Below are 57671 nucleotides of genomic sequence, written 5' to 3' on the forward strand. Positions count from 1 at the left end.
ACACCGGAAAACGAGCCGCCAACCCAAAACCCATCCCAACCCGCTGCGAACCCTGACCCGAAAACAACCACGCCACACCCACACCAGAACCCGCACCAGCACCAGCACCAGCAACCGTCGGCGCCGACGCCTGCCGCAAACCCGCCAACAACTCCACCGCCGAAACACCAACCCCGACCGCCCGATACGGCAACAACGCCCGCGCGGCGAGACCAGCCGCCACCGCATGCGACGACACCTCCGGCCGCCCCTCGACGTACGCGGCCAGCCGACCAACCTGCGTCCGCAACGCGTCCGCCGAACGCGCCGACACGGTCCACACCGTCGGCGCCGGCTCGACCTCGACGACCGGCGTCTCCACAGTCTCCGGAGCCTGCTCCAGAACGACGTGCGCGTTGGTGCCACTCACCCCGAACGACGAGACACCCGCCCGACGCGGACGGTCCACCCGCGGCCACTCGATGGTCCGCGCCGCCAGCTCCACCGCGCCGGCCGACCAGTCCACCTGCGGCGACGGCGCGTCGACGTGCAACGACCGCGGCACCACACCATGCCGCATCGCCAGGACCATCTTGATCACACCGGCCACGCCCGCAGCCGCCTGCGTATGACCGATGTTCGACTTGATCGAGCCCAACAGCAGCGGCCGCTCCCGATCCTGCCCGTAGGTGGCAAGGACGGCCTGCGCCTCGATCGGATCACCCAGCCGCGTCCCCGTCCCATGCGCCTCCACCACATCCACATCCGCCGCCGACAAACCCGCCGAGACCAACGCCTGACGAATCACCCGCTGCTGCGACGGACCATTCGGCGCCGTCAAACCATTCGACGCACCATCCTGATTCACCGCCGAACCACGCACCACGGCCAGCACCTGATGACCGTTGCGCCGGGCGTCCGACAGCCGCTCCACCAGCACCACGCCGGCACCCTCGGACAGGCCGAACCCGTCCGCGGCCGCGGCGAACGACTTGCACCGCCCGTCCGGCGCGAGGTTTCCGTGTGTGCTGAACTCGATGAACATGCCGAGGCTCGGCATGACGGTCACGCCACCGGCCACCGCCAGGGAACACTCGCCCCGTCGTACGGCCTGCACCGCGAGATGGAGGGCGACCAGCGACGACGAGCACGCCGTGTCCACGGTCACCGCCGGGCCCTCGAACCCGAACGTGTAGGAGACCCGGCCGGCGATGACGCTGATGGTGTTGCCGGTGAAGGCGAAACCCTCGTGTCCGGAGCCCTCGTCGAGCCGGGGGCCGTACTCCATGCCCATGGCGCCGACGAACACCCCGGTCCGGGCGCCGCGCAGGGTGGTGGGGTCGATGCCCGCCCGTTCGAACGTCTCCCACGTGGTCTCGAGCAGCAGGCGCTGCTGCGGGTCCATCGCCAGCGCCTCGCGCGGGGAGATGCCGAAGAAGTCCGCGTCGAACAGGTCCGCGTCGTAGAGGAATCCGGCTTCCCGCTGGTAGTAGCGGCCCGGCCCGGTGGGCGGCTCGGCGTAGGCTGCCTCGCTGTCCCAGCCCCGGTTGGTGGGGAACTCGGACACCAGGTCGGCGCCGTCGACGAGCAGCGGCCAGAGCTCCTCGGGGCCGGTCACTCCGCCGGGCAGGCGGCAGCCCCAGCCGACTATGACAACGGGGTCGTCGTCCGCCGGCTCCGAGGGCGCCGCGCCGGCCGCGGTGTCCTCCCACCCGGGTACGAGCTCGGCGTGAAGGTATTCGGCGAGGCGGCGAGGGCTGGGGTAGTCGAAGATGGCGGTGGCCGGGATCCGCAGTCCGGTCGCCGCCGCGACCCCATTGCGGATGGCCATGCCGGTGACGGAGTCGAAGCCGAGCTCACCGAACGTCCGATCCTCGGCGAAGGCTTCCACGCCGAGCGCGGCGCACTCGTGGCGGATCAGGTCGATCAGGCGTCCACGCTGCTCGGCGCGGGCCAAGGGGATCAGTTCGGCCGCCAGGGTCGAGGGTCCCGGGACAGTGTCGTCGGCCGGCCGCTCGTAGAGGTGCTGGCCGAGGTCGTCGGGCAGCGTGGCGGCGGAGTCGCCGTAGACGATTGCCGGATCCAGCCGCGCCCCCGCCACGTACAGCTCGGCCAGGGAGGTCGCCAGGCGGCCGGGCCCGCCCTGGCCGCGGCGCAGCGAGCCCACGACGGCCAGCGGGCGGTCCGCGCGTTCGGCGGTCTGCAGCATCGCGGCGGTGAGCACGGGATGCGGGCTGATCTCCAGAGCGAGCTGGTAGCCGGCGGCCAGGGCCGCCTCGGTCGCCAGATCGAAGCGGGCGATGCCCCGCAGGCAGCGGCACCAGTAGTCGATGTCGGCGGGCGTGTCGCCCAGCGATCCGCCTCGCGCCGCGGTGAACATGGGCAGCGTGGCCGGCCGCGGACGGATGCCGGCCAGGTCGGCCGTCATACGGGGGACGATGCGTTCGATGTGCGCCGAGTGGGCGGCATGGGCGACCGCGGCGTTCCGGGCGTGGATACCACGCTCGTCGCAGACCCGCCGGAACTCGCCGGCCGCGTCGGCGTCGCCGGTGACGACGACCGAGGTGGGCCCGTTGACGACGCCGATGACCAGGCGGCCTTCCCAGCGATCGAGCATCCGGCGGACGTCGTCGAGCGGCGCGAGGACGGAGACCATCGTGCCCGCTCCGGCCAGGGTCTGCTGAGCCTGGCTCCAGAGGGCCATGATGCGGGCGCCGTCGTCGAGGCCGAGCACGCCGGCGACGACGGCGGCGGGCACCTCGCCGATGCTGTGGCCGATGACCGCGGACGGCTCGACGCCGGCGGCATGCCAGACCTCGACCAGGCCGAGGGTGACGGCGTACAGCGAGGGCTGGATGACGTCGGTCCGCCGGGACATCTCGGCCGGCGCGTGGCCGCGCAGCACGTCGAGGACCGGCCAGTCGACGAAGGGCTCGAGCGCCTGCGCGCATTCGTCGACGCGCCGGGCGAAGACCGGTGACGTGTCCAGAAGCTCCGCGGCCATCCCGTCCCATTGGGCGCCCTGGCCGGGGAAGACGAACGCCACACGGTCGTCGTCCATCGGCTCGCCGCGTACGAGTGCGGGGGGAACGTCGCCGGCGGCGAGCGCGTCCAGCGCCCCGGCCAGGTCGTCGCGGCTGCCGGCGACGACGGCCGCGCGTGGCGCCCGGGACTCGCGCTCGGCGGCGAGTCGCGCCAGGGCGTGCGCCGTCTCTCGCGGGTGCGCGTAGCCGGCGGCCGCCAAATGGTTCCGAATGATTCGCGCGCGCCGGGCGGGTGATCCGGTTCCGGGCAGGACCCACGGCAGGAAATCTTCTGCAGGGCTGACGTACATCCGCTACCACGGCTCCTTCTCAAATGATACCGCAACGCAGATCGAGCCTCACACGACGCCTACCGGCCGGACACCCCTAAGAAACCCCCTACGAACCTCGTAAGAATTTTCCGGAGTACTGACGAATGCCCCTTCGGCTCTACGCTCGGATCGCAATGGTTCGGTCACCTTGACTTTGGAGAAGAAATGACCGAGGTAGTACCAGAGGCTCCCGCGCTGCCGACCGCGCGCATCTCGCCATTCAACCCGCCGGAACCGTTGAAGGAACTGCGGCAGCATTGCCCGGTCTCGCACATGACATTTCCCGACGGTCACGTCGGCTGGCTGGTCACCAATCACGCGGCGGCACGATCGGTCCTTGCCGACTCCCGGTTCAGCTCCCGGCAAGAATTGTTGCGCTCACCGATTTCGCTGCCCGTGCCGGAGCCACGCGTGCCGGCCGACCCGGGCAACTTCATCCGCCTGGATCCGCCCGAGCAGACCCGGTACCGCCGGCTGCTGATGAGCCAGTTCACCGCGCGCAGGCTCAAGCAGCTAGAGCCGCGGATCGCGGAGATCGTCGATGCTCAGCTCGAGGCCATGGCCGACTCCGGCACCTGTGCCGACCTCCTTCGGGTGTTCGCGCTGCCCATCCCGTCCCAGGTGATCTGCGAGCTGCTCGGTGTGCCGTACGCGGAACGGGACCAGTTCCAGCGCGATGTGGCCACGCTGCTCAACATAACCTCGTCGGTGGATGCCATCGTCGCGGCGCACCGCAGCGCCGACCGCTTCGTCGAGGAGCTGGTGCTGGACAAGCGCGCGCGACCGGCCGACGATCTGCTCAGCAGCCTGGCGGCGCTGCCGGAACTGACGGTGCAAGAGCTCAAGAGCATGGCGTTCCTGTTGTTCTCGGCGGGTTACGAGACCACCGCCAACATGCTTGCCCTGGGCACTTTCGCCCTGCTTACCGCGCCTGACCAATTGGCTGCTCTCAAGGCGGACCAAACACTTGTCGACGGGGCCGTCGAGGAGCTGCTGCGCTATCTCACCATCATCCATATCGGGCCGGTCCGCACCGCCCTCGAAGACGTGGAGATCGACGGAATCACGATCCACAAGGGCGAGAGCGTCACCCTTTCGTTGAGCGCGGCGAATCGCGATCCGGCGAAATTCTCCGAACCCGACCGGTTCGACATCAAGCGCAACGCCTCCGGCCATCTCGCATTCGGCCACGGCGCGCATCAGTGCCTGGGCGCCCAACTGGCGAGAATGGAGATGCGGATCGCTTACACCCGCCTTTTCCAGCGTTTTCCGAACCTGCGCCTGGCGGTGCCGGCCGAGGAGGTCGAGGTCGCCGCGGACATGACCATCTACGGTGTGCACCGGCTACCCGTGCGCTGGGACTGAGCCGGGTCCTGCCCGACGAACTGACGCGTATCCCGGAGACGGGATACGCGTCAGTCCGTCGGGGATCCGGTCAGGCGCCCGACGAGGAGACCGCCGGCACGGTCTGCGCGGGGGCCGGGGCGGGGTGGCTCCAGCGCCGGGCGATCGGCCGCTCGACGGCGATGTAGAGCAGCCAGGCAAGCAGGATACTCAGCGCGACAGCCAGCGCCACGAGTCCGAGCGCGACCGGCGTGCTGAATTTCTGGTCACCGAGGAAGAACGGCCGTCCCCAGTAGAGGACGATTGCGTGCGACATGAACAAGGCGTACGAGATGTTGCCGAGCCATAGCGAGAGCCGGCTGCCGAAGAACCTGTTCGTGCCACGGATCTCGGTCGTCGCGGCCGCGAGCACCAGCAGGGCGGACGGGATGACCTCGACGGCGACCACGCCGTACGGCACCGGCACGGGCAGCATGGCGAAGTAGGACACGCCCAGGATCGCCAGCGCCCCCCACAGCGGCAGCCCGAACCACATCTGCTCCCGCACGATCCGGGCCAACACCATGCCCAGGACGAACTCGCCCAGGCGGGCGATCGGGAAGTTGTAGGAGAACCAGTACTCGTACGTCGGCACGTTGATCACCGGAATGACCGGCTGGTCGGGCATCACCAGGACCGCGATGAACGGCACCGCGATCGTCGTCAGGAGGGCGCCCACCGCCCAGTGCCACAATCTACCCCGCGAGATGCGCCGCACGCCGCGCAGCAGGAACGGGAAGAGGGCGTAGAAGAAGACCTCGCAGGAGAGCGACCACGTGACGATGTTGACGCTCGAGGCCACCTCCAGCCTGGGCACCCACGACTGCACGAGCAGCAGGTTGAGCAGCGCGACCCAGGCCGGCGCCCCGCCGAGGAGGATGAGGCACGCCGCCCAGGTGACGGCGTGGTTGGGGAAGATCCGAAAGAAGCGGCGGCGGTAGAACATGCGCGGCGTGTCGTCGTCGCGGGCCGACCAGGTGAGCACGAAGCCGCTGAGGATGAAGAAGAACGTGACCGAGACAAAGCCGATCTTGCCGACCAGGAACGCCAGGATGCCGTTGACCTTCTCGTCCTGGAAGACCGTGATCGGCGGTATGACGATCGCGTGGAAGATGACGACGGCTACCGCCCCGAAGAAGCGGAGCCCGGTCAACGAGGGCAGCCGATCAGGGAGCCGGACGGGTGTGGTCATGAGTTACTCCTCGGATGTGGGGGCGGTGGCGGGCGGCGGTGCCGCCATGACGGCCATGACCGGGCGGCCCACCCGCCGTGGCGAGCGGGCACACCCGGGAGGAGCGCCGATGTCTCAGCCGGCCGCGACCGTCGCGTCGGAGTTCACCCGGCTGATGCCCAGACGCGGCTCGGTCACCAGGTAGAGGCCGCTGGCCGCGTCGTACAGGTCGTTGGCGTCGATATGCATCGGCGCCGTGGTCACGCGCTGGTTCGGCGCGGCCGCCTCGGCCCGCAGCCGGGCCTGTTCGGCTGCGCCGAGCAGCTCCTGGACCGGCTTGGCGCCCCCGGTGGCCGCCGCGTCGATGGTCTCCGTGATCGGCTCCGCCGCCATGCCCGCTTGGTCGGCCGCTTCCCGCAGGTCGGTGATGCCGGCGATGATCTCGCCGAAGGCCAGGTCGGCGCTCTTGGCGCCGTCGCCCTGCGCCGCCCGGCTCAGCGTGTCGGCCAGCGCGAAGTACCGGTCCTTGCCGGCGTGCTGCTGGTAGAAGCTCACGACGAGCGTGAAAAGGCGGTGGTACGCGTTGCGGTACAGCGACTCGAAGAACGCCTGGGCCTCCGGCTCGTTCACCTCGCCCCGGTCGAGCGAGAGGATGGACGCCGCCGAGAGCATGCCGCTGTACATGGCGAGGTGAACTCCGGTGGACAGCAGCGGGTCGAGGAAGCACGCGGAGTCGCCGACCAGGAAATAGCCGTCACCGCAGAACTTGTCCGCGGCGTACGAGAAATCCTGCTCCACCCGCACGTCGGGCAACTGGGTGGCATTGGCGAGAACCTGCTTCATCGTGTCCGACTCGTCGATCATCGCCGTGAGCATCGCCTCCTGCGAGTCAAACCCACGACGCCTTTCCACGAAATTCGTCTTGTGCGTCACGAAACCGACGCTGAAGCGGTTGTCGCGCAGCGGAATGAGCCAGTACCACCCGTCCGGCGAGGAAATGACGTTGATTCCCCCGGCCGGGCTCCCGGGCAGCAGCTCGGCATTTTCCCAATATCCCCAGATCGCGACGTTGCGGAAGATCTCGTGCGGTCGCCGGTTTTTGTGGTGCTGGGCCGAGATGAGGCCGGCGCGACCGGAGGCGTCGACGACGTAGTCGGCCGTCTCGACCCGCGGCTCGCCGCCGGCAGGCTGCCACTCGACGCCGACCACGCGTTCGTCGTCGAACAGAACGCGCTTGACGTGGGCCCTCTGCACGACCTCGGCGCCGCTCTCGGCCGCGTTGTCCAGCAGCACCTTGTCGAAGACGTCGCGGTCGACTTGCCAGGAGCGGGTGTCCGCCCCGAACTGCGCAGTCCAGTCGATGACCCAGTCCTTCTCCTGGCCCCACCGCATCAGCACGCCGGTCTTGGAGGTGAACCCACACCCGTTCACCTTGTCGAGCGCGCCGACATAATCGATGATCGCACGGCAGGAAGTCGTGATGGACTCGCCGATGTGATAGCGCGGGAATTCCGCGCGCTCGAGCAGCTTGACCTCAGCCCCGCTCCGGGCGAGAAGCCCGGCGGCGGTCGACCCGCCGGGCCCACCACCGATGACAATTACCTTCGGCATCGCGTCCGCCATTCTCTCGGAGATCTGCTGCCGGGACATCGATCCCGGCCAGGCATCCTCGACCCTATTAAGGCGTAATTCGAGGCCCCAACCCCTAAGCGCCCCAGACCCCGGGGAATTGACGGCCGGCGGTCAGGCGGAATCCGCCATGATCGGCATGCAGGCCGCCGCCAGGTCGGCCCGGTTGGTCACATTGAGTTTCCGGTAGGCCTTGGTGAGGTGCTGCTCGACGGTGCTCACGGTGATGTAGAGCTTCTGCGCGATCTCCCGGTTGGTGTGCCCGGTGGCCGCCAGGGCGGTGACCCGCCGTTCGGCCCGGCTCAGCTTCACCAGCCCGCCGTTGGGCTGTTTCGTCACCATCGTTTCGGCATGCTCGTCGGAGGACTGGCGCAGCAGGCTCCGGCGCAGCGGCTCGGCCTGGCACTCCGTGGCCAGGCGGAGCGCCTGCTGGAACACCGCGTTCGCCCGCTGTCGCTCGCCCATCGCCTGGTGCACCTGGTGCAGGTCGGCCAGCGCGCTCGCCAGCTCGAAGCGGTCGCCGGAGGCATGCAACACATCGACGGCCTCGCGCAGCAGTTGCAGGCGTCCACGCGTGCCGCTGCAGGCGGCCACCGCGCGCAGCGAGATGCCGGCCGTTCGGGTCAACCTTTGCTTGGCACGTATCAATTGGGCGCCGGCCAACTTCTGGGCGCGGTCCCGGTCTCCCATCTTCAGGTACAGCCGTGCGGCGGCGCCACGCCAGGGAACGAAGGACGGAACGTCCATCTCCCATTCCGCGGCCAGCTCCCCACAGGTCAGCAGGTCGCTCAGCGCGGCATGCCAGCGGCCGCACGCGGAGAGGTAGAGCCCGCGCGCGTAGAGGTAGCGCAGGCCGAACCGGGTCTTGAACATCTCCTGCGGCACCGGCGCCTTGGCGTAGGTGCCGGCCGCGTCCAGGTCACCCATCATCGTGGTCGCCTGAATGAACGTGGCCAGCGGCGCCCCCACGGCCACGCCCCAGCCGCGCGGGGCGATCCGGTCGAGGGCGACGCGCGCGTACCGTTCGGCGTTGGACAGGTCGCCCTGGTACAGCGCGATCTCTCCGCGTACGGCCTCGAGCCGGGCGTTCCACGTCGGTGCGTAGCGCTCCGACGCCGCCGCGAGCAGCGGATCACACCAGGTGAGCGCCCGTTCCGCGTGATCGGAGTAGAGCAGGGCCAGCAGCGCCGACTCCGCGGGCTCCAGTGTGGTCTCGTCGACCTCGGTGCCGCAGCCGCGCAGGATGTCCTCCGCACGGCGGACGACGTCCTCGGCGCCGCGCGTCAGCACCTCCGACAGCAGCGCCGCGCCGAGAAGGCGCTCGTCGGCGAGATCCACATCGTCCAGTGTCTCCGGCTGCCGCGGCGCCTCGGTCACCATCTTGGCCAGCGGCGGATGCCATGACCGCAGCCACCGCCGGATCATGCCCAGCTCGGCGTCGCGCCGCTCGCCACCCGCCTTGCGGGTACGGCCGCTCGCCTCGATGACCTCCATCGCCTCGCCGGTCATGCCGTGCCACACCAGCGACCTCGCCACCGCGGTGACCTGCCGGTCGGAGAGCAGGCCGCGGCGTGACGGCTCGATCAGCAGAAACACGTGGCGTACGGCGGCGACCGGGTTGCGCCGCCACACGACCCCGGCCAACCGGGCGAGCACGGAGGCGCGCTCGCGATCGTCCGGGCTGCTCTCGAGCGCCAGGCCGAGACAGTCGCTGGCGAAGTCGAGGTCGTCGGAGGCGGTGGCGACCTCGGCGGCCTCCCGCAGCAGGCGCTGGGTCCACCGCTGCCGGGTATCCCCCGCTTTCAGGAGGTGCCGGGCCACCGTCGAGGCTGAGGCGCCCTGCAGGTACAGCAACTCGGCCGCGCGTTGGTGCAGCCGGCTCCGTTCCTCGGGGCGCAGGTCCGCCAGGACGGCGGTCCCGCTCGCCGGGTTGCGGAAATCTCCGCCGGTCACCAGGCCGGCCGACTCCAGCCGGCGCAGGGCGGTCTGGGTCTGCTCCTGGCCGAGCTCGACCAGATCGGCCAGGAGCGGGACGCCGGTGGGCCGGCCAAGGACCGCTATGCCGCGCGCGACCCCCAGGGTCTCCGGCGAGCTTCGGTGCAGACAGGCCAGGAGAGCCTGTCCGAACGCGGTGTCGGGACGACGCGGATCCGCCGCGCGCAGGTCGTCCAGCAGAGCGCGTACCAGCAACGGGTTGCCTCCGCTGAGCCGATGGATCTCCGCGGCGGACAGCGGCATCCGGGCCGGGTCCGTCTGCGCGCGCACCAGGGCCGCGACGCCCTCGACCGACAACAGGGTGAGATCGATGCGCCGCCAGTGGTGGTGCCTCAGCAACTCGGCCTGCACCAACGCGGTCGCCGCGTTCTCGTCGTCGGACTGGGTGAAGACCAGCAGCGCCGAGGTCCGCCGCAACCGCGAGACCAGGTCAAGCAGTTCTCGCAGGGACTCGTGGTCGGCGCACTGGACGTCGTCGACCATGATCACTACGGGGCGGTCCGCGGTCCAGGCCAGCAACTCGGCGTAGAGGATGCGCAACGCCTGCGTACCGGCGGCGTCCGCCGGTTCCGTCGACGGGACCGCGTCGACGAACTTGTCCATCTGCGCCCGGAGCCGCTCGGGCGCCGTGCCGGCCCCGAAAAGCTGCACCAGAACGTCGAACGGCACCTCGGCCCCGGATCTTTTCGCGGTGGCGCTGAAGAGAAGCGCGCCGGCCCGCACCGCCCGCTCCGCGAACGCGTCCAGCACTTCCGTCTTTCCACAGCCGACCGGCCCGCTGATCAGAGCCAGTTGACCCACTCCGCTTCTGCATGCCGACAGCATTTCGTCGAGGACAAACCGTTCGTTCGTTCGCTCCGTCAGCGCCATGGACATCCTGCTTCCCCGTGTGTTGCTGCGGTCGCTCGTGGCCCGGCGGCACCGGCGACCGCGATCGTCATTTACCGCTTGTCGCGCTTACCCCCGGCTTGTCCGCCGCGGCCGGCAGCGGCCTGGTGGCGGTCTTCGAGCCGTTGGTCACCGGCTTCTTCGACGGTGTGGTGGCGCTCGCCGCGTCCTGGGCGGACTCGAACTCCGGCGGCACCGGATAGTCGGGCATTAGATAGCGAGGCCCCTGCTGCTTTACCTCGTCGGGAATCATCGCGCCGAGACCGCCGTCCTCGTTGATCCCCTTCTCGACGATCGCCATGGAATGGAAGAAGTGGATTCCCACCACGCTGCGATCGGTCGGCCTGCGCCGGTAGCTCGTGTCCGACGTCATGGCCTCGTAATTCATCCCGTCGACCATTTCCTTGAGATAGCCGACGCCGGTAGACGGGCTCGAAAAATCCCTGCTGGAGCCGCCGAAGCCTGGCCAGTACGACGTTTCCATGTCCTCGATGACATAGAGACCGTCCGCGGCGAGCCGCGGAAAAAGAAACTCGAACGACTTGATCTGGTCGGAACAGAAGTGGCTGCCGTCGTCGATGACGATGTCCAGTTCGCCGGTCTCCGCCAGCACCTTCGACAGGAATTCAGGATCGGCCTGGTTGCCGCGGAACGTACGCAGCCGTTGTGTCTCCAGGAAGCGCTTGTCCTCGATGTCGATGCCGAAGACCAGCGCTCGCGGGAAATAGCGCTTCCACATTTCCAGGGAGGCGCCGCCACGATCGGCCTCCTGGAAGCCGCCGATGCCGATCTCGAGGATGCGGACCGGCCGGTCGCGGTAGGCCCGGAAGAATCGCTCGTACTGGCGGGTGTACCAGCGGGCGCCCCACTTGTCGGACCCGAAGCGCAGGGCGAGACCGGCCAGGTCGGCGTTGCGGCGGGCCCGATTCGCGAAGATCTCGCCCCACGGCAGGCCGCTTCCCCGGTCGCCGGCCGCGAGAACCTCCGCCACCTGCGCGAGTCCGGAGCCCGCGGCGGGCCCGAAGACCGCGCGCAGCATTCCCGCGAAGGCCGAAAGGTTTTGGTGAATGCGCACGTCGGCTTCGGCGGCGCCGGTCCGGGAAAGATCCTGGCTCCAGGGCAGCGGCTCGACGGTCACCTGTTCGCGCTCGGCCCGGACGAGGTAGCCCACCACGTGGCGGGCGATCTCGAGGTCGTGCTGCACGACCAGTTTCTCCCGGCCGTCGTGCGGCAGGACATCCAGCAGAACCTCCTGGTACAGCAACTCCAGGACGCACTGATGCTGCCGCCGGTTCGCGATTCGGAGAATAGCTTCGTCGTCCATGCCCGCCGCGTTTGTCAAATCGGCGATCGCGGCCATTCTGCTATCCATCAAGCCAACCACATCCTTGGTCGATGTCGCCACAGGGCATACCGAGGTAATGACTATCACCGCTGGTCCCGCAGGGTGAACCCCTAGTTCTCCGGTGACGGTAGGGGCCATGGATCCCCAGTCACACGCAGTGGCAACGAATCGCGCAACTCCCCGAACCACATAGGACGCGCGACATGTGATATCGACGTCGAAAATTGCCGTCGGGAGCGCGGGCCACGCTCCAAGGGCTTCCTCGCCGGGCCGGCCGCACGTCAGCACTGCTAGGCCCAGCATCCAGCACTTGGATTGACGACAGTAGATTCGCCACGCTGACGACACCGCTGTCAGTGTGCCAGGGATCACTGTGAGCAACAAGGGTTGGCTCGAGAAGGGAATGAAATGACCCGGCATGCAGGGCAAACGCCCGAGCCCGTGTGCTGCGTCACAGATCGCGGCACCCCTTGCCTCGCAGGTATAGGGGTTAACGGCCGCCACGCCCGACGTTAGCTTCGATCTGGCCTCGCGCGCCTGAGCGGGCGACGACAGACGACCACGGAGGCACCATGCCCGACGCCAGATTCCCGTTCCCGGAGTCCGGGGGCGCCGGCCCCGCACCGGAATTCGACGAGCTCCCCGATCGCCGTCCTTGCCCCGTAGCCCTGTACGGGGGCGCCCCGGCGCTGCTGCTCACCGCGTACGAGGACGTGCGCCGCGTGGTCACGGATCCGCGTTTCGACCGGGTCGGCGCCGCGCGGGTCGGGCTCACCAACCGCTCTCCCGACTCGCTCCAGCACAACGAGGCCGACGCGCCCGATCCGGCTCGCCGGCGTCGGACCATCACGACGGCGTTCACGGCCCGGCGAGCCCAGACGCTGACGCCCGAGATCGAGGCCATCGTGGCCGAGCTGATCGACGACCTTCGCGCCGGCGGCGACGAGGCCGAGTTCCACGACGCCTTCGCCCAGCCGCTGGCGGTCCGGGTGATCTGCCGGCTGCTCGGCATTCCGTACGCGGACCACAAGACGTTCGGGCCGCTCGTGGAGGTCCTCATGTCCGCCACGGCGTACCCGCCCGAGCAGGTCGGCCAGGCACACGGTCAGCTCTTCGCCTACTTCGCCGAGTTCTACGACCGGCGCGCGGCCCAGGAGGACCCGCCGGAGAAGGACGTCCTCACCGATCTGATCGAGGCGACCCGCTCCGGCGAGCCGATGGGCCGCGAGGAGGCCATCCACGCCGGGTACGGCCTGCTCATGGCGGGTTACGAGACGACCAGCCACCAGCTCGCCATCTGCCTCTACCTGCTGTTGTCGGAGCGCGACCGCTGGGAGCGGCTCCGCGCCGAGCCGGAGCTGGTCCCGACCGCGGTGGAGGAGCTGTTGCGCTGGACCTCGCTGCTCTCCACCGGCGGCGCGCCGCACATCGCCGGCGTCCCGGCGACGCTGGGCGACACGCCGGTCGAGCCGGGCCAGGTCGTGGTGCCGGTGTTCGCGGCGGCAAACCGGGATCCCCGGGCGTTCGACCGGCCCGACGAGATCATCCTGGACCGCAGCCCCAACCCCCACCTGGCGTTCGGGCACGGCGGGCATGTCTGCCTGGGCGCGTCGCTGGCCCGCGTCGAGCTGACCACCGCGCTCTCGGCCCTGCTGCGGGAACTGCCCACGCTGCGGCTGACCGGGGCGGACCTCAAGTGGCGCGAGGGGACGTTCATCCGTGGCCTCACCGCCCTGCCCGTGCGGTGGTGATCCCGCCACGGCGGATCTGTTCCGACACTCATCGGCACCCCGGCTCGATCGCCAGGGTGCCGATGAGTGTGGGTGAAACCGGGAGGCCCCGGCCGGGATCACAGTGGAATGTTGCCGTGACTGCCCCGTCCCGCGGGAGCGGTGGCCAGCGCCTCGGCGATCCGGCGGCGGCTCACGGTTGGGTCGATCACCTCGTCGATCATGCCCAACCCCACTCCGCGCTGGGTGCCACCGGAGATGCGGCGGTGCTCGGCGGTCAGTTCCCGCCGCAAGCGCTCCCGGTCGGCCGCCGGTGCCGCGGACAGGGCCCGGCGGTGCAGGATTCCCACCGCGGCCTCCGGGCCCATGACGTCGACCTCGGCGTCCGGCCAGGCCAGCACGGTGGTGGCGCCGAGCGAGCGGGAGTTCATCGCGATGTAGGCCCCGCCGTACGACTTGCGCACCACGAGGGTCACCCGGGGCACGACCGCCTCACCGAAGGCGTACAGCAGTTTGGCGCCGCGCCGGATCACCCCGCCCCATTCCTGGTTCACGCCGGGCAGATAGCCGGGCACGTCGACCAGCACCAGCAGGGGTATGCCGAACGAGTCGCACTTGCGGACGAACCGTGCCGCCTTCTCCGCGCTGAGCGAGTCGAGACAGCCGCCGCGGCGCAGCGGATTGTTGGCCACCACGCCGATCGCCCGGCCCGCGAGGCGGCCGAAGCCCACGACGACGTTGCGGGCCCAGCGCGGCTGCAGTTCCAGGAAGGCGGGGCCCTCGTCGCCCGGCTCGTCGAGAAGGCGCGAGATCAGCGGGTGAACGTCGTAGGCCCGGCGCGCCGACGCCGGCAGGACCTCCGCCAGGCCCTCGTCGTCCTTGACCGAGGACAGGTCGAACCAGCCGGGGCGGGCAAAGATGCCGACGAGGTGCCGGGCGGCGGAGTACGCCTCGGTCTCCGAGCCGGCGCTCACGTGCACGACGCCGGACTTGCGCCCGTGTGCCTCGAGGCCGCCCAGCCCCTCCATGTCGATCTGCTCCCCGGTGACCGAGCGGACCACGTCGGGGCCGGTGACGAACATCCGGCCGCCGTCCGCCATCACCACCACGTCGGTGAGAGCCGGGCCGTATGCGGCGGCGCCCGCGGCGGGGCCCAGGACGACCGAGATCTGCGGGACGCGCCCGGAGGCCCGGATGATCGCGGCGAAGATCCGCCCGACGCCGTCCATCGACTGCACGCCCTCGGTGAGCCGCGCCCCGCCGGAGTGCCAGAGCCCGATCACCGGCACCCTGTCCCGGACCGCGAGGTCGATGGCCGTCACGATCTGCATGCTCTCCTCGGCGCCGAGCGAGCCGCCGACGCGGGTCGCGTCGGTGCAGAAGACCACCACCGGGCTGCCGCCGATCCGGGCGTTCCCGGCCTTGACCGCGTCGTCCGGGCCGAACAACCGCAACGAGCCCGGATCGACCAGTTGAGCCAGGCGGGTCAGCGGCGCACGGGGATCGCTCGTGACCGCATCCGCCACGTCGCTTGCCTCGGCCATTGTCATCTCCTTCCCGAGGCGGCGGCGAGGCCGGCGGCCCGGAACCGGTTGATCGCGTTCTCGTGGTGAGCGCGCGTCTCGGGGTCCGAGACGCCGCCTCCCTCGTCCGCGAGGCAGAGCACGCCCACCTTGCCGTGGTGCTGGTTGCCGTGCACCTCGTCGACCGCCTGCCCCACCCGGTCGAGGGGGTACGTCGCCGACAGTGTCGGGTGGATCCGGCCACGTGTCACCAGGCGGTTCGCCAGCCAGGCTTCCCGGTAGTTCGCAAAGTGCGAGCCGACGATGCGCTTGAGGTGCATCCACAGGTACCGGTTGTCGAACTCGTGCCGGAAACCGGAGGTCGAGGCGCAGGTCACGATGACGCCGCCGCGGCGCGCGACGTAGACGGAGGCGCCGAACGTCTCACGCCCGGGGTGCTCGAACACGATGTCCGGATCGTCGCCGCCCGTCAGCTCGCGGATCCGCTCGCCGAGACGGCGCCACTCGCGCGGATCGGGAGTCTGCTCGTCGGCCCAGAACCGATACTGCTCGACGCTGCGGTCGATTACCGCGGAGGCCCCCATCGCCCGGCAGATCTCGGCCTTCTGCTCGTTCGAGACGACGCAGATGGGGGTTCCGCCGCCGTTGAGGACGTACTGGGTGGCGTACGAGCCGAGACCGCCGGCGGCCCCCCAAACCAGCACGTTGTCGCCCTGCCGCATGACCGCGCCGTGCTGGGAGACGAGCTGCCGGTAGGCGGTCGAGTTCACCAGCCCGGGCGCGGCGGCCTCCTCCCATGTCAGGTGTGCCGCCTTGGGCATGAGCTGGTTGGCCTTGACCAGGGCGAGCTCGCCCAGGCCGCCAAAGTTGGTCTCGTATCCCCAGATCCGCTGCTGCGGGTCGAGCATCGTGTCGTCATGGCCCTCCGGCTCCTCGAGCTCGACCGAGAGGCAGTGCGCGACCACCCGGTCGCCCGCCTTCCAGAGGCGCACCCCGGGTCCGGTCCGCAGCACGACTCCGGAGAGATCGGAACCCACCACGTGGTACGGCAGGTCGTGCCGGGCCGCGAGGCCACCGGTCCGGGCGTACCGCTTGAGGAACTGGAAAGTCGGCACCGGGGCGAACAGCGCGCTCCACACGGTGTTGTAGTTGATCGAGCTGGCCATGACGGCGATCAGGGCCTCGCCCGGTCCGGGCTCGGGGGTCGCCACCTCCCTGAGATGCAGCGCCTTGCCGGGCTGGCGGTCCGCCATCGCCACCCCGGCGAACATCTCCTGCTCCTCCTCCAGGAGCACGGCCGCCCGATAGCTCTGCGGCACGGGGAGCGCCTCGACGGCTCCGCGGTCGGCCTCGACCGACTCGAGAGTCTCCACGAAAGCACGATTCATCGACTTGTCCCTTTGCTCGGGCGCTGGGCATGGAAGCCGGCGCCGGTCTTGCGGCCGAGCCGGCCCTCGGCGACGAGGCGGATGAGCATCGGCCCCGGCCGGGTCGCCGGGTCGCCGAACTGCTGGTGCAGGCGGCGCAGGATGGCGAGGGAGACGTCGAGGCCGATGGTGTCGAGCAGGGCGAAGGGACCGATCGGGAAGCCGTGGACCTCCTCCATCTCCCGGTCGAGCTCCGCGACGCCCGCCTGGCCGCGCTCCACCATGCCGACGGCGTCGTTGAGATAGGGGAACAGGAGGTAGTTGACGATGAAGCCGGACCTGTCCGGACAGGAGACCGGCACCTTGCCCAGGTGGCGGGCGAGGGCACGGGCCGCCGCAGTGGTCCGCGGGGCGGTGTCCGGGGTGTGGCCGACCTCGACGAGCTTCATGACCGGCGCCGGATTGAAGAAGTGCATCCCGACCACGTCGGCCGGGCGGCCGGTCACCGCGGCGCAGTCCGCCACCGAGAGGCTGGAGGTGGTGGTCGCGAGAACGGCGCCGGGCCGGCAGACCCGGTCGAGGGCGGCGAAGACCGTACGCTTGGGGTCCTCCTCTTCCACCACCGCTTCGATGACGAAGTCGCAGTCGGCCAGGTCGTCGATCGAGACGCTCGCCCGGAGCCGTCCGGCAGCCTCCGCACGCGTCGCGGGATCAAGGCGGCCGCGGGCGACCGCCTTGTCGAGCGCCGCCGAGACGGAGCGCCGGGCGGCCGCCGCCTGCTCGTCGCCGCGTGCCACGAGAGTGGTGCGAAGACGGTGGGCCACGAGGGTCTGCGCGATTCCGGCAGCCATGGTTCCGGATCCGACGATGCCGACGGAGGACGGCGGCATGGCGGCCACCGGTTCCGGCGCGGCGGGCCGCGTGAAGCGGCCGAAACCGCGGCCGAGCAGTCCCTGCCGCGCCATGGTGGTCAGCAGCGGCGCCGGGGTCACGGCCGCGCCGGCCATGAGCTCCAGCACCCGATCGAGACCGAGGTCGTCCAACATGGCCAGCGGACCGGCGGCCAAGCCACAACCGAGGCGCATCGCGGTGTCGATGGCCGAGCCGGTGACATAGCCCTGTTCGCATAGGACGGCGGCCCGGTTCAGATATCGCAGCAGCAACACGTGCCCGGCAGCGATCCCATGCTCCTGTACAGTCATCGCCACCCCTTGATCGCGTCGTTTCGCGCGGCCGCACTGCCGGATCAATGCGGACTCTAAGAGGGTGCGGCGGGCGACGGTAACCCCTACAAGCGATTGGTGTTCCGCTCGCCTAGGGGTTGGCCACGAATAACACCCTTCCTAATGTTGACTGGGGCGGCGTGTATTTCGACTGCCAAAAGAAACGCTTTCCCGCGCCGATTTCACTCGCCATGAGAGAGCAGTGAAAAATATCGGATCACACCGTCGCGCAGGGCGGGCGACACAAAGTGTGAGGAATGCGCGGCGCACGACAGACGCCGGAGAAGGCAAGACAAGAGCCGGACAGCACGGTAACATCATAGGCGCTGCAGAACGGTCCGGTCCTTTTAAGATTACCATGGGGTGGCGCTGTTGTCAAGAGTTCCCTCGGAAGCCTTCGCCGCTTTCGCCAACGACACGCTGGAGGACGAGCGCCGCTACGTGGCGATGCTCTACCGCAACGTCGACAAGCGGCGCGACGACGCCGTGCAGAAATTGGCTCGGACCCGGCTCCACAGCGCGAGCAACCCGTCGGCACGCGCCGAACGTGACGCCTCCACCACGATGTACCGCGAGCGCATACGGCAACTCGAGGGGGTCGACGAGCGGCTCTGCTTCGGCCGGCTCGACATGGACGACGGCGAGTCCCGCTACGTCGGCCGGTTGGGGCTGGTCGACGAGGAAGACCAGTCCTCGCTGCTCATGGACTGGCGGGCGCCCGCCGCGCGCCCGTACTACCTGGCCAACGCGATCACCCGGGAGGGTGTGCGCCGTCGCCGGCAACTGCGGATGAAGGGCCGCACGGTCACCGGCTTCGATGACGAGATCCTCGACGTCGCGGCCGCGCCGGCGGACAGCGCGGCCTCGCTGACCAACGAGGCCGCGCTGATGGCCGCGCTCACCGCCAACCGCACCGGCCAGATGCAGGACATCGTCGCCACCATCCAGGCCGAACAGGACGAGATCATCCGGGCCGACATCAACGGCGTGCTCGTCGTACAGGGCGGCCCCGGCACGGGTAAGACGGCGGTCGCGCTGCACCGGGTGGCCTACCTGCTCTACGCGCACCGCGACCGGCTCGAGAAGCGCGGGGCGCTGATCCTCGGCCCGAACGCGACGTTCCTGCGCTACATCAGCCAGGTGCTGCCATCGCTGGGCGAGACCGGCGCGCTGCTGTGCACGGTGGGTGACCTCTACCCGGGCGTCGTCGCCACCGGCAGCGAGCCGGACGACGTCGCGGAGATCAAGGGCCGCGCCTCGATGGTGCAGGTCATGGCGAACGCCGTCTACGACCGCCAGGAGACCCCGCCGGTCAAGGAGGTGCTCTTCGAGGGCGACCGGCTGCGGCTCACCCACAAGGTCACCGCCAACGCGAAGTGCGTGGCGCGTGACACGCTGCGCCCGCACAACGAGGCCCGGCCGTACTTCGTTCGCAAGATCATCGAGGCGCTGACCAACCAGGTCGCCTCGAACATCGGGCGGCACCTGCTGGCGGACGAGGACATCGAACAGATCCGGTTCGACCTCACCAGGTCCCCGGAGGTGCGCCAGGCGCTGCACGAGCTCTGGCCGATCCTCACGCCGGAGCAGTTGCTGGCCGACCTCTACGCCTCGCCGGAACGGATCGAGGCAGCCACGCCGGATCTCGCACCGGCCGAGCGGGAGCTGTTGCGGCGCGACCCGTCGACGCCGTGGACGCCGGGCGACGTGCCGCTGCTCGACGAGGCCGCGGAGCTGCTCGGCTGGGACGACCGGGAGGAGCGGGCCCGGGAAGCGGCGCAGTGGAGCGCCGACCTGGAGTACGCACAGGGCGTCCTGCAGATCCTCAACTACGAGGAGGACGAGATCGACGAGGAGGTGCTCCAGGCCACCGACGTGATCGACGCGTCGACGCTGGCCGATCGGCACGACGACGACGGTTACCTGTCCGTCTCCGAGCGGGCCGCCGCCGACCGCACCTGGGCGTTCGGGCACATCGTGGTGGACGAGGCGCAGGAGCTGTCCCCGATGGTGTGGCGGCTGCTCATGCGCCGCAGCCCGAGCCGCTCGATGACCGTGGTCGGCGACGTCGCACAGACCAGCGACCCCAGCGGCACTACGACGTGGGGTGACGTCTTCGCGCCGTACGTCGCGGACCGGTGGCGGCTGACCGAGCTGACCGTCAACTACCGGACGCCGGCCGAGGTCATGGCCGTCGCCGCCGACGTGCTGGCCGCGATCAGCCCCGGGCTCAAGCCGCCGCGCTCGGCCCGGACGTCCGGCATCACCCCGTGGTGCGGTCAGGTCGAGACCTATGTGGGGGCCGTGCCGGAGGCGGTCCGCGCGGAAGGTGCGGCGATCGGCGGCGGCCAGGTGGCCGTGGTGGCGCCGACCGAGCTGGTGCACCCGCTCGGTGACGCCATCAAGCGCCGGACGACGACGGCGGAGGTGGTCGTCGGCGACGGCATCTCGCTCGGCGCGGGCATCGTGGTGCTCGACGTCCGCCAGGCCAAGGGCCTCGAGTTCGACTCGGTACTCGTCGTCGACCCCGCCGGCATCGTCAGCGAGTCCCGACGCGGCCTCAGCGACCTCTACGTCGCCCTGACCCGCACCACCAAACGGCTCGGGGTGCTGCACCGCGGCGACCTGCCGGCCGTGCTGGGGCGGCTGAGCGCGCGCGAAACCACGGAATTCACCGTCGAGGCAGAGCACGATCGAGTGGACGAAGGAGCGCGATGAGCACCCAGCCGGAATCGCCCACGGCGCCGGGAACGCAGCCCGCCCCGGCCAAGGGCGTCATGACGACCGTCTACGGACTGCTGCTGGGAATGTTCGTCGCGGTCCTGGCGCCGACGGTGGTCACGGTGGCGTTGCCGGGCATCGTGACCGACCTCGGCGGCTCGCAGTCGGCGTACACCTGGATCATCACGGCGGAACTGCTCGCCATGACCGTCTCGGTCCCGCTGTGGGGCAAGTTCGCCGACCTGTACGACAAGAAGTGGCTGCTGCAGGCCTCCCTCGCGCTCTTCGTGCTCGGGTCGCTCGTCGCAGGTTTCGCCGGCTCGATCGGGGTGCTCATCGTGAGCCGGGTCGCGCAGGGCATCGGAGCCGGCGGGCTCACCGCGTTGGTGCCCGTCGTGATGGCGGTGATCGTTCCGCCGCGCGAGCGCGGCAAGTACATGGGCCTGTTCGGCGCCGTCTTCACCGTCGGGACCATCCTCGGCCCGCCGCTGGGCGGCGCCCTGGCCGAGGTGCCCGGCATCGGATGGCGGCTGTGCTTCTTCTTCGGCGCGCCCTTCGCGGTGCTGTCCATGGTCGTGCTGCAGCGGACCTTCCACCTGCCCGTGATGCGCCGTGAGGTGCACATCGATTACCTCGGCGCCGCGCTCATCGTCGTCGCCACCAGCGCCCTGCTCATCTGGTGTTCGCTGGCTGGCGACGTCTTCGCCTGGCGCTCGACGTGGACCGCCGTGCTGGTGACCGGCGGTGTGGTGGCCTTGGGGCTGGCCATATGGGTCGAGGCTCGCAGCCCCGAGCCCGTGCTGCCGCTGAGCCTGTTCCGCAACCGGACGGTCGCCCTCACCACCCTCGCCAGCCTGCTCGTCGGCGTCATGATGTTCGGCGGCTCCGTCTTCGTCCCGCCCTACCTCCAGCTGGCCCAGGGACTGTCGCCCGGCCAGACCGGCCTGCTGAGCCTTCCGATGGCGCTGGGCATCGTCGTCGCGTCCACCGTCGCGGGACGCCTCATCACCGCCACCGGCCGCTGGAAGGCGGTCCTCGTGACCGGCGGCGTGCTGGCCTGCGTCGGCACGGTCATGCTCGCCCTGGTCGACGAGGGCGCCGGCCTCGTATGGTTCACGGCGGCCATCACGCTGCTCGGCCTCGGCGTCGGATGCCTGATGCAAAACCTGGTCCTGGTCGCGCAGAGCTCGGTCGACATGCGGCAGCTCGGGGTGGCGACGTCGACGTTGTCGTTCTTCCGGAGTCTGGGCGGCTCGGTCGGGGTCACCGTCCTCGGCGCCGTGTTCGCCCATCGCGTCCAGTCGGTGACCGAATCCCGGGCGCCGGCCGGCGCCGACCCCGGCTACGGCGATGTCGGCGGGACGCTTCCGGACCTGGGCGCCCTGCCGGAGCCGGTCCGGGCCGTCGTCGAACAGGCCTACGCGGTCGCGACCGGCGACATCTTCGCCATCACCGTGCCGGTCGCCGTGCTGATCCTGCTGACGGTGGCCCTGCTCAAGAACCGTCCGCTGGCGTCGCAGTTCGGCATGCCGCCGGGGCCGCGCCGCCAGGGCGAGCATGGCCCGGGCGGGCACGGCGAGGGCCCCGGTGACCCGAAGGCCGCCAAGGCCGGCCAGCAGAGCCGGCTGCCCGCGGGCTGACCCGGGGGCACACGGTGACGGCCGGTCCTTCGCGGACCGGCCGTCACCGTACGGGAATCGTCACCAGTCGACGTGCGCGGAGTACTCGTCGTACTTCTGGGCGTGGGTGAGGTGGGCCAGATCCGCCTCGACCATCATCGTCATCAGCTCCTCGAACTTCAGCCGCGGCTGCCAGCCGAGCTCCTGGCGGGCCCGGGTGGGGTCGGCGCACAGCGTCTCGACCTCCGCCGGGCGGACGAACTCCTCGTCGACCACCACGTGTCGCGACCAGTCCAGGCCGACGGCGCCGAAGGCTATCCGGACCGCGTCGCGCACCGAGTGCATGATGCCGGTGCCGACCACGTAGTCACGCGGCTCCTCCTGCTGAAGCATCAGGTGCATGGCGCTCACGTAGTCGCCGGCGAAGCCCCAGTCGCGCCGGGCGTCGAGATTGCCGAGCTTGAGCTCGCTCGCCAGGCCGAGCTTGATCTTGGCAACGGTGTGCGAGATCTTCCGGGTGACGAACTCCAGGCCCCGGCGCGGCGACTCGTGGTTGAACAGGATGCCCGAGACGGCGTACATCCCGAAGGACTCCCGGTAGTTGCGGGTGATGAAGTGCCCGTAGGCCTTGGCGACGCCGTACGGGCTCCTCGGATGGAAGACGGTGGTCTCGGACTGGGGTGTCTCCGCGACCTTGCCGAACATCTCCGACGACGACGCCTGATAGAAGCGGACCTGGCGGGACGGCGCGCTCGACGACGACGAGCTGACGCCCGAGACCACCCGGAGCGCCTCCAGCATGCGCAGCACGCCGAGGCCGGTGACCTCACCGGTCAGCTCCGCCTGCTGCCAGGAGAGCGGCACGTACGAGATCGCGCCCAGGTTGTAGACCTCGTCGGGCTGGACCCGGTCGATGGCGGCGATCAGGCTGCTCTGGTCGAGCAGGTCCCCCTCGACGAAACGCAGGTCGTGCACCAGGCGGCTGACCCGCAAACGGCGCGGATTCGCCTGGCCGCGTACCAGGCCCCACACCTCGTACCCCTGTTCCAGCAGATGCTCGGCCAGGTACGACCCGTCCTGGCCGGTGATGCCGGTGATCAATGCTCGGCGCGACACGGCTCCTCCTGCGTGGTCAGCTCGACGTGGTTCGGTCTGCGGATGCGGCGCCGGCCGCCGGGCCGAGCAGGCCCAGCCGGCGCTGGATGAGGTCGGCCGCGGCCACGCTGCCGCCGGCGGAGCGCAGCTCGCCGGCCCAGTGCTCGGCTCGTCGCCGGTACGCGGGCTCCGTCACCAGCCGGGTGATCTTGTTGACGATGTCGTCCACGTCCGGCCTGTCGACGTTGCGCACCACGAGCCCGGCGCCGCTGTCGGCCGCGCGGGCCGCGAAGTCGTTGCAGTCCATCCAGAACGGCATCACCAGCAGAGGTTTGCCGTGCACCAGCCCCTCGTGGAACGCGTTGCCGCCGCCGTGGTTGAAGAACACCCGCACGTTCGGATGCGCCACTACGGTGAGCTGGGACGGCAGCCATGCCTCGACCCGCAGGTTCGCGGGCAGGTCGCCGGGCAACATCCGCTGCCGGGTCTCGTCGAGTTTCCACAGCACGTGGTGCCGGGGAGCGAGACGCCGGGCCACCTCGACCAGCGCGGCCACCTGACCCGCCGAGGGGCGCATGAACGTCCCGAAGCCGATGTAGACGATCGACGGGTGCTCGTCCAGCCAGGCGTCCAGGGAGGGATCCGCGGTGATGTCCCCGGAGTCGCCGGGCAGCACCGCTCCGACCATGTGGAGGTTCGGCGACGCGGCCGGGAACGGGTATTCCAGGCCGAACACCGAGCAGCCGAGAACGTCGGCCGCGGCCCGGGCGTAGTGCGACGGGATGCCCGCCGCGTTCGGCAGTCCCTCGGCTTTTCGGCGCTGCAGCGCGGCCAGGGCGGGCCGCATGCGCCGGGGACTGGCCATGACCGCACGGGTGCCCAGGCGGAAGAGCACGTTCTCGGCCCGCTGCCGGGGGGACATCCGGGCCGGCAGGCCCGACCCCGGTGTCGGGTAACTCCACGGCAGTGTGTCCACGTAGAAGCTGCTGACCGGCACGGCGATCGTCAGGACGTACGGGATGCCCCGCTTCATGGCGGCGTCGATGGCCCAGCCGGTGCACGAGTCGGCCACGATCAGGTCGGGCCGTACCTCGTCGATGGCGGCCAGCGTCCTGCGGTACAGCTCCTCGGTGTACTCGCGGTCGACGTTCGTGTCCATGAACGCCGCGAAGTCACGCACCCGTCGGCCGGTGGTCATCGCCCGCAGCGTCGCCTGGTCCCAGTTGGCCGGCCAGAGGTGGGGCCGGTAGCGGCCGAGCGAGACGAATCGTACGGGCCCGCCGTTCGCTCCCCCGCCGATCCGGCGGATCTCGTCCGCCCGTTCGTCGGTGCAGGCGAACCAGAGGTCCGCGTCGCGCCGTGCCAGCTCCTGGGCGATCGCCAGCAGGGGATTGATCAGGCCCGCGCTGGGCAGGCTGGCGAAGAGCAGCCGGCCTCGGGTGCCGTCGTCGCCCACGTCAGGCTCCCTTCGCCAGGATCTCGCCGTCCTCGGACCCGGTGCGCGCGGCGAGCAGCAACTCGGTGATGAAGTTTGCGATAGCGGCCACCGTCGGCTGCTGCCAGAGCAACGTCGTGGGCAGGTCGTGACCGAAGCGCTGCCGCAGCCGCCGGCGGACGACCACCACCATGACCGAGTCCATGCCCTGCTCGACGAGGGGCCGCCGCCGGTCGAGCTCGCCGGCCGACAGCCGCATCTCGCCGGCGATGATCCGGTCGGTCTCGTCGGCGACGATCCGGTGCAGCTCGTCCGGCGCCACGCTGTCGAGGTGGACGGATCCGGCGCCGCCCGCGTCGGCCGCGCTGTCGGCGGCGGAGACCTCCTCGACCGTCAGGGCCGCGAGCAGCGGTGGCCGCGGTGAGTCCTCGGACGTCGGGCTCACGACTGCGTACACGCCGGGGCCATGGCCGAGCGCGTGCCCGGCCGCCTCGAACAGCAGGCCCGGATCCACCGCCGTGGTGCCGGGCAGGTCGCCGGCCGGCCAGCTCATGCTCCATGTCCCCCGGCAGCCGCTCGCCACCCGATGCGCGGTGAGCGAGTCGGCGTACGAGGCGACGGCCGCCCTCGCGTCACCGGGCCCGGGCGACACCCGTGCCTCCAGCGGCACCGCGAAGAGCATGAGATCCAGGGCTTGCGGCGGATACGCGGCGTGCAGCGAGTCGATGACCGCGAGAGACGAGCGGACGTCCCGGCCGGGCGCGTGCGGCGCCGCGTACACCACGCCGCGTACGGGTGGGAGATCCCACACCTCGGGGACGAGGCCGCCGCCGCGTGCCCACGCGGCCACGTCGACGGTGGCGGTGAAGACCGCGACACCGCGCCCTTCCAGCGCCCGGACGGTGGCGATTTCCGGGCGGAGATCCCCGGAGGAGTCCCATTCCGCCCGGGGCGGAAGCGCCCCTTCGTCGAGCAGGACCAGGCGACCGGCGCCGAGACCGGCCAGCCAGTGTGCGGCGGCGACACCGGCCGGGGTGAAGGCGCCGACGACGGCGTACGTGCTGTCGGCGCGCACCGGGGGCGGTGAGCCGGCGTCGTCGAGGTCCACCCGGGCGAGCCGCGGCACCGCCGGCCCGTCCGCGTCGAGCGCCACCACGTCCTCGTCCGCGGCCCGGTCCAGCGCCTCCAGGAACGCCTTCGCCGCCGATCCGTCCCACGCCGGCCCGAGGTCGACGGCGCCCACGCGCAAGCCGGGACGTCCGGCCCGCAGAGCACGGACCAGGCCCCACAGGGGCGCCTGCCGCGTGTGTGCGGAGTGGCTGCTGCCGCGGACGCCGGAGGTGACGCACCAGAGCCGGGGCCGGCGCTCCTCCGGTAGCCGGCAGACGGCCTCGGCCACGGCGTCGAGCTCCTCCTGCGCGAGTCGCGCGGCCACGCTCACCGGGCGGACATGGTCGACCGGGCTCACGAGCACCTCGGCCGACTCGTCGAGGTGGGTGGAGAGGTCGCCTACGCCCGCGGCGTCGTTCACCGCGTGACACGTGACGCCGGCGGCCGAGAGCCCGCCGGCCAGCGACGCCAGCGTGGGGCCGACCAGGACGACCGTACGGGCCGCCGAGCGCCCGGCGGAGGCGTCCGGCGGCCGCCAGACGGTCGTGTGCAGCGCTCGCCGCGCATCCGTCTCCGGCGCCGTCTCGCCGAGCTCGGTGTAGCGCAGGCCGTCGACCCGCGCGATGCGACGGCCGGTCGGGTCGGCCACGACCGCGTGGGTGACGCCGAGACGCTCGTCGGCGAGCACGACGGTGACCGTCACGGTTTCCGGTGCGTCGCCGCCGACCGCGATCAGGTCCGCGTCGACGGCCATGCGCAGCAGAGGGGCTCCGGGGAACACCGCCGGGGCGATGGACATGACCGCGTCGAAGGCGACCGCCCAGCTTTCGGCGCCCGTCCGGTCGTGCGGCGCCTTCACCTCCGCGACGATCACTCCGGTGCCGCGCCGCAGCCGCTCCACGGTCCACTCGAAGCCGGTGGCCGGCACGCCCACGGTCGCCAGGCGTTCACGGATCAGGCCCGGATCGGCGAACTCGGCCTCGTCGCCGGCACCCGGGGCGATCGGGCCGCCGGTCACGTCGACGTCCGTTCCGATCTCGGCCTGTGCGTTGATCAGCCAGGTGTCGCCGGCCGGCGACCTCGACGCGAGCCGCAGCGCGCCGCCGTCGCGGACCACCTGGATCTCCCGGTAGTCGTTGGTGATCAGGGGCTGGCGCATCACCAGGCCGTCGAGGTGCGCGGGCCGCCCGTCGGCGCCGGCGCTGGCCGCCATAAAGGTGCTCACCAGCACCGAGGCGGGGACGATCTCCACGCCGTTGAGCGCATGGCTGCCCGGGTACGGCCGGTTGCCGTCGTCGAGCCCGGTGCGCCACACCACGATCGGGCTGCCCGCGATGCTCTGCCTGGTGCCCAGCAGGGTGTAGCTCTCGACGTCGTGGCCACGCTGCCGGGTCTGCGTTCCATCGCTGGTCTCGCGCCACAGGCGCCGCCGCTGCCACGCGGTGGTGGGCAGGTCGGCCAGGAAGCCGCCGGGCTGCAGGCTCGGCCAGTCGACGCCGATGCCGGCGCAGTGCGCCGCCGCCACCGCCGCGAGATAGGTCCGCACCTCCGGGCGGTTGCGGCGCAGCGAGATTCCGGCGAACGCCTCGTCCATTCCCTTGTCGGCCAGCGTCTCGCCCACCGAATGAGCGATCAGCGGATGCGCGGACACCTCGAGGAAGGCGTCGAACCCGTCCTCGGCGGCGGCGCCGACCGCGGCCGCGAGCCGGACCGGCTGGCGCAGGTTGGTCGCCCAGTAGTGGCCGTCGCCGGACGGGACGGCGCGCGGATCGGGCAGCGCCGTGGAGTACATCGGTATCGCCGGCTGGCCGGGGCGCAGCCCGGCGCACATCTGTACCAGCTCCTCGAGAAGAGGATCCATGTGCGGGCTGTGGAAGGCGATGCGAGCCGAGACCCGCCGGGCCTGGATGCCCTCGTCCGGCCAGGTGTCCAGCACGTCCTGCACCGCGGGCAGGTCACCGGCGAGCACGGTCGACACCGGCGACGCGGCGATCGCCGGCGACAGGTCGGCCCGCCCCGCGAGCCGCTGCGCGGCCTGGTCGAACGACAGGGAGACCATCACCATGTCGCCCTTGCCCTCGGCCCGCGTGAGCAGGCGCGAGCGCCGGCACGACACTCGAGCGCCGTCCTCGAGGCTCAGCAGGCCGCAGGTCACGGCGGCGGCGACCTCGCCCATCGAGTGGCCGATGACGGCGTCCGGGATGACGCCACGGCCGCGCCACATGGCCGCCAGGCCCACCTGCATCGCGAAGATCATTGGCTGAATGCGGTCGACGGTCTCGAAGGTGCCGCTCCGGATCAGCTCGCGGGCGGTGAACCCGCTCTCCGCGGCGAACACCGGGTCGAGGACGTCGATGACCTTGGCGAACTCGGGCTCGGTCTCCAGCAGCTCCCGGCCCATGCCGCTCCAGTGCGAGCCGTGGCCCGAGAAGACCCAGACGAGTCCCCGGCCCTGGCGCGGCCGGACGACGTCCGTGACGACACCGTCGGCCGGACGGTCCGCGGCCAGCAGGCGCAGGCCGGTGACCAGCTCCTCGCGCCCACCGGCGACGATGCCGGCCCGGTGCGACTGGTGCGCCCGGTGGCGGGCCAGCGTGCGGCCGACCGCGGAGAGCGGGACCTCCGTACGGCTGCTGACCTGCTCGGCCAGCTCGGCCGCGGCCTGACGCAGCGCCGCGCCGGCGGCGGCCGACAGCGGATAGAGCCGCACCTCGTCGTCGTCCCGGTGGTCCGGTTCGGCGGTGATCTCCGGCGCCTGCTCCATGACGATGTGCGCGACCGTGCCGCCGTAGCCGAAGCCCGAGACACCGGCCCGGCGTGGATGCGGCCGACGCGGCCATTCCTCGGCCGACTCCGCGAGACGCAGCCCCGAGTCCGCCCACGGGATCTCCGGGTTGAGTTCGGTGTGCAGCAGGCTGGCCGGCACGACCGCGTTCTGCAGGGCCAGCGTGGTCTTGATGACGCTGGCCACGCCCGCGGCGCCCTCCAGGTGACCGATGTTGGACTTCACCGAGCCGACCAGGCAGGGCTCGCCGCCAGCGCGCCCCGCGCCGTAGACGGCGCTGATCGCGCCGGCCTCCATCGGGTCGCCGAGGCGCGTGCCGGTGCCGTGCGCCTCGACGTAGTCGACAGTGGCCGGATCGATGCCGGCCTGCTCGCAGGCGCGGATCATCACGTGCTCCTGCGCCGCCCCGCACGGGGCCATGATGCCGTTGGTGTGGCCGTCCTGGTTCACGGCGCTGCCCCGGATCACCGCGAGCACCCGATCGCCGTCGCGCTCGGCGTCGGAGAGCAGCTTCAGGACGACGACGCCGCATCCTTCGCCGCGGCCGTATCCGTCCGCGCTCGCGTCGAACGGCTTCGAGCGGCCGTCGGGCGCGAGCGCGCCGGCGGCACCCAGGGTCAGCGACTGCCCGGGCGAGGCGATCAGGTTGACGCCCGCCGCGATCGCCACGGTGCTCTCGGCGAGGCGCAGGCTCTGGCAGGCGAGATGCACCGCCACGAGCGAGGCGGAGCAGGCCGTGTCCACCGCGATGCTCGGGCCCCGCAGGTCGAGAACGTGCGAGATCCGGTTGGCGGTTCCGCAGCCGGCCGCGCCGATGCCGGTCCACGCCTCGATGCCGGGCAGGTCCTCCAGCAACCGGCTGCCGTAGTCACCGCTGCACAGTCCGACGAAGACGCCGGCGTCGGTCCCGGCCAAGGTGCGGGGCACGATGCCGGCGTGCTCCAGCGCCTCCCAGGTGACCTCGAGCAGGATGCGCTGCTGGGGGTCCATGAGTTCGGCCTCGCGCGGCGTGATGCCGAAGAACTCGGTGTCGAACTCATCGATGCCGGCGATGAAGTTGCCGCGCGCGATGGCCCGCCTCATGGCGGAGGTGAACTCCGCGCCGTGGGCGGCGTACGGCGCCCACCGCTCCCAGGGGACGTCGCCGACGGTGCTGCGCTGCTCGCTGAGCAGGTCCCAGAACTGTTCCGGCCCGTACACGTCACCAGGCAGGCGACAGCCGGTGCCGACAACGGCGATCGGTTCGGCCGCCCGAAGGTCGGTTGTGTTCGTCATCAGGCACTCTCCGGCGTACCGAGGATTTTGATCACGGCGCAGGCCAGGTTGATCCCCGGCCCGGTGCCGAGCAGCAGCATGTGCTGGCCCGGCCGTAGCTGCCCCGTGTCCACGAGGTGTTTGAGCGACAGGACGTGGTCGCTGGCCCCGCAGTGGCCGATGGTCCGGCCGTAGTCCCACGACGACTTGGACATCGGCAGGCCGAGCGGCGCCATGCACCGCTGCTCCACCACCTCGCGGGAGTAGTTCATGAACGCCACCCGGTCGAGGTCGGAGAACGCGAGGCCGCACTCGGCGACCGTGTCCGCCACCGTGCTGATCATGAGTTCCTGCGCCTTGGCGAGCGCGGCCATCCCGGCGCTGCGGGCCACCACCTGCTGCTGGAAACGACCGGCGAAGCTGAGCGACCGGCCGACGGTGGCGGTCGGCGGGAAGAGCGGCTCGCCGCCCCGGTGGAGCTCCTCGGCCTCGGGCACGGTCACCGACGACACCGCGAGCAGTTGGGCGTAGCCGGGATCTTTGGTGAGCACGAGAGCGGAGCCGGCGTCGCCGGCCACGGTGCCCGGGTTCATCCGCCAGCGGTCCATCATGGGTGTGCCGTAGTTGTCCGCCGCGACCAGCAGCGCGTGGCGGCGGTGCTCATCCGCCCGCAGGTGACTGACCGCGAGCATCATGGCGCTGAACACGCCGTTGCACCCCTGGCGGATCTCCACCGCGGGGACCTCTCCCCCGGTCAGGTGGCGTTGCAGGTACACATGCGGCAGCCACCCGTCCGGCCCCTGGTGCCAGGTGCTGGCGTAAATCATCAGACTCAACTCGGTCGCCGGACGGCCGAACTGCTTGACCGCCTGCTGGGCGGCCCGCAGGGCCATCTCCGGCGCCGGCAGGTCGCCGGCGACCGCGGCGCCCCCGAGCTGGTGAATCTCCACGTCCTCCGCCGGGTAAAGGCCGTCGCCGACCGCCTCCTGCACGGTCACCGTCGGCGGCAGGAAGGCGCCTATCCCGCCGACATAAACGTCTGGTGTGCGCACGAATACGCCTCCTCGGGCAAATACAATTCGACGGGAAGAAGCCGCTGGAAGGAAACGTACGAGCAAGGCCGATCGGCGCAACACCCCTAAGCTCACGAATCACGCGCCTTCTAGGGGTGGCGACCGCCGCGGGGAGCGGATAGGAATGTACGACAAACAAAGAAGCCAACCGGAAAGCGCGCCTAATGACCGAGGAAGAGAGTCTCTGGATTCGTCGGTTCCACCAGTCCACCGAGGCGAAAGTCCGGCTTTTCTGCCTACCACACGCCGGCGGCTCGGCCAGCTATTTCTTCCCGATGTCGCGGACGCTGACGCCGGCCGTGGAGGTGCTGCCGGTGCAGTACCCCGGCCGGCAGGACCGCCGGTTCGAGCCCTGCGTCGAGGATCTGCACGAGCTGGCCGACCTCGTTTTCGAGGCGATCCGCGGTCTGGCCGACCGGCCCGTCGCGTTCTTCGGGCACAGCATGGGAGCGGCGCTGGCGTTCGAGGTCTCCCTGCGGATGGAAGCGAAGCTCGGCATCAGCCCGCGGCACCTCATCGTCTCCGGACGGCGGGCGCCGTCGACGTCCCGCGTCGAACAGGTGCACCTGCGTGACGACAGCGGCATCGTGGCGGAACTGCGCGATCTCAGCGGCACCACGGACGACATGCTCGGCGACACCGACATCCTGCGCATGATCCTGCCCGCCATCCGGGCCGACTACCGGGCGATCGAGACGTACCAGGGCCGGCCGGATGATGCGGTCCGGGCGCCGATCACCGTGCTCACCGGCGACGCCGACCCACGGGTGTCGCTCGCCGAGGCCCACCGGTGGCGCTCGCACACCACCGGCACATCGGAGGTTCTGGTCTTCCCGGGCGGGCACTTCTATCTCAACGACTGCCGCAACGACGTGAACGGCATCGTGGCCCGCATCCTCGCCGAGGCCTGAACCCGTCAGTACGCGAACGACGCGTCGATCGCCTCCAGGATCCGGTCGGCGTCCGGGAGATAGATCTCCTCCGCGCGCGCCGGCGGGTACGGGATGTTGTACCCGCCGACGCGCAGCACCGGTGCCTCCATCTCGAAGTAGCAATGCTCGGTGAGCAACGCCGAGATCTCCGCGCCCATGCCGAGCGTCGTCGGCGCCTCGTGCACGACGATCGCCCGGTGTGTCCGGCGGACCGAGGCCAGCAGCGCCGGCAGGTCGAGCGGGGCCAGGGATCGGAGGTCGACAACCTCGACCGACCTCCCCTCCTCCTCCGCGATCTGCGCGGCGACGAGCGCGGGATGAACCATGGAGCCGTACGTGATCACCGTGAGGTCGCGGCCGGCGCGGACCGTCCGAGCCGAGTGCAACGCGGGAGCGGCGGACAGCGGGGCCTCCTCGTCGACCTCCGCCTTGTCCCAGTACCGGCGCTTGGGCTCGTAGAAGATCACGGGGTCGTCGCCGGCCACCGCCTGCTGGATCATCGTGTACCCGTCGGACGGCGTGGCGCAGGTGACGACCCGCAGCCCGGCGGTGTGCACGAAATACGACTCGTTCGACTCGCTGTGGTGCTCCACCGCGCCGATCCCGCCGCTGCCGGGGATCCGGATCACCACCGGAAGAGCCAGCCGGCCCGCGGACCGTGCCCGCATCTTGGCGAGCTGGCTGACGATCTGGTCGAACGCCGGATATACGAACCCGTCGAACTGGATCTCGCAGACCGGCCGGTATCCGCGCAGCGCCAGACCGACGGCGGTGCCCACGATGCCCGACTCGGCGAGCGGGGTGTCCATGACGCGGTCCGCCCCGAAGTCCTTCTGGAGGCCACTGGTCACCCGGAAGACGCCGCCGAGCCGGCCGATGTCCTCCCCCATCACCACAACCCGTGGATCCCTGGTCATCGCGGCCCGCAGGCCCCGGTTCAGCGCCTGCCCCAGCGTGATCATCGGTCCGCCTCCGCGACCGGGCCGGTCCCGTCGGCGAAGCTCGCCTGGTAGGCGCTCATGCCCTCACGTTCCTGACGCAACAGTGGTGGCTCCTCCGCGAAGGTATGCCGGAACGTCTCCTCCAGCGCCGGGTCGGGCAGCGAGAGGCATGCCGCCCGCGTCTCCTCGGCCAGCTTCCGCGCCTCGCGATCCAACTGCTCGAAATGCTGCTCGCCGGCCCAGCCCTCGGCGCGCAACAGGGCGGCCAGACGGGCGACGGGGTCCCGCTCGCGCCACAGGTCGACCTCGGCCTCCGACCGGTAGATCCGCGGGTCGTCCGAGGTGCTGTGCCCCGCGACGCGGTAGGTGAGCGCCTCGATCAGGGCGGGCGGGCCTCCCGCGCGCACCCGGTCGGCGGCCCGCACGGTCACGGCGTGCACGGCCAGCGCGTCGTTGCCGTCCACGAAGTAGGTGTCCAGGCCGAAACCGGCGGCCCGGACGTGCACGGGCGCGCCCATCTGCTGCGCGGTGGCGGTGGAGATGGCCCACTGGTTGTTCTGGCAGAAGAATACGATCGGCGCCTTGGTGACCACCGCCCAGTTCAGCGCCTCGTTGACATCGCCCTGGCTGCTGGCGCCGTCGCCGAAGTAGGCGAGCACTATCTCCGGCGCGCCGTCGAGCCGTACCCCGAGGGCGTAACCCGTGGCGTGCAGCGTCTGGGCGCCGAGGACGAGACTGTTGATGTGGAAGCGGTAGCGGGCCGGGTCCCATCCACTGTGGGCGACACCCCGCCACTGCGCCAGGATCTCCGCGGGGCCGATACCGCGGCACAGTGCCGCCGCATGCTCGCGATAGCTGGGAAACACGTGGTCGTGCGTGGCGATGCCGCGGATCGAGCCGACCTGTGCCGCCTCCTGGCCCAGCGCCATCAGCCAGAGACCGAGCTCGCCCTGCCGCTGCAGCGCGAGCGCCTCCTCGTCGAACCGGCGGGCGAGGAACATGTCTCGATGCAGGTCCCGGCAGAGCGCCGGGGTGACGTCGAGGGGGAACCGAGGATCCGCCCGCAGTGTCCCGTCGGGAGCCAGCATCTGGATCACATGCGCCTCACGTTTCTGGGTGAACGCCCATGGTCGCGGTACGCCGGTCGTCCGGGGGGCGGACGGCCGGCGTACCCGTACCGCGGATCGGAGCTCATGGCCCTCGACCTCACGGCGATGACGGCCCGCCGGCGATGACCGGCGATTCGTCACCGACGGCGGTCCGGTGGGTGACCGGAACCGGCCGTCCCCACAGCGGACCAGGTCGCCGAATGGCGCGGCGGCGGAAGGGAATGAACGGAATGGATAGCCACACAGGGGCTTAGGGAAAGACGATACTGCGCGGCCCGGCGCACATAACCCCTAAAGAAGCCCTTACTTGAAATGCGGGTGTCCGTGCTTCGGCCCGAGCTGGCAGGATTTACGGGCCGATCTGCCTCATGGCCAGGTTCGTCCACCGGTGCGCGGCGACCGGCAACACCCGATCGGCGAGGTCGAGCGACCACTCTCGGCCCGGCCGACCCGTCAACGATCGCGCCCCCGCCGCGTTCGGCGACCAGCCGGACGAGCCCGCGGAACTGGACGGGCTGCAGCCCGCTGAACGGAAAGATCCGCTCCGGGCGGGTCGCCGAGACCGCCTGCACTCCGACATGCTCCACCATGGACGTGCGCCCGAGTTACGAGACGTCCCTTAGGCTTCGATGACGCCGCAGGCCCAGGGTGGAAATCGCCTGCGGCGATTCCCCCGTGCCACCCCTAGGCTCCAGATTCATTTAGGGGTTCCGGTGGTCGCTCTTGCACGATGAATATGGGCGACATGACCAGACGGGCTTTGATCACTGGCATTCGTGGCCAGGACGGCTCATACCTCGCTGAACACCTGCTCGCCGAAGGCTACGACGTGTGGGGTCTGGTGCGCGGGGAGGCTGTGCCCCGGATACCGGTGGCTCCCCATCTGGAAGGGGAGGTGCATCTGATCAGCGGCGATCTACTCGATCAAAGCAGCCTCATCGCCGCGATCGAGCAGTGTGAGCCCGACGAGGTGTACAACCTGGGGGCGATTTCGTACGTACCGCAGTCCTGGCGACAAGCCGAAGCCACCGCTGAGGCGACTGGTGTTGGAGTGGTGCGGATACTCGAGGCAATCCGCGCGATCTCTGGCGTGCGCGAATCGCAATCGAGCAGGGGAGGGCAGATCCGCTTCTACCAAGCGTCTTCGTCGGCGATGTACGGAAAGGTAAAAGAGACACCACAGAACGAGCTGACGCCCTTTCGTCCGCACAGTCCTTATGGCGCCGCCAAGGCCTACGGCCACTACATGACACAGAGCTATCGCGAATCGTATGGCATGCATGCGATGTCCGGCATCATGTTCAATCACGAATCGCCCCGCCGAGGTCGGCAGTTCGTGACCCGCAAGGTGTCACTCGGGGTCGCTCGGATCAAGCTCGGCCAGGCGGCCGAGCTTCGGCTTGGCAACCTGGACGCACAGGTGGACTGGGGCTTTGCCGGGGACTTTGTCCGTGCGATGCACCTCATGGTGAGCCAGGACGAGGCGGACGACTTCGTGATTGGCACCGGACGCTTGAATAGCGTTCAGCAACTGGTGGAGCTTGCATTTTCGTACGTCGGGCTGAAATGGCGCCACCATGTGCGTGTCGACCCGGAGTTCGTGCGCCCAGCCGATGTAGTCGTGCTGCGCGCCGACTACGAGAAGGCAGCGATGAAGTTGGGCTGGCGTCCGTCGACGCCCTTCGAGGATGTGGTAGCGCAGATGCTGGAGAGCGACCTGCGGCTGTTGTCCATCACATGAAGCCAAGTCCGAGAAAGACATACAGGGCGAAAGGGTCAGCTAGATGAACTGTCAGATCTGCTCCAGCAAAAAACTCACACACATCACGTCTCTCGGACATCATGCCCTGCCGGACGTCTTTGTAAGGCCAGCCGAGGCGGCGGAGCCATTCACCGTCTACCCGCTGGACTTCTACGTCTGCAGAAAATGCTGGCTTGCCCAGATCGGTCACAGCGTCGATCCCGGTCTTCTCTTCAGGGACTTCGTCTACACAACAGAATCCAATCCAGCTTCAAAGCCACATTTCGAGAGGCTCGTCAAGTCCTTCATCGAGCGTTTCCAGCTCGACAGAGAGGATCTCGCGGTCGACCTCGCAAGCAATGATGGAACTCTGCTCGAGCAGTACGGCGGCGAGGTGCGGATTCTCGGCGTCGACCCCTCGTCGACCACCGGCCGGGCGATAGCGAAGGGACTGCCCACCATCGTCGACTTCTTCACCGAGGCCACCGCCAAGCAGATCCTGGCGACATATCAGCCGGCTAAGGTGATCACCACGATGAACGCGTTCGCGCACATCAAGGAACTTGATGCGTTCATGAGTGGCGTCGTGGCGTTGCTGGCCAAGGACGGCGTCTTCGTGAGTGAGTCCCATCATCTTCAGAACGTCATCACCAAGATGCAGTACGACCTCATTCATCATGAGCATCTCCGATTCTATTCCTTGAAACCGTTGATGGTGCTGTTCGATCGCTATGGACTCGAGATTTTCGATGTTGAGGAGACCGAGACCCAGGGCGGATCCATCCTCGTCTACGCAGGGCGGCCCGGCGTCCGTCCGGTCTCCGCGAACGTTCCAAGGCTGCTCGAGCAGGAAACTGCCGCCGGCCTTTATTCAATCGCCACGTACGAGGCCTGGTCAGCCCGGTTGATTCAGTCGAAGCAGCGACTCATGTCCGTCCTGTACGACCTCAAGTCGCAAGGGGCGATGATCGCCGGGATCGGGGCATCCGCCAAGGGAAATACCATCATCAACTACTGTGGAATCCGGCCGGACGTGCTTGATTACATCACAGACGGCTCCGAACTGAAGCAGGGGAAACTTGCCCCCGGCTCGCTGATCCCGGTAACTGCCGATCAAGAATTACTTGACCGACAGCCGGAATATGCACTAATCCTGACCTCGAATCTGAAAGATATCATTATTCAGAAATTGAGAGGAAAAGGATACAAGGGCAAGTTCATCGTTGCTGGCGAAGTGCCTTCTGTCGAGTAAAAGGCGACAGGCCTGAAGGGATTATCATGAAGAGGGCTCTGATCACCGGGGTCGCCGGGCAGGATGGCAGTTACTTGTCGGAACTCCTACTCTCCAAAGGCTACGAGGTCTGGGGCATCGTTCGTCGCAGCTCCGTTCCGGAACATCAAAGCTCCAGGATCGGCTCGCTCGGTGAACTGCATCTCGAGTATGGGGACCTGCTCGACAGCGCGTCGCTGGAACGCTGCATGCGGCTGGCATCGCCAGACGAGATCTACAATCTTGCGTCCCAGAGTCACGTCCGGATCAGCTTCGACATCCCACAGTTCACGGTCCAGGCGAACGCCATGGGACTGTTGAACCTGCTTGAAGTCTACCGAAAGGTCGCCCCAGAAGCGCGCTTCTACCAGGCAAGCTCATCGGAGATGTTCGGGAATTCAGTGGACCCGGACGGTTTCCAACGCGAAACAACTCCCATGAATCCCGTCAGCCCGTACGGGTGCTCCAAGCTGTTTGGTTACAACATGGTTCGCAATTACCGCAACAGCTTCGATCTCTTCGCGGTAAATGGAATTCTGTTCAATCACGAGAGTCCGAGGCGAGGGTCCAATTTTGTCACCAACAAGGTAGTGAAGACGGCCGTCCAAATCAAGCACAAGCTCGCCAAAAGACTGGTGCTCGGCAATCTTGATTCGTTTCGGGACTGGGGTCACTCGAAGGACTACGTGCGCGGCATGCACATGATCATCAATCATGACTTGCCGGGCGACTATGTGATCGCCACGGGGCACACACACTCCATCCGGGAGCTTTGCGACTATGTCTTCAGCAGGCTCGGGATGGATTACCGAGAATATGTCGTACAGGATGCCAAGTTCATGCGACCCGAAGAGCTCACCTATCTGCGAGGGGATTCTTCCCTCTTCCGGAAGACGTTCGGATGGGAGCCGGAGTACACCTTTGAAGCGCTGCTGGACGAGATGATCGAGCACTGGGAGTCGGTCGTCGAGAGGCGGGACGGGTCAAGAATGGCCGGCATGCATTCGGCACTTCCGCTGTAGACGTTGCAGTCAGAGATTCGTGATCGCTTTGGGGGTTCGATCCTCTGCTTACGCCCGGCCGCACCCTCGGCGAGGTGCCGGGCGACCACCTCACGACGCCCTGGGCCGAGGTTGCGGCGACCGCACAAGCGGTCGAGGAATGGCTGGCGCGGTTCACCTGACCACACCTACGACAGCCGGAGTGGGAGAAGCTTGATGAACGTTCTGCCTGACGAGATCTCATCGCCCGAAGGGTCACCCGATCGGGTTGCCCGGGTTCTGCTGGCGGCGCTGCCCAGTACCGGGCTGATCAAGCCGTTGTTGGAGATCGCGGGAGAGCTGAACGAGCGTGGCGTCGCCGATTTGTGGTTCGCCTCCACCGAGGAGGGGCGCGGCGACATCGAGCGGATACCGGGGCAGAACAGGGTGCGCTTCGTGTCGCTGGGCCACTACAAGCCCGAGTTGGATCCGAGCCGATGGGACGACGCGACGCTTGCGTCGATGAGTTCCCGGTCGCGGCTACGAAACCTCGCCGCCTTCATCGACAAGAACATCGACCACGATTACACCTCGCAGCAGTACGACCGAGCACTCCAGGAGTTTGCCTCTGTCCGGCCGGATGTGGCCGTCATCGACCTGTGCACCCCTTGGGCGATCGACGCGGCCATCACCCTCGGTGTGCCCTACGTGCTGAGCGTGCCGTCGCCGATCAGCGGCGTCTACCTGGACCGGCTGCCATGGAGTTTCCCCACGCCGTTCTCCGGGCTCCCGCTGCGGATGAGCCGCCGCCAGCAGCTCTCGAACGTGTTCTTCCGGCTGGGGGCGTTGGCGGCGTACGCCCGGCCTCGGAACCTGTTCCCCATGCTGGCCGCGACGCGTCGACGGAGGAGAGCCGGAATCGCCAACGCCGCAGCCGTGCCGTCCCGATACGCGGATGCCGCCGCCGCGGTCCTGTCCTTCTCCGTGTTCGGGCTCGAATACCCATTTCCGTCGGCTCCGGATCACCTGCACATGGTGGGAACCCCGGTGCCGGAAGCCGCCACGGAGGGATCCGGAGACGCCGAGATCGACGCCTGGCTCGAGTCGTACGCCTCGGTCGTCTACATCGGGTTCGGAACGGTCATGCGACCGTCACGTGAGCTGGTGGCCGCCATCGTGACGGCGTGCGCCCGCCTCGGCCCGGACGTCGGGGTGCTGTGGAAGGTGTCCAGAGCAGCCGGTACGGCCTTTCCCGACTCACTTCCCGATCCCCTTCCCGACAACCTGAAAGTCGTGAGCTGGGTGCCGTCGCAGTTGGGCCTGTTGGCGCATCCCCGGGTGCGCGTGTTCTTCGGTCACGGCGGGGGCAACGCGGTGAACGAAGGCCTGGTGTTCGGCAAACCGCTGCTGATTCTGCCTTTCTGGATGGACTGCCACGATCTGGCGGCTCGCGTCGTCGAGGCAGGCGTCGGCCTGGCGGTCTCCGAAGTCGAGGTGGACCAGATGGTCGACAAGCTGCGCCGGCTACTCGACGAAGACGGTTTCAGGGAACAGGCGCGACGGTTGGGTCGCTCCCTGAGGGAAGCCGGCGGGGTGGCGCGGGCTGCGGACGTGGTGCTGGCCTGCGCGCCGAGCCGCCGAGTGGTCGCGCCGCGACAACTGTGAGGTGGTCTACACCGCGGCCGCCAACCTGCCGAAGGCGAAACTCTCCCCGCCGGCCGGGGAATACCGGCGCCGGTTCTTCGCCGCGACCGCTCCGGTGCTGTTCCACCTGTCACTGGTCAACACCCACGGTCGCGACGCGGTAGACCGGGCGGTCGCCCGTCTCCCTCGTTGAATCCGTCAGGATCGCGGGCCGAGGACGAGGAGCAGCCGAGCGACGACGTGGCGGCCGGGAAGTGGATCAGATCAGGCCGGCCCGGAGCGCGTAGGCGACGGCGTGCGAACGGTTACGCAGCTTGAGCCGGTGGGTGACGCCGTAGATGACGTTCTTGACGGTCCGCTCGGAGTAGCAGAGCTTGCCGGCGATCTCGTTGGTGTCGAGCCCGTCGGCCATCAGCCGCAGCACGTCGACCTCGCGCGGGGTCAGCCCGGAGGCGTTGAGGCCGTTCGGAGCGAGCACCTCGCGTTGCAGCCGCTCGATGTGCTTGAGCAGTTCCCCGACCAGGTTCGGCGGCATGACCCCGCCGCCGTTGGCCGCCGCCAGTACGCTGTGCACCAGCCGCTCGCCGGTGACCGCCGCACGCGGCAGGATGGCGACCACCCGGCACTCCACCGCGGTCAGCAACTCGCTCTCGGTGATCTCGCGGAGCACGAGGACCACCGGCAGGCCGGTCTCCGCGGCCGAGCGGCGCAGCATCGCCACCACGTCCACCGTGAGCTGCTCGCAGGCGAAGACGAGCACCCTCGCCCCGGTCCGGTCGTGGATGGGCAGCAACTCGATCTCCGGGCAGCTTCGCAGGAAGCTGGCGAGTCCCGCGTAGCTGAGCGGTTCTGATGCCTGCAGGATCAGCCCTACCGGTTCCACCGATGCCTCCTGTTGTCGTCGGTCCCGGTGGAGTCTGCGCAATGCCTCTTCAGAGAATCTCCACGCCGGTCTTCACGCCGGCCCGCCGACCGTGAAGGTTGGCCCGGCGTACGCCGGCGACGACGCTCGTCGCGATCAGGTGTCCGCCGCCGGGGGTGTCTCCCGGGCCCGCTGGAGCGCCGCGATGTACTTGGGGATCTCCACCACGGCGAGCTCCAGCCGGCCGGGCGCGAGCTGGTCGGCGAAGATGGCCTCGATCACATCCTGGGCCAGATCGTCGGGGAGTTCGTCGACCCGCTGGGCGGGCAGGCACTGCCACATACGGATGATGCGCAGCCGCGCCCGGACCTCGGACAGGGTCCGCTCCAGGCCGGCTATGGCCTCGTCGGCCTGCGCCGCGTCCAGCACGAGCCGCCCCTCGGCAGCGAGCGCGAGCAGGAGTTCGCCCACGAACGGGCTCGTCGAGGCAGGTGGGTGAGCCGGCACGGGTCGAGTGCACCAGCCCGGTGAGAGCGGGGGAAGGGGTCGGTCACGGAAGTGCCCTGGGCTCCGGTCCGGTCTGCCCGGACTGCCGCCCGGAGCAGCCGGACCGGGCGCGGCGGGCCAGTTCGCCAACGGCAGCACCGACGCGGTGGAGGGAGACTGGACGCAGGTACGGCGGTTGGGGGAACGGTGTCAGTGGGGAACAGAAGCGTCGATCTCCGGTTGTTGGGCCCGGTACGGGCGTGGCGGGACGGCGTGGAGATCACGCTGGGGTCGGCGCGGCGGATGGCCGTCCTCTGTGTCCTCGCCCTCCGCACCGAGCACGGCGTCTCCCGGGAGCAACTCGTCGCCGCGCTCTGGGGGGAGGACGCCCCGGCCAGCGCGACCGGCAACATCTACACGTACGTCTCGACGCTGCGTCAGGCGCTGGAACCGGCCCGGGGCCGGTGGGCGGCGGGGCAGCTGCTCAGCTCGGGCGGGGGCTCGTACCGGCTGCACCTGCCCCCGGAGTCCGTCGACGTCGTCCGCTTCGAGTCGCTGCGTGAGGCGGCCCGGCGCCATCGGGTCGCCGGGAACAGCCTCGCCGAGCTGGCCAGTGTGGAGTCCGCGCTGGGCCTGTGGCACGGCGAAGCCCTGGCCGGAGTGCCCGGCCCGTTCGCCGAGGCCCAGCGGCTGCGCCTGACCGAACTGCGGCTCGCCACCACCGAGCGGTACGCCACCCTGCTGGTCGAGGCGGGCCGGCACGAGGAGGCCGTGCCGGTACTGCGCAGGCTCGTGGACGCGCAGCCCCGCCGGGAGGACCTGCGCACCATGCTGGCCGACGCGCGGCGGGCCGGTGGCCGGGGGGCGGCCCCGGTGGTCGGGCCCACCACCGTCCCGCCGCCCGACGGGGCCGCTCCGGCAGCCGGGAACGGCCCGCCCGCCCGGGCGACGTTGATCGGCCGCGACGCCGAGCTCCGGCGGCTGCGTCGGGCCGTGGCCGAGGCCGGCCTCGGCCACGGGCGCAGCATCCGGGTCGACGGCGCCCCCGGCACGGGCAAGTCGGTGCTGCTCGGGGCGGCCCTCTCCGGTGCCGGTACGGCCGGCTGCCGGATCGGCTGGGCGGTCGGTGACGAGGTCACCCGCCACCTACCGTTGGGCACCCTGGTCGAGTGCATCGAATCGGCGCTGGCCGACGACACCGCCCGCCACCTGGTCGAAGACGCCACCCGCCAGCTGGCCGACGGACGCCCTGCCGACACGGACGACGGGATCTCCGCCGAGACCGTGGACAGGGTGGTGGAACTGGTCCGCCACGCCGCCGAGGCGAGCCCGCTCGTCCTGGTCGTCGACGACCTGCAGTGGGCCGACCCGGCGACGCTGCGGGTGTGGGCCGCGCTCGGCAAGCAGGCCGCCGAGCTGCCGCTGCTCCTGGTGGCGGCGGCCCGGTCCGGCGCGGCGGACGTACGCGGGCTGCCCGCCGACGAGGTCGTGGAGCTGACGCCGCTGGACACCGCCGCCGCGACCGCCCTCGTCCGGGCAGTGGCCCCGGAGCCGCCCGACGCCGAGCGGCTGGCGCGGATCCTCGACGACGCCGGGGGCCATCCCGGGTACCTGCGCCACCTCGCCGTGAGCGAACCCGGTGCGCCGACGGCGAGCGCGCTGGTGGCGGCGGTCGAGGCGCACCTCGCCCCCGCCACCGAGGAGACCCGGCAGGCGCTACGGGCGCTCGCCTTCCTGAGCGCATACGAGTTACGGGCGCCCGGTACGCAGCCGGCCGGCGCCACCCTCGCCGCGCTGGCCGCCGCCACCGACCGTACCCAGGACGACCTGGCCCGGATGTTGGCGCCGGCACTGGCCGACAAGGTCCTCACCACCGAGGGTGACCGGCTGCTCTTCCGGCACCGGGTCGTGGCCCGGACCCTGCACGAGAGCACCCCGGCGGCCCTGCGGATCACCCTGCACCGGTCCTTCGGGCAACGGCTCGTCGCCGCCGACGCCCCGGCCGAGCAGGTCGTGGCGCAACTGCTCGCCGGGGAGGTACCGCTCGACGGCCGGTTCGGCGCCTGGCTGGCCGAGCACGTCGAGGAACTTGTCGACCGGGCGCCGCAGACCGCGCTCGCCGTGCTGCGCCAGGCCCAATTCCGGTATGCCCTCGACCCGGCCCAGCGGCTGCTCCTCACCGCCTGGCTGGCCCGGCTGCTGCTGCGGCAGCAGCAGGTCGCGACGGCGGAGGCCGGCTGGGTCGCCGCCCGGACCACCGACCCCGCCCTGCGGGGCGAGATGCGCTGGGTGGCGGCCCACACCCACGAGCGGCGGGGCGAGTACGAGGCCGCCGCGGAGATCGCCCACGCGGCCCTGCGGGAACGCCGGATCACCGCGCGCTGGATGCATCAGCTGCGGACGCTGCTCGCACGGGTCCGTCCACACCTGCCGGGCCAGCCGACCATGCCGCACATTCCACGTTCGACGGTGGTCGACGACGCGGCCGCACCAACCCGTAGCGCCGCCGACGTCGGGGAGTGACTGCCGCACCTGTCACGATGGACCCGTGCAGACAACACCGGACGACCGGCTGCGGGTGTCGGTCCTGGGCCCGGTCCGGGCCTGGCGCGGGGGACGCGAGCTCAACCTCGGGCCGGCCCGGCAGCGGCTGGTCTTCGCGGCACTCGCCGCCGCCGGCGGACGCGTCGTCGGACGCGACGACCTGATCGCGGAGGTCTGGGACGACGCGCCCCCGGCGACCGCCGCGGGCAGCATCTACACGTACGTATCCGGATTGCGCCGCATTCTTGGCCGGGAGACCCTGACCTCGGGGCCGACGGGATACGCCCTTCGCCTGCACCCCGGGGAGCTGGACAGCGACCGGTTCACCACGACCTGCGCGGAGGCGGTGCGGCGGCACGAGGCGGGGGACCCCACCGCCGCCGTGGCCGCGTTCGACGAGGCGCTGGGGCTGTGGCACGGCGAGCCGTACGCCGGGCTCACCGGGCACCGCCTGGAGTTCGAGCGGGCCCGGCTCGTGGACCGCCGGCTCGACGCCCTCGGCCGACGCGCCCGGATCCTGATCGAGGCGGGCGACGACGGCCTGGTGGCCGAGCTGACCGGGCTGGTCCGCGACCACCCCCTGCACGAGCCCCTGCACGAACTGCTGGTGCTCGCCCTGCACCGCACCGGCCGGCACGCCGAGGCGCTCGATGCCTACCGGGCCGCCCGCCACATCCTCCGCACCGAGCTCGGGATCGAGCCGGGCGACGTCCTCACCGGACTGTACGACCGGATCCGTGGTGCGTCGACGGCCGTCGGCGGCCGGCCCCCGACCGGCGCGCCGCCGTCCCCGGCCGGGCCGGCGGCCCCGACCGGAGCGCCGTCGGGCGCTCCCGGGGGCGGTCGGCTGGCCGGACGCTCCGACGAGCTGGACCGGCTGCGGTCCCTGCTCGACGCGCTCGCCGCCGGTCAGGGCAACGCCGTCTGGATCGAGGGCGAGCCGGGCATCGGCAAGACCGCACTGCTCAGCGCCGCGTTCGTCGACGCGGCCAACCGGGGCTGCCAGGTCGCCTGGGGCACCGCCGAGGAGCTGGACCGGTACGTGCCACTGCAGGTGGTGGCCAGGGCGATGCAGCCACCGCGACGGTCCACCGACTTTCCGGTGGCCCCGCCGCCCGCCGGGCCGCACCCCGACGGGTTCGCCGCGGCCGATCCTGCCGTGCTGGCCGAGCAGGTGCTGACCCGCGTACGCGCCGCCTGTGACGTCGCCCCGCTCGTGCTGGTCCTCGACGGCCTCCACTGGGCCGACCCGGCGAGCGTGCCGTTCTGGGACCGGCTGGTCGCCGCCACCCGGCGGATGCCGCTGCTGCTGGTGGTCGCGGCCCGCCTGGAACCCGGCGGCCACGAGCTGACCCGGCTGCGCCGGGGGGTCCGGGCCCGGCAGGGGCAGTTGCTCCGGTTGGGCGCCCTGCCGCCGGAGGTGGTCGAGCAGCTCGTGGTTCGCCTGGTCGGTGCCCCGCTCGGACCGAACCTCGCCGAGCTGGTGCCGATCTCGGCGGGCAATCCCCTGTACGCCCGCGAGATGACCACCGCGCTGCTGCGGCGGGGCGCGGTCCGGACGACCGACGGGGTGGCCGACGTCGCCGACTCCGTACCCGTCGAACTGCCCCGCCCGCTGCTCGCCGTGGTCCGGAGCACCGTGGACCTCCTCTCGTCCCGTACCCAGGACGTGCTGCGGACCGCGGCCCTGCTCGGCACGCGGTTCTCCGTCGACGACGTGGCCGCGGTGACCGGGGAGTCCCCGCTCGACCTGGTCCGCATCCTCGAGGAGGCGCTCGCCGCCAACGTCCTCGTCGGCGCCGACACGGCCCTGGCCTTCCGGCACTCCTTCCTGCGCCGGATCCTGTACGACAGCATCCCGGCCCCGGCCCGGGCGATGCTGCACCGGCACACCGCCGAGGTGTTGGACCGGGGTGGCAGCCCGGTGATCCGGGTGGCCGAGCAGCTCGTCGCGGCGACCTCGGTGGTGGACGACTGGACCGTGTCCTGGCTGGTCGACCACCGCGCCGAACTGGCCCGCGGGGCTCCGCAGCTCGCCGGCAGCCTGCTCCGCCGGGTGCTCGGGACCGGGCCCGCCGATCCGCGGCACCGCGCCCAGTTGCTGATCGACCTGGTGCGGCTGGACCTGCGGGCCGACCGCTGGCCGGTGGACGAGGCCCGGGAGGCGGCCGGGCTCGCGACCGACCCGGCCGAACGCGCGGAGATGCGTCATCTGCTCGCCACGATGACGTACCGGCGCGGGGACGTACCGGCGGCGATGGCCATCCTCCGGGACGCGCTGACCGACGGCGCGGTGCCCGACTTCTGGCGTACCCGGCACTGGGTGCTCCTGGCCGACCTGCGCCGAGGTGCGCTGGACGACCTCGACCGGGCCGACCGCCGGGCCGAGGTGCTGCACGCCGAGGCCCTCGCCGCGGGCCGGCCGTACGAGGCGGCCTCCGCCCTGCAGACCACCTGGCTGACCAACTCCATCCGCCGCGACCACGAACGGGCCCTGGAGTACGTCGACCGGGCGCTGGACATCATGCGGGACAACCCGGCCTTCACCGGCCTTTACCTGGACCTGCTCGACAACCGCACGTTCACCCTGCACAACCTGGACCGGCTGCCGGAGGCCGAACGGACGCTGCGCGAGGCCCGCCTCTTCGCCCTCCGGCACCGGTTGCCCTCCGGCCTGCACACCGCCTCGGCGGTGCAGTACTTCTGGACGGGTCGGTGGGACGACGCGCTGGCCGAGATCAGCGCGGTCACCGACGACGTGCCCCGCAACACGCTGCTGGGCATGCGGGACCCGGTGGCGGTGGCCATGCTGCTGCACGGCGTGGCCGCGCTCGTCGCCGCGCACCGCGACGACGGGGTGCTCGCCCGTGGGCATCTGGACGCGACCGACGCCCTGCCGGCCAGCGACGCCGAGCGGGAGAGCTGCGGCTTCCTGCTGGTCGCCCGCGCGCTCGTCGCCGAGACGCAGGACCGGCCGGACGAGGCGCTGCGGATGCTGGGCCCGCTGCTGGCGCCGGAGTACGCACCGCTGGCGGTACGGCACCAGTGGCTACCGACGGTGACCCGACTCGCGCTCGACCTCGGACGACCCGACGTCGCGGAGCGGGCGGCGGCGATCTGCGCCGGCGAGGCGGCCCGGGAGGTGCAGCCGGCCCGGGCGTACCGGGCGGCGGCGCGCTGCCGGGCCCTGCGCACCAACGACCCGGCGCCCGTCCTCGCCGCCGCGGCCCGCTACCGCGAACTGGGCTGGGTGACGGAACTGGCCGCCAGCCTGGAGGACGCCGCGGTGCTGCTGGCGGCGAACCGCCGCCCGCACGAGGCGGCCACGGCCGGCGGCGAGGCGGTGGAGCTGTACACGGTGCTGGGCGCCCGCTGGGACCTGCGCCGGACCCGACGCCGACTTGCCGGGTACGGCGTCGAGCCGACTCCCGAGCGGGTGCCGGGGAATTGCCTCGACGCGGGCTGACGCCCGACCCCCGGGCGGGTGCTCGGGAGTCGGCCTCGACGCGGGCTGAGGCGGGCCGCTCAGCGCACCTCGATCTCGTACAACGAGTAGCCGTAGTGACCGGAGCGCACGGTTCCGGTCATCCGGACGTAGCGGCCGGGTACCCGGTCGGTGGTGATCGTCACGTCGCCGCCCCGGCCGGCGCTGGTGTCGTACACCGTCTTCCAGGCGTCGCCGTCGGCAGAGATCTCCACCCGGTAGCTGACCGCGTGGGCATGCTCCCAGCGCAGCAGGATCTCGCTGATCTGCCACTGGCCGCCCAGGTCCACCATCAGCCACTGGTCGTCGCTGAACCCGCTGCCCCAGCGGCTCACCGGGTCGCCGTCGACGGCGTACGCCGGCACCCACGCCGATCCCTCGCTGCTGGAGGCGGTGACGCGCCGGCCGAGGGCCAGGTTGCGGCGGCTCGGGTTCGTCGAGGCCTGGACGGCCAGCGGGGTGGGCGAGGGCCCGTCGTCGGCCGCCGGCCGGCTCGTCCGGGTCTCGCTGCTCGACGGCGACGCGCTCTCCTCCGGCGGTCGGGGCGGGCTGCCGGAGGCGGAGGGGGTCGGCGCGGGGGATTCGGCCAGCGTGGTGTTCGGCAGGTGGGCCGTGGTCCGGGGGGTGTCGGTGCCGTTGACGGTGCCGTAGACGAGCGCCGCCCCGCCGAGCACCAGCACGGCGACCAGGGCACCGACCAGCGTCCGTCTCGTGCCGGCCGCCCGCCGGACCGGCGGTGTGGTGGCCGGCTGTGGGGTGGCCGGCGGCGCCGTGGGCTTCCCGGCGGCGGCCGGCCGCTGCTCGGACGGCCCGGCCAGGAGCATGGCGACCAGTTCCTGGGCGGTCGGCCGGTCGGCCGGGTCCTTCGCCAGCGCGCGGGACAACGGCTCCCGCAGGGACTCCGGGATGCCGTCCAGGTTCGGCGGTTGGGTCAGGATGCGTCCGGCGGTCGCGGACGGCGAATCGCCCTGGAACGGCGTCCGCCCGGTGCCCGCGTAGGCGATGACGCAGCCCCACGCGAAGATGTCCGCCGCCGCGGTCACCGGCGTGCTCGGATCCCCGGAGAACCGCTCCGGCGCCATGTAGGCGACGGTGCCGACCATGACGTCCGGCCGGGTGTGCAGGCTGGTCGCATCGACCGGCCGGGCGATGCCGAAGTCGATCACCTTCGGGCTGCCCGGCGGCAGCAGGACGTTGTCCGGCTTGAGATCGCGGTGGATGACGTCCGCGCCGTGGATGCCGGCCAACGCGGTGGCGACCCCCACCGCCAGCGAGTGCAGGGCACCACCCTGCAGCGGCCCCCGCTCGGAGACCACCTCCTCCAGGTTCGGCCCGTCGACGTACTCGACGACCAGATAGGGCGGATCGTGGTCGAGGTCGGCGTCGACGAACTCCGCCGTGCAGAAGGGCGGCACCTGCCGGGCCCGCTCGACCTCGCTGCGGAACCGGCCGACGAACTCCAGGTCCGCGGCGAGCGCGGCGTGGATGAGCTTGATCGCCACGAAGGTGCCGTCGTCGGTCTCGGCGAGGTACACCACACCCATACCGCCCACACCGAGCCGGCCGACCAGCAGGTAGTCACCCAGCCGTTCGGGATCGTTCGAGCTCAGCGGACTGACGCGGTACGCAGTGTCCACTATGTCTGTCTCCAAGGGGCGAGTCCGCGACGCGCCACGATTGACGACGCCTTATCAGCATCCGGTATACCAGGTCCCCAGAGGACATCCCCGAGGCGCTTCCCGGAGCACGTCGACCGGCACTCCCGGCCGGCACGCCCTTTCCGCAGTTCCCGCCCTGGTCAGACCAGTCCCGGCAGGGCGGCGAACCGACGCGACGCCGCCGCACCGACCGACCGGCGACGGCCGACCGTCGCCCACCGCTCGACACAGCGGTACAGCGAGGTCAGCGCGAGATCGTCGAAGGGCCCGTGCGCACGGACCGGTTCGTCGGCGGACAGTTCCCGCAACAGGACCCGGCCGCGCTCGTCCCCGGTGGGCTCCGTCACCTCCAGCACCTTGAACCGGGTACCGGGCAGGAAGAGCACCCGGCCTTCGACATGCTGGTCGTCCGCCGGCTCCAACAGCCCGGTCCGGCGGGCCGTCATCGACCAGAGCAGCACCTCCACCGTACCGGGAAGATCCACCGGGGGCTCGATCAGCGCGTGCGTGAACGCCCAGTCGGTCAGCACCCCCCGCGCCCGGATCTCGTGGAGTTCATCACCGGTGAGCGTGGCCGCCGCACAGGTCCCGCCCCGGTGCGACGGCAGCCGACTGATCCCGGCGGCCACGCACCGCGCGAACAAGACCTGATCGTTGTGCCCGCCCCCACGCAGGGCCTCGTCCACCTCGGCCCCGAGGGCGGACAGATAGAGGCGTACGGCGACCGCGTCGGTCAGCGCGTCCTCGTCCGGGCTCAGCCGGGGGTGTTCGGACAGCACCCGGGAAACCGAACTGGCGGCGGCGTCGAACTCCCGACCGAGCCGTCCACGCAGCCAGGTCCGCTCGACATCGAGGCCGCGCGCGGTGGGCAGGGCCCGCGCCTGGAGGGCGGGGGCAGTCTGGAACCGCAGGGCGGGTCGGTCGACCGGAGCCGTCCCGGATGGTTCCCCGGCAGCCGTTTCACCGCTGCGCGGCGCGGCCGTCGACGTCGGCTCCTGCGCCGCCCCGGGTGCGTCGGCGGTCGGAGACACGATCGGCGGCGCGGGCAGGACCGGGGTCGGGGGCGGCAGGAACGTCGAGGGCGGGGGCGGTAGCGACGTCGGGGACGATGGGGCCGCCCCGGAGGACGGGGCCGCCGGCTCCCGAGCCGGCGGCGGGCCGACGACGGGCGGACCGGCCGGACGCGGAGGCGACGCGACGGAGGGCGGACCGGCCGGACGCGACGGCGGCGCGACGGCGGGCCGGGTGGGCGCGTCGATGAACACGGACTGCTCCCAGAGCGGTGTGTCGACGGCGTGGTCCGCGGCACGGCCCGGCATCCGCGCGGTGAGGGAGGGCAAATTGGTCACGGTCCGTTCGCCCCGGCCCGGTGCGCGTTCCACCGGACCGAGTCGCCCACCGGCCGGACGGCCCGACCGGGTACCGAGCAATCCGGCGGCCGGCGAGGACGGGCCGGACTCCTCGGCCGGGGCAGCGCCGGGCTTCCTCTCACCCGGGGCCGGGCCCGGTGGTGGTGCCGGCGGCACCTCGGCTGGCGCGGTCAGGAACTCTCTCGCGGCGGGGTGCAGCTCGCCCGCCGTGGGCGGTGGCGGGATCGGTGGGTCGGCCGGCCGCGCCCAGGACGGAGACTGCACGCCGGGAACCCCCCGGCCGGCGAGCGCCTCGGCCGGCGGCGGGGCGACGTCGATCGCCTCGTCGAGGGCGAGGTCGGCGGCGGTGAACCGGTAGGTCAGCCCGTCCCCCAGCGTGCCGGCGGCAGCAGTCGGCCGCTGGCGGCGGACCGCCACGGCGGAGGCGAGTTGGAGGGCACTGCGGGCGCGGGTGGGTGGGTCGAGCCGGGCGACCAGATCCTCGGCGAGTTCCCGCAGCCGCGCCACCCGGGCGGGATCGCTGTCGTCGATGATGAGGGCGTGGGCGGCCGGGTCGGCGGCGCGGGCACGGATGCGGTCGGCGTTGCGCGTCGGCCCGGTGCCCCGGATCCAGAGCCCGGACTGGACGATCTCGACGACCGCGTCGTCCGTGTAGCCGTAGGTGCGGGGGCCGACGGCGGCACCGAGCAGCGTCGGTGCCTGGTGGTGCAGGATGCGGGGCATCGCGGCCGGCGCGGTGGGCCGGCTCCGTGGGGTGAAGCCGAGTTCGCGGACGAGCAGGTGCCAGCCGAGGCGGCCGTCCTGCGTGACGGTGTGCATGTGCGGCCGGTCCGCTCGCCCCACGGGTAGGCCGGCGAAGCAGACGACCGGGGCCTCCAGCAGGTCGGCGAGCCGCTGGCCGAGCGGTTCCCCGGCGGGGAGCTGGACCGGGCCGTACTGCACGAACCGGGCGTACTGCCGGTGGGCGGGTGCGAGGCCGCGCCAGAAGCGGGCGACGTCGTCGAGGGCCAGTGGCGGCGTACCGGGGCAGCCGAGGACGACGGTCATCGCCTCGCGCTGGCAGGGGACCGCGGCGACCAGCCACCGCCAGCGGTCGCTGACCAGGGCCGGGTCGCGGGTGTCCCGGATCCAGACGCCGGCGGGGATGGGCTCCACCGCGCCGACCGCGCTGGTCGCCACGAACTCGGCGGCGGCGTCGTCCCAGGGTGGAGCCGGGTGACGCTTCGCCTCCGGGGTCGGCGGGCGGCCCGGGCGGTAGCGCACCCAGCCGCTGGCCTGCCCCGCGTGGGCGAAGAGGGTGCCGGCCGCCCCCCGGATCACCCGGCCGTGCGGGGTGACGACGGGACGGCGCAGCCGGTCGGAGAGCCACTGGGCGGCGAGCGCGGCGGTGTCGTGGTGCGCGCCGCAGACGACGAGCCGGATGCCGCGCCGACGCCGCCGCAGCGCCTCCGCCACCGACTTCCAGATGCCCACCGGAAGGTCGTCGTGCAGGTCGAGGACGACGATCTCGTTGTCGGGGTCGTCGGCGACCGCCAGGGCCACCGCCCGCGCCTCCGAACTGATCCGTTCCCGGGCGTGCAGGACCAGGGCGTTCCCCACGGTGTGCCGGAAGACCGTGACGGACGACCGGTCACGCAGGGAACGCATCAGGCCCACTCGACTGCCCCTTCCTCGCGACGCACGGCGATCTGCCGGCGGCATGGCCGGAGTCCATCAGGGAACCCGCCCGGGTGAAAGGGCGACCGCGATGGTCTGCCCGGCCCGACCGTGGTTCTTGCCCGCACCCCCGCGCATCCTTCGTGGCGTGGCGGTGCGTGGTGATCGTTGGTTGTTCCGCCGTTGTAGGTGCGGCGTGTCGAGTTGCCGGGCAGCAGACGATCACGGGTGCCCTGACGGTTTGCCGGGAAGGACCCTAAGGTGTTGCGGTCCACAGCGAATTCGGCGTACGCACAGCGAACTCGCTGTGGGGCGTGACAGTGGTATCGGGCCGGCGTGTGTAGTTGCCGCCGGCGGTGCTGGCTTCGACCGCGGCGCGGGGGGCGGTGCCTTCCGTGGCCCGGGCCCGCAGCCCTGGGCGCTGCCCGGCCATGGCGAGCAGTTCGGCACTGCTCACGATCAGTGGAGATTGATCTCGATCGGACCCATCTTGTCCCGGGCGAGCGCGGCGGCGTTCGCCCCGGCGGCCCGGATCGACTGGGCGATCGCGTCCTGCAGGGCGGTCACGTCACGGTTGTCGAAGACGACCGGATCGACCTGGACCGCCTTCACCTGGCCGAGGCCGCTGGCCAGCACGACGACCGTGCCGTCCGCGGAGCGGCCGGTGACCAGGGCGTGCCCGAGCTGCACCTGCGCGGTACGCATCCGCTGCTCGAACGCTCTCCCCGCCGCCACCAGTTCCTCGATCGTGGGTTGCTGTGGTTCCGACATGACGTCTCCTCTCAGCCGACCGCCGCGAGGCCGCCGGAGCGGCGGGTCCGCACGACGGCCGGAGCCTGGCGGCCGACCAGCCCGTTCAGATCGGCCAGCGCGAGGGTGCGGGACCCGGTGGCCCGGGTCAGGCTCCGCGAGAGCTGGTGGGCGGCGCGGACCGTGCGGTCGGGGAACTGCCCGACGAGCCCGGCCAGGGCGGCGCGCACGTCGTCGGGGACATCGTGGCCGTGCCGGACCAGGTGCCGTACGACGATCTCGGCGAGTTCGGCGACACCGAACTCGGGGATGTTCCACTCCTGGCCGAACACCTCGGTGAGGCCGGGCACCACCGCACCGAGGCGGGTGAGCGCGGACGGCTCACCGAGCAGGATCACCACGGGGTTGCCCAGACCGGCGCGCAGCTGCGCGACGAGTGACTCGACGATCTCCGGGCCGCCGTCGTCCTCGACGTAGTCGATCAGCAGGGTGCCGCCGGCCGCGTCCTGCAGGGCGGCCCGGACCAGGCTCGGGGTCTGGCCGGGCCACTGTGGCGCGAGCTGGCCGGCGGTGGAGACGCGGACCAGCTGCCCGACCGGCACCAGGTCCAGTTCGGACAGGCCGGCCGCGTAGTGCCGGGCGAACTCGCTGCGACCGCTGCCGGCGGCTCCGGCGAGCAGGACGTTGCCGTGCCGGCCGTACGAGCGGCGCCGGTTGCGCAGCTCGCAGAGGCGCAGCAGGGTCGCGCCGACCGCGTCGCGGACCTCCGGCGCACCGACCAGGCGGCAGACCCGGTGCCAGCTCTGCGATGCGTTGATCGCGCCGGTCGGGTTGCTGGCCGCGTCGGTGGCGTTTCGCTGCTCGACCGGCAGCTCCTCCAGCAGCCGCAGCTCCGGGGCGAGATCCTCGGCGACGAGCCTGTTGATCTCGGTGTCCTTCGTCGGCGGCGTGGTGGCCAACCGGGACGCCTGGTTGTTGATCATCGCCTCGAAGAGCTTGCGGGCGACTCGACCGTTACCGAACGTGGAGTTGCGCGGAACCCGCTCGAAGTACGTGGTCAGCGCGTCGGTCGCGTCGTCGGTCAGCTCGTAGTAGTGCTTGCGGCACAGGTTCGAGGTGATGGTGACCAGTTCCTCGACCGAGTAGTTCGGGAACTCGATCGTCCGGGTGAACCGGGAGGCAAGACCGGGGTTGGACTCGAGGAACTTCTCCATGAGTTCCGAGTACCCCGCCACGATCACCACGAGATCGTCGCGGTGGTCCTCCATGATCTTCATGAGCGCGTCGATGGCCTCCTGGCCGAAGTCCGGGCCGGAGCCGCCGGAGCCAGCCGAGAGCGTGTACGCCTCGTCGATGAAGAGCACACCGCCGATCGCCTTCATGACCAGTTCGGTGGTCTTGATCGCCGTCGAGCCGATGTACTGGCCGACCAGGTCCGCCCGGGCCGCCTCGATCATGTGTCCCTTGGCGAGGATGCCCAGTTCCGCCAGGACCGAGCCGTAGAGCCGGGCGACCGTGGTCTTGCCGGTGCCGGGCGGGCCGGCGAAGACCAGGTGGCGGCTCATCGGCGGCATCGGCAGACCCATCTGCTGCCGGACCTGCGCCATCTTGATCAGGTTGATCAGCGCGGTGACCTCCTGCTTCACCCCACGCAGCCCGATCAGGCTGTTCAGCTCGCGCAGCGGTCCGCTCAACTCGTCCTCCGCCGCCTCCTCCCCGGCGTCGGTATCCGGGTCGGGCGACCGCTCGGGGGCGTACCCGGACGGGGGTGCCGCCGGGGAGACGGGGGCCGCGGACCGGGCGGCCCCGCCGGTGGTCAGCGACACCACGGTCAGCTGGGCGTCGTCGGCCCGGCGGAGATCCTCGCCGCCGCTGCCGCGGACCACGCACCGGGTGATCGAGACCGGCTCGGCGGTCTCCACATCGAACCCGGCGGCACCGCTGTCCAGCACCTCGCAGTCGGTGAAGCTGCCCTGGGCGCCGGGCTCCAGCCGTACCCCCGCCTGGCGGGCGCCGCGCACCCGGACCTGGCCGGCGGTCACCGTGCCGGCCGCACCGACCCGCAGGCCGTCGCCGGCCGCGTCGATCAGCTCGGTGTCGCGCAGCCGCAGGTCCCCGTTTCCGGTCACCTGGAGCCCGGCGCCGTGCAGCACGGCCGACTGCAGGGAGAGCGCCGCACCGGCACCGACCACGACGCAGGTGGCCGCCGTACCGGTGAACCGGGCCTCACGGATCGTGGCCCGCGCCGACTCCCCCAGTTCGAGCGCGTTGGCACCGCCGGCGTCGAGCACCAGGTCGGCGCCGTTGACCTCGGCACCGGCCTGCACCAGCAGACCGGCTCCCGTGGCCACGGTGGCGCGCATCCGGTGCACGGTCATCGACGCCGCGCCGGTGACGACCGCCGCGTGCCGGCTGCTGCCCCGGACGGTGATCCCCTCGAAGCTCGGCGCGCTCTTCGCCTCGACGGTCACCCCGACCGGCGAGTCGACGAAGTGGCAGTCGGCGAACGTCGGCCGCGCCTCGCCGGTGACGTGTGCGGCGCTACGCCCCGCCGAACCGAAGGTGCAGTGCTCGAACCTCGGGGCGGCGCCACCGGCGATGTGCACGGCCTGCAACGCCGCGCCGGTGAACTCCGAGTGGGTGACGACGACGTCGACCTCGCCGCGCATGAAGACGTCGACGTTGCCGCTCTCCCGCACGCTGAGCTTGTTGATCCGGGCGTGGCCCCGCTGTTCCACCACGAGCGCGGGCTTGCCGGCGCCGACGATGTCGAACTGCTCGACGACGACCCGGCCGTCCCCGTTGACGCAGATGCTGTTCGCCCCGGTCTGCTCCGCGCGGCAGCGCCGCAGCGTCACCGCGCCCCGGTCGCTGACCACGATGCCGGAGGTGGCGACCTCCCGGACCACGGTGTCCTCGACCGTGCTCGCGCCCGGCGAGGTGACCACGATCCCGGCCCCCGCCGAGGAGCGGATCTCGCAGTGCCGCAACGCCAGCGTGCCCTCCAGCCGGGCGAGCAGCGTCACCCAGGCGGCACCGCTGATCCGGCAGTCGTCCAGCGCCGCCTCGCCGGCGTAGACGTCGACCGCGGCCAGCTTCGGGTCGTCGCTCGACAGCGTGATGCCGCGCAGTTGGGCACCCTCCCCGTGGACGGTGAGGACGGTGCCCTCCTCCACGTGCACCTCGACACTGCCGCCGGACTCGGCGCTGATGGTGATCCGGTTGCCGACGACCAGCTTCTCGACGTACCGGCCGGGATGCACGGTGATGGTGGCACCGGGCTCGGCGCGGGCGATCGCCGCGCCGATCGTCGGGAACGCACCGGGCCGGCCGCCTCCCACCGTCAGGACCTGTCGACTCATCGGCGGGTCACCCCTTCTCTGCGATCGGCGACCGTACGAGGCCGGGAAGCACGCCGAAGCGGCCGGCCGAGGCGGGGCCGATACGTTTCCGACCGTCGATGCCGCCCCACCGGTCGAGGCTGCGACGCATCGACGTGACGGCCAGTTCGTCGAGCGAGAGCCGGTTCGGGTCGACGCGGCCGTCCTCGTCGACCTCGTTGGCGCCGATCTCGCGGAGCAGGATGGTGCCGCGACGGTCCCCGGCCGGCTCCGCCAGCTCAAGGATCTTGAAATGGGTACCGGGCAGGAAGGCCACCCGGTCGTCGACGCGCTCCTCCCCCTCCGGCTCCAACAGAGCGGTACGGCGGGCGGTCATCGACCAGATCAGCAGCTCGGTGTCGCCCTCCTGACCCGCGCAGGGCGCGGTCAGCATGGTGACGAAGCTCCAGTCGGTGACCAGGCGCCGGTCCCGGTACAGCGCCCACTCCTGCGCACGCGGGGTGATCCGCGCGACCGTGCTGCCCCGGAAGGACGGCAGGCGGGAGAGGCCGGAGACCGCGCAGCGGGCGAGCGGCACGTGCGGGCCGTTCACGCCCGCGCGCAGGCCCGCGTCGATACCGGCTCCCCGACTGGTCAGAAAGAGCCGGGTCGCCACGGAGTCGACGAGGACGTCGTCCGGGGTGCTGGCACCGGCGGCCTTCATACCGGGGTGCTCGGACATGATCCGGGAGACCGAGCTGGCCATGGTGTCGAAGTCCCGGCTCAACGAGCGGCGCAGCCAGGCCCGTTCTTCGTCGAGGCCACGGCGGGGCAGCAGGGCGGAGGCGTTCGCGTCCGCCACGGGTTGCAGCCGGACGTCGGGGGGCGCGGTCGCCGGGGCCGGCTCCTCCAGCCGGCCGGACGCCTTTCCCGGGCCAGACTCTTCCGCCGCCGGGACGGACCCCACGGGCGAGACAGACGGAGCCGGTGGTGCCGGCGGGGTCGAGGCAGCCGGTGGGGTCGGTCCAGCCGGCGAGGTGGATCCGTCGGGACGGGCGGGCTCGACGCCCTGATCGGGTCCGTCGATCGAGGACTCGGTCGGGATCTGCACTGGAGCCGGCGGTGGCGGCGGCGGCTCGAACGACGATGCCACCGGCGGCTCGACCGCTGGCTCCACCGGCTGCCCCATGACCGGCTGCTCCACGACCGGCTCGACCGGCACGTCGACGGGCGCGGTGGCGGGGGCGGGAAGCTCCGAGGCGCCCCGCGGACCCACGGGCGTCGGCCCGCTGTCGACCTCCGACGACACCGAGACGGCCGGCGGCTCCACGGCGGCCGGCGGCTCCGGGGCCGTCGGTGGCACTGCCAGCAGGGCGATCGGCGCCACCGGCTCCGGGGCCACCACCGTCGGGACCGGCGACGGCGGAAGGACGGTGACCACCATGGCCATCGTGGTCGGGCCCGGCCGGGACAGGACCGCCGTCGGCTCCCCGCCGTTCGGTTCCGACTGCGGCCCGGACGTCAGGACCGCCTGGGCCCGGCCGCCCGATCGGCGCTCCGGCACCAGCACCGACGCCGGGACCAGGCCGCTGGCCTGCCCCAGGTCGCGTTCGATCCGGGCGGCCAGGTCCTCGGCCAGTTCCCGCATCCGGGCCGCGCGCTCCGGCGACGTGTCGTCGAAGACCATGTTGCCGCCCTCGGGGTCGAGCGCCGCGCCCCGGATCCGTTCCGCGTTGCCCGGCTCATCCGCCGGGCGGATCCAGAGTCCGGCCTCGACCACCTCGACGACGGCGTCCGGGGCGTACCAGTAGACCCGGGGGGCGATCTCCTCCGCGCCGCGCAACGGCCCACGGTGGCTGAGCACGGCGGGACGGCGGGCCCGCGAGTTCGGGTGCGCCCTCGGCACGTAGCCGAGTTCCAGGGCGAACGGTGGCCATCCGAGGACGCCGTCGGCGCGTACGGTCCGGATCTCGACCTTGCCGGGCGCACCGATCGGGACCCCGGTGTAGCAGACGATGTTGGTGTTCAGCAGGTCGGCGAGGGTCTGGCCGAACGCCTCGCCCTCGGGCATGCGGACGTCGCCGTACCGCACGAAGCGGGCCCGCATCCGGCTGTCCGGGTCGAGGTCACGCCAGAAGCGCACGACGTCGTCGAGCGGGAGCGGCGCGGTACCCGGACAGCCGAGCAGTACGGTCATCGTCTCCGGCTGGCACGGTACGTCGGTGACGAGGCGGTGCCGGTGGT

General features: G+C 71.0%; 33 protein-coding genes and 1 pseudogene (1 of these 34 running past the window's edge). 12 read left to right on the plus strand and 22 right to left on the minus strand.

The genetic code is table 11. From position 1 onward, the window contains the following. The coding region (locus AB0I42_RS17440) for a beta-ketoacyl synthase N-terminal-like domain-containing protein (protein ID WP_357538498.1) at window positions 1-3223 on the minus strand (3223 nt) is incomplete at its 3' end. A gap of 276 nt (window positions 3224-3499) precedes the next feature. On the opposite strand from AB0I42_RS17440, the gene AB0I42_RS17445 reads away from it, so the two are divergent. Beyond that, on the plus strand, window positions 3500-4699 hold the full coding sequence (locus AB0I42_RS17445; protein ID WP_357538500.1) for a cytochrome P450: 1200 nt from the start codon (window positions 3500-3502) through the stop codon (window positions 4697-4699). A gap of 70 nt (window positions 4700-4769) precedes the next feature. Here AB0I42_RS17445 and AB0I42_RS17450 read toward each other — a convergent pair whose 3' ends face one another. From AB0I42_RS17450 to AB0I42_RS17465, 4 genes are all read right to left on the minus strand, one after another. Then, window positions 4770-5909, minus strand: coding sequence for an acyltransferase (locus tag AB0I42_RS17450; protein ID WP_357538502.1), 1140 nt, complete (start codon window positions 5907-5909; stop codon window positions 4770-4772). 114 nt (window positions 5910-6023) lie between these two features. Next, complete coding sequence (locus AB0I42_RS17455) at window positions 6024-7538, minus strand: NAD(P)/FAD-dependent oxidoreductase (RefSeq protein WP_357538504.1); 1515 nt, start codon at window positions 7536-7538, stop codon at window positions 6024-6026. Window positions 7539-7631: 93 nt separating this feature from the next. Then, window positions 7632-10388 (minus strand): AAA family ATPase, encoded by a 2757-nt coding sequence (locus AB0I42_RS17460; protein WP_357538506.1) that lies wholly within the window; start codon window positions 10386-10388, stop codon window positions 7632-7634. A gap of 61 nt (window positions 10389-10449) precedes the next feature. After that, window positions 10450-11760, minus strand: a complete 1311-nt coding sequence (locus AB0I42_RS17465; RefSeq protein ID WP_357538507.1) for a hypothetical protein — start codon at window positions 11758-11760, stop codon at window positions 10450-10452. 557 nt (window positions 11761-12317) lie between these two features. Here AB0I42_RS17465 and AB0I42_RS17470 point away from each other — a divergent pair. Further along, a complete protein-coding gene (locus tag AB0I42_RS17470; RefSeq protein WP_357538509.1) occupies window positions 12318-13496 on the plus strand; it encodes a cytochrome P450 in 1179 nt (392 codons plus the stop codon). Window positions 13497-13594: 98 nt separating this feature from the next. On the opposite strand, the gene AB0I42_RS17475 is transcribed toward AB0I42_RS17470, so the two are convergent. From AB0I42_RS17475 to AB0I42_RS17485, 3 genes are read right to left on the minus strand one after another with little or no spacing between them, the layout of a single operon-like run. Next, window positions 13595-15025, minus strand: coding sequence for a carboxyl transferase domain-containing protein (locus tag AB0I42_RS17475; RefSeq protein WP_357538511.1), 1431 nt, complete (start codon window positions 15023-15025; stop codon window positions 13595-13597). Further along, window positions 15022-16371 carry a crotonyl-CoA carboxylase/reductase gene (gene ccrA / locus AB0I42_RS17480; protein ID WP_357538513.1) on the minus strand — a complete coding sequence of 450 codons (1350 nt, stop codon included), beginning with the start codon at window positions 16369-16371 and terminating at the stop codon, window positions 15022-15024. The genes AB0I42_RS17475 and ccrA overlap by 4 nt, the downstream gene beginning before the upstream one ends. Before the next feature lie 11 nt (window positions 16372-16382). Next, complete coding sequence (locus AB0I42_RS17485; protein ID WP_357538515.1) at window positions 16383-17567, minus strand: 3-hydroxyacyl-CoA dehydrogenase NAD-binding domain-containing protein; 1185 nt, start codon at window positions 17565-17567, stop codon at window positions 16383-16385. Between the two features lie 384 nt (window positions 17568-17951). Here AB0I42_RS17485 and AB0I42_RS17490 point away from each other — a divergent pair, with 384 nt between their 5' ends. Both AB0I42_RS17490 and AB0I42_RS17495 read left to right on the plus strand, forming a co-directional pair. Further along, complete coding sequence (locus AB0I42_RS17490; RefSeq protein ID WP_357538517.1) at window positions 17952-20306, plus strand: UvrD-helicase domain-containing protein; 2355 nt, start codon at window positions 17952-17954, stop codon at window positions 20304-20306. Continuing rightward, complete coding sequence (locus AB0I42_RS17495) at window positions 20303-21949, plus strand: MDR family MFS transporter (protein WP_357538518.1); 1647 nt, start codon at window positions 20303-20305, stop codon at window positions 21947-21949. The genes AB0I42_RS17490 and AB0I42_RS17495 overlap by 4 nt, the downstream gene beginning before the upstream one ends. Before the next feature lie 60 nt (window positions 21950-22009). On the opposite strand, the gene AB0I42_RS17500 is transcribed toward AB0I42_RS17495, so the two are convergent. From AB0I42_RS17500 to AB0I42_RS17515, 4 genes are read right to left on the minus strand one after another with little or no spacing between them, the layout of a single operon-like run. After that, on the minus strand, window positions 22010-23044 hold the full coding sequence (locus tag AB0I42_RS17500) for a GDP-mannose 4,6-dehydratase (protein ID WP_357538520.1): 1035 nt from the start codon (window positions 23042-23044) through the stop codon (window positions 22010-22012). A 16-nt stretch (window positions 23045-23060) separates the two neighbouring features. Beyond that, entirely contained in the window at window positions 23061-24479 is a 1419-nt protein-coding gene (locus AB0I42_RS17505; protein WP_357538522.1) for a glycosyltransferase, read from the minus strand. 1 nt (window position 24480) lies between these two features. Further along, window positions 24481-29628 (minus strand): beta-ketoacyl synthase N-terminal-like domain-containing protein, encoded by a 5148-nt coding sequence (locus AB0I42_RS17510; protein ID WP_357538524.1) that lies wholly within the window; start codon window positions 29626-29628, stop codon window positions 24481-24483. Beyond that, window positions 29628-30659 (minus strand): ketoacyl-ACP synthase III family protein, encoded by a 1032-nt coding sequence (locus AB0I42_RS17515; RefSeq protein WP_357538526.1) that lies wholly within the window; start codon window positions 30657-30659, stop codon window positions 29628-29630. The genes AB0I42_RS17510 and AB0I42_RS17515 overlap by 1 nt, the downstream gene beginning before the upstream one ends. A gap of 185 nt (window positions 30660-30844) precedes the next feature. Here AB0I42_RS17515 and AB0I42_RS17520 point away from each other — a divergent pair, with 185 nt between their 5' ends. Beyond that, the gene (locus tag AB0I42_RS17520) at window positions 30845-31591 is read left to right on the plus strand and encodes an alpha/beta fold hydrolase (RefSeq protein ID WP_357538528.1); all 747 of its coding nucleotides are present in this window, start codon (window positions 30845-30847) and stop codon (window positions 31589-31591) included. Between the two features lie 5 nt (window positions 31592-31596). Here the strand turns inward: AB0I42_RS17520 and AB0I42_RS17525 are convergent, their stop codons facing one another. The 3 genes and pseudogenes from AB0I42_RS17525 to AB0I42_RS17535 form a co-directional block, all read right to left on the minus strand. Further along, window positions 31597-32574: a transketolase C-terminal domain-containing protein gene (locus AB0I42_RS17525; RefSeq protein ID WP_357538530.1), complete on the minus strand. Its 978-nt coding sequence runs from the start codon at window positions 32572-32574 to the stop codon at window positions 31597-31599. Further along, window positions 32571-33641, minus strand: coding sequence for a thiamine pyrophosphate-dependent enzyme (locus AB0I42_RS17530; protein ID WP_357538532.1), 1071 nt, complete (start codon window positions 33639-33641; stop codon window positions 32571-32573). Before AB0I42_RS17530 ends, AB0I42_RS17525 begins: the two co-directional genes overlap by 4 nt. 298 nt (window positions 33642-33939) lie before the next feature. Then, window positions 33940-34234 (minus strand): annotated as a pseudogene (locus AB0I42_RS17535) (IS5/IS1182 family transposase); the annotation flags it as partial. A 173-nt stretch (window positions 34235-34407) separates the two neighbouring features. Between AB0I42_RS17535 and AB0I42_RS17540 the strand changes: the two are divergent. From AB0I42_RS17540 to AB0I42_RS17560, 5 genes are all read left to right on the plus strand, one after another. After that, a complete protein-coding gene (locus tag AB0I42_RS17540; RefSeq protein WP_357538534.1) occupies window positions 34408-35403 on the plus strand; it encodes a GDP-mannose 4,6-dehydratase in 996 nt (331 codons plus the stop codon). A gap of 43 nt (window positions 35404-35446) precedes the next feature. Further along, the gene (locus AB0I42_RS17545; RefSeq protein ID WP_357538535.1) at window positions 35447-36655 is read left to right on the plus strand and encodes a class I SAM-dependent methyltransferase; all 1209 of its coding nucleotides are present in this window, start codon (window positions 35447-35449) and stop codon (window positions 36653-36655) included. A 26-nt stretch (window positions 36656-36681) separates the two neighbouring features. After that, on the plus strand, window positions 36682-37695 hold the full coding sequence (locus AB0I42_RS17550) for a GDP-mannose 4,6-dehydratase (protein ID WP_357538537.1): 1014 nt from the start codon (window positions 36682-36684) through the stop codon (window positions 37693-37695). Between the two features lie 195 nt (window positions 37696-37890). Beyond that, window positions 37891-39318, plus strand: a complete 1428-nt coding sequence (locus tag AB0I42_RS17555) for a glycosyltransferase (protein ID WP_357538539.1) — start codon at window positions 37891-37893, stop codon at window positions 39316-39318. A 1-nt stretch (window position 39319) separates the two neighbouring features. Further along, the gene (locus tag AB0I42_RS17560; protein ID WP_357538541.1) at window positions 39320-39490 is read left to right on the plus strand and encodes a hypothetical protein; all 171 of its coding nucleotides are present in this window, start codon (window positions 39320-39322) and stop codon (window positions 39488-39490) included. A gap of 66 nt (window positions 39491-39556) precedes the next feature. On the opposite strand, the gene AB0I42_RS17565 is transcribed toward AB0I42_RS17560, so the two are convergent. Both AB0I42_RS17565 and AB0I42_RS17570 read right to left on the minus strand, forming a co-directional pair. Then, a complete protein-coding gene (locus AB0I42_RS17565; protein ID WP_357538543.1) occupies window positions 39557-40180 on the minus strand; it encodes a response regulator transcription factor in 624 nt (207 codons plus the stop codon). Window positions 40181-40315: 135 nt separating this feature from the next. Next, entirely contained in the window at window positions 40316-40666 is a 351-nt protein-coding gene (locus AB0I42_RS17570; RefSeq protein WP_212816668.1) for a hypothetical protein, read from the minus strand. Window positions 40667-40858: 192 nt separating this feature from the next. Here AB0I42_RS17570 and AB0I42_RS17575 point away from each other — a divergent pair, with 192 nt between their 5' ends. Both AB0I42_RS17575 and AB0I42_RS17580 read left to right on the plus strand, forming a co-directional pair. Next, on the plus strand, window positions 40859-43168 hold the full coding sequence (locus AB0I42_RS17575; protein WP_357538545.1) for an AAA family ATPase: 2310 nt from the start codon (window positions 40859-40861) through the stop codon (window positions 43166-43168). Window positions 43169-43193: 25 nt separating this feature from the next. Then, window positions 43194-46655, plus strand: a complete 3462-nt coding sequence (locus AB0I42_RS17580) for a BTAD domain-containing putative transcriptional regulator (RefSeq protein ID WP_357538547.1) — start codon at window positions 43194-43196, stop codon at window positions 46653-46655. Window positions 46656-46714: 59 nt separating this feature from the next. On the opposite strand, the gene AB0I42_RS17585 is transcribed toward AB0I42_RS17580, so the two are convergent. From AB0I42_RS17585 to AB0I42_RS17605, 5 genes are all read right to left on the minus strand, one after another. After that, window positions 46715-48310, minus strand: a complete 1596-nt coding sequence (locus tag AB0I42_RS17585) for a protein kinase (protein WP_357538549.1) — start codon at window positions 48308-48310, stop codon at window positions 46715-46717. Between the two features lie 161 nt (window positions 48311-48471). Next, window positions 48472-51348: a hypothetical protein gene (locus AB0I42_RS17590; protein WP_357538551.1), complete on the minus strand. Its 2877-nt coding sequence runs from the start codon at window positions 51346-51348 to the stop codon at window positions 48472-48474. A gap of 468 nt (window positions 51349-51816) precedes the next feature. Then, window positions 51817-52128: a YbaB/EbfC family nucleoid-associated protein gene (locus AB0I42_RS17595; RefSeq protein WP_357517984.1), complete on the minus strand. Its 312-nt coding sequence runs from the start codon at window positions 52126-52128 to the stop codon at window positions 51817-51819. Window positions 52129-52139: 11 nt separating this feature from the next. Then, window positions 52140-55469, minus strand: coding sequence for a right-handed parallel beta-helix repeat-containing protein (locus AB0I42_RS17600; protein ID WP_357538553.1), 3330 nt, complete (start codon window positions 55467-55469; stop codon window positions 52140-52142). Between the two features lie 7 nt (window positions 55470-55476). Continuing rightward, a protein-coding gene (locus AB0I42_RS17605; protein WP_357538555.1) for a hypothetical protein crosses the window boundary here: on the minus strand, window positions 55477-57671 show its 3' portion. Its footprint extends 571 nt past the window's final position; the window shows 2195 of its 2766 coding nt (coding positions 572-2766); its start codon lies off the right edge, out of view; it ends in the stop codon at window positions 55477-55479.

The organism is Polymorphospora sp. NPDC050346, from assembly GCF_040655695.1.
GTDB classification, from domain to species: Bacteria; Actinomycetota; Actinomycetes; order Mycobacteriales; family Micromonosporaceae; genus Polymorphospora; species Polymorphospora lycopeni.

What these genes read in the sequence shown, in the direction of transcription:
- AB0I42_RS17445 (WP_357538500.1), top strand. Translation starts at nt 3,500, where the DNA reads ATGACCGAGGTAGTACCAGAGGCTCCCGCGCTGCCGACCGCGCGCATC.
- AB0I42_RS17450 (WP_357538502.1), bottom strand. Translation starts at nt 5,909, where the DNA reads ATGACCACACCCGTCCGGCTCCCTGATCGGCTGCCCTCGTTGACCGGG.
- AB0I42_RS17455 (WP_357538504.1), bottom strand. Translation starts at nt 7,538, where the DNA reads ATGTCCCGGCAGCAGATCTCCGAGAGAATGGCGGACGCGATGCCGAAG.
- AB0I42_RS17460 (WP_357538506.1), bottom strand. Translation starts at nt 10,388, where the DNA reads ATGTCCATGGCGCTGACGGAGCGAACGAACGAACGGTTTGTCCTCGAC.
- AB0I42_RS17465 (WP_357538507.1), bottom strand. Translation starts at nt 11,760, where the DNA reads ATGGCCGCGATCGCCGATTTGACAAACGCGGCGGGCATGGACGACGAA.
- AB0I42_RS17470 (WP_357538509.1), top strand. Translation starts at nt 12,318, where the DNA reads ATGCCCGACGCCAGATTCCCGTTCCCGGAGTCCGGGGGCGCCGGCCCC.
- AB0I42_RS17475 (WP_357538511.1), bottom strand. Translation starts at nt 15,025, where the DNA reads ATGACAATGGCCGAGGCAAGCGACGTGGCGGATGCGGTCACGAGCGAT.
- AB0I42_RS17485 (WP_357538515.1), bottom strand. Translation starts at nt 17,567, where the DNA reads ATGACTGTACAGGAGCATGGGATCGCTGCCGGGCACGTGTTGCTGCTG.
- AB0I42_RS17495 (WP_357538518.1), top strand. Translation starts at nt 20,303, where the DNA reads ATGAGCACCCAGCCGGAATCGCCCACGGCGCCGGGAACGCAGCCCGCC.
- AB0I42_RS17510 (WP_357538524.1), bottom strand. Translation starts at nt 29,628, where the DNA reads ATGACGAACACAACCGACCTTCGGGCGGCCGAACCGATCGCCGTTGTC.
- AB0I42_RS17520 (WP_357538528.1), top strand. Translation starts at nt 30,845, where the DNA reads ATGACCGAGGAAGAGAGTCTCTGGATTCGTCGGTTCCACCAGTCCACC.
- AB0I42_RS17525 (WP_357538530.1), bottom strand. Translation starts at nt 32,574, where the DNA reads ATGATCACGCTGGGGCAGGCGCTGAACCGGGGCCTGCGGGCCGCGATG.
- AB0I42_RS17530 (WP_357538532.1), bottom strand. Translation starts at nt 33,641, where the DNA reads ATGCTGGCTCCCGACGGGACACTGCGGGCGGATCCTCGGTTCCCCCTC.
- AB0I42_RS17540 (WP_357538534.1), top strand. Translation starts at nt 34,408, where the DNA reads ATGACCAGACGGGCTTTGATCACTGGCATTCGTGGCCAGGACGGCTCA.
- AB0I42_RS17545 (WP_357538535.1), top strand. Translation starts at nt 35,447, where the DNA reads ATGAACTGTCAGATCTGCTCCAGCAAAAAACTCACACACATCACGTCT.
- AB0I42_RS17550 (WP_357538537.1), top strand. Translation starts at nt 36,682, where the DNA reads ATGAAGAGGGCTCTGATCACCGGGGTCGCCGGGCAGGATGGCAGTTAC.
- AB0I42_RS17555 (WP_357538539.1), top strand. Translation starts at nt 37,891, where the DNA reads ATGAACGTTCTGCCTGACGAGATCTCATCGCCCGAAGGGTCACCCGAT.
- AB0I42_RS17590 (WP_357538551.1), bottom strand. Translation starts at nt 51,348, where the DNA reads ATGCGTTCCCTGCGTGACCGGTCGTCCGTCACGGTCTTCCGGCACACC.
- AB0I42_RS17595 (WP_357517984.1), bottom strand. Translation starts at nt 52,128, where the DNA reads ATGTCGGAACCACAGCAACCCACGATCGAGGAACTGGTGGCGGCGGGG.
- AB0I42_RS17600 (WP_357538553.1), bottom strand. Translation starts at nt 55,469, where the DNA reads ATGAGTCGACAGGTCCTGACGGTGGGAGGCGGCCGGCCCGGTGCGTTC.